Origin of the sequence: Dolichospermum sp. UHCC 0260 (assembly GCF_009711985.1) — a bacterium.
Classification (GTDB): Bacteria; Cyanobacteriota; Cyanobacteriia; order Cyanobacteriales; family Nostocaceae; genus Dolichospermum; species Dolichospermum lemmermannii.
This window is the reverse complement of the sequence record NZ_VIKZ01000012.1, coordinates 36,435-84,810: the sequence shown is the minus strand read 5'-3', so window position 1 is coordinate 84,810 and position 48,376 is coordinate 36,435. Positions and strand designations below refer to the sequence as shown.

Here is a 48,376-nt window from a genome sequence, read left to right as displayed (position 1 = left end):
TTAGAGCGAAATATGCTGTAAATAGAAAATTGACAGACCACTAGTTGGTTAAAACCGACTTTAGCTATAAGACAGGGAATAAATTCCCTGGCTTCCTTCCTCCCCATAAACATAATCACCCCATCATGTTTCGCCAAAAAGCGCAAAAACGCCAACCCAAAAAAGAGATTTATGGTATTGACAAACAATTTTAAAAATGTTATCATGAGGTTGATAAGGAAGAACTATCTTGCGATAATAATAAATAAAACGACAAGATCCCCGACTTCTTCAAGAAGTCGGGGATCTGATTGATGCAAAATCAACCCTTACAGCATAGGTGCAAACTGAGATTTATCAGGTACTTCCGCGTACTCAGCCACAATTTGCCTAAGTTCGTCACCATTAATGGTTTCTTTTTCAATCAACAAATCAACCAAACGATCTGCGAGACTGCGATGATCACGCATGATATTCTTAGCGTTGCTATAGCATTCTTCCACAATCATTCTCACTTGGGCATCAATGCGACAAGCGATCGCTTCGGAATACTCGGAACGGGTTGTCCAGTCACGACCCAGGAACACCTCACCCTGTTGGCTTTCCAGAGATAAAGGACCTAAATCAGACATTCCAAATCGTGTTACCATTTGTCGTGCCATTCCTGACAACTGCTGTAAATCTCCACCCGCACCAGTTGTAACTTCTGCACGACCAAAAATTACCTCTTCAGCAGCCCGACCACCTAAAGCCCCTGTAATTCTAGCCTTTAGCTGAGAACGGCTAATTAAACCTTGTTCTTCATTAGGCATAAACCAAGTTAAACCCTGGGCTTGTCCTCTGGGAATCAGAGTCACCTTTTGTACAGGGTCATGGTCTTTGAGTAAAGTCCCGACCAAAGCATGGCCGATTTCATGGTAAGCAATCAGACGCTTACTCTTGCTATCCACCAGGGGAGTACCTTCCATACCAGCAACTACCCGATCAACAGCATCATCAATTTCTAGTAAAGTGATGCCTTCCTTGCGTCTTCTCGCTGTGAGAATCGCGGCTTCATTGAGGAGGTTAGCTAAATCTGCACCGGTAAATCCAGGAGTCCGGCGAGCGATCGCTTCCAAAGATACGCTAGGATCTAATTTCTTATTTCTAGCATGAACTTGTAATACTTCCAAACGGCCTTTAATATCCGGTGCATCTACAGTTACTTGTCTATCAAAACGACCAGGACGCAACAAAGCGGCATCTAGGACATCAGGACGGTTAGTAGCAGCAATAATAATAATGCCAGTATTGCCTTCAAACCCATCCATTTCTGTTAATAATTGGTTGAGGGTTTGTTCCCGTTCATCATTCCCACCACCAATACCCGCACCCCGTTGACGACCTACCGCGTCAATTTCATCAATAAAGATAATACAAGGAGCGTTATCTTTCGCTTTCTTAAACAAGTCACGGACACGGGAAGCACCCACACCCACAAACATTTCCACAAATTCCGAACCAGAGATACTGAAGAAAGGCACACCAGCTTCACCAGCAATGGCTTTTGCCAGTAAAGTTTTACCAGTTCCTGGAGGTCCAACCAATAGTACACCCTTGGGAATGCGAGCGCCCACAGCAGTGAATTTCTCAGGTTGTTTGAGGAAAGTAACAACTTCTTGTAATTCTTCCTTCGCTTCTTCAATTCCCGCTACATCGTCAAACTTCACCCCTGTTTTCGCTTCCATTTGGAAACGAGCGCGGGACTTGCCGAAATTCATCGCTTGTCCAGGACCACCGGGAAGATTATTAGAGCGCCGGAACAAAAAGAACAAGCCAGTAATCAATAAAACTGGGAAAATTAAATTACCCAAAAGTCCCCAGATTGCCCCATCATTGCGGATGGGATGGGCATCAAAACTGACTTGCTTTTCTTTGAGCTTTTGAATTAATTCAGGAGCATTCACGGGCAAATCTACCCGCCAGCGTTGGGTGCGATTTTCGATGTCTTGGTCATTAGCTTCGATAATTGCGGTTCTACCACCATCGTATAAATCCACATTGGTAACGCGGTCTGCATCCAAGTATTCCAAAAAGCGCCCATAGGTCATACGGGTATTGGCGGCATTTTTGCCTGTGTCCGCAGGAGCGCCTGCAAAAGCCCCTTGCCAGAAGAAAAAGCCAATTACCAAAGCCAGCACTGACCAAAGTGCTACGACTCTCCAGGAGAATTTCATCTTTAATTTGCCTTTAGATACTAATATGACTGCTTTTGTAACGGATGTTTATAAATCCATTTTGTAATTTGAGCCATAAAACGTCGGTTTGCTTATGGCAGATTCATGAAGTTTGTCTAGAATCTTAATTAAATTTAACCTAATTCTCATACTAATACCAATTAAAAATTAAAAATTAAAAGTTAAATATTCCCAAAATCAGACCCAGTAAGGATTTGGGGCTAATTTATATTTTGCTATCTCTATTACTAATTTTATGCCGGACTGCACAGGATCACCAAATTCATTTATATTATTCATGCTTCAAAGCTTAATACAACGCAGAGGTTACGAAAAATGAACCACGAAGAAGCGAAGAAGCGAAGGTAAGAGTTTTAGAGAGATTTTTCGTGCTGGGTGATAGTGTCATCGCTGATCTTGTAACTAATCATCGTTTAAAATCTAGTAGACTTCTTGTGAAAATTGTTATGAAAGCAGAGTTAACAGCCATCATTGAGAGAGCAACGGAAGGAGGATACTGGGCAATTTGTCCAGAAATTTCTGGTGCTAATGGTCAAGGTGAAACCATTGAGGAAGCGAAAGAAAACTTGAAACTTGCTATTCAATTGATTATTGAAGATCCTATGGCACATATCCGCAGGGGAATCACAGAAGATGCGATAGAAGAGACTATTTTAATTCCATGAAACGTAAAGAATTAGAAAAAAAGTTAAGATAAGCAGGTTGTTACCTAAAACGAGAAGGTGGTTCTGATTCTTTATGGATTAATCCTCAAACAGGTGTCATTGAGGCTGTACCAAGACATATAGAAATTAAGGGATTTTTAGCCCAGAAAATTCTTAAAAACTTAAATGCCGAATAAGTAGGTGAACACAATAAGGGACTTCCAATTAAAAAAATACCCAAAAATTTCTTGTGGTGCGGGCATACTATGGCTAACGCCACGCTGCGCTATCGACAAGCTCAGTACAAGTCTTGCCCGCTAATCATCAAGGACGGTCAAGAATGCCCATCCCACAAAATTGGGTAATTTATTTTTTGGTGTTCCCTAGAGAATGCAGTAAATGGATGATTATTTAGCAACGGCCATAACCTGTTGGGGTTCTCTCTGGGTTTCTTCAACCTGGCAGCGATCGCTATTTTGATTAGTGCTACCATTGGCACTATTCTCAGTAGAAATATTGTCCGTAGTATTATCAGTAACTTTCACCTGAGCAAGTTGACTTTTTAGCTTAATTTTTAACGCATCGGTAAGGGGTAGAATATCAATTTCCCTGTAAAGGGCTTCTTCCGCTTCCGTTTTGCGACGCTCAACATAAACAGTAGTAAGAATCATCTCGATTCCGTAACCCGTCAAATTGTCTCCGATAACACCAATTGAACCCGCTAAAGCAGTGGCAAGAGTAACGGTTAGACCCGTACCCCCAAAAGAGGTGAATGCTACAGCAAGAATGATACTAGGAACACCGATAGAAGCTGTCTTTTTAGCGATCTCGTCGAAAGAAATTCCCATAGAGGAAAGTTGTTTTGAAATTTCTTCAGGAGAAATGCCAAAAGCACTCAGTTGTTTATTAAGTTCGTCCATAAAATAAAGACCTCTTAGATGACCGTAAATTGTTTAGTTAGAGTTTAATCGCCACCAATTGTAACAGAAGATCAGTTTTTTGATCCAGACTTAACTCAATCAGTGAAATATTAGTCTGTATCGCACAAACCGATACGAACAACTTTCGAGTTGTACAGAGAAAATGCTATCTGTCCGTTCGCTCATTTTGAATAAGTAGGTGAACACAATAAAACCAAACTGTGTAAAGAAACGTAAAATCGCCCAAACCCTCTTCACTCTTGCCTCTTGCCTAGTGCCATAACGACAATTTTCAACGCCAACCTACTTAGAGAAAAAGAATTAAAACCTGGAAGGAAAAGGAAGACAGAGATTTTGTTTTTTACATAGAGAAAGAAGCATTGAAGCGGGAGAGGAGTAGGTTATTATCAGGGGAGTTGAGGGGAAGGGGAATGAAAAGATGGAAATAAGTTCAGAGCGAATAAATGACAAGGACTCCGGTTTGATTCTTGAATTTTCCTGCGTAGGAAGGCAAGAGGCAAGAGGATTTGAGAATATGAAGGTGTACCGAGTTTTGTTCAAAAATCAAATAGGAGTCCTATAGATGAATATTGTGCAGAGTATAAAGACCTGTTTAAAGAAGTAAGAAATTATGAATGTTTCAAATATTTACATTTAGGAATAATTTCAGCAATCAAGTTTTCAAACAACCTCTGAGATTATCAATTAATTCTTTAATTTTACTGGCAAAATCTAAACTGTCTAAATGCTGCATAGTTGAGAATCTATATCTAAAAAGATAATTCTTGAAATAACTCTATCAAAGGCAAATTAAAATTAGGAATAACATCTTCTCCATCAAGACTATCTTCCAATTGCAAAAGCTGGGATGGCTTAGGTTTGCGATAAACTAATACACATTCTTCATCTGGCAATATTACCCATGCTAAACGAGTGCCATTTTCAAAATATTCTACTAATTTATTATGAATTTCTTCAAAAGTATTATTAGGAGAAATAATTTCTACAGCTAAATCAGGAGCGCCATCAAAAAAACCTTTGGGTAATCGCTTTAAACCTGGCAATCTTTCCTTAGAAACAAAAGCAAGATCGGGTGATCTTTTGTTACCAGTTTTCATTTTAAAAGCAGTGCTAGAATCACAAGTTATTCCGAGTTTATGATCACGCACAAAGCCTGTTAAAAAATATCCAAGAGTTAGAGCTAAGTAGCCATGTTCTACACCTGAATTTGCGACTATAATTAGCTCTCCATTCACATATTCATAAAGATTATCATTTTCCTGCAATAACATAAATTGCTCATCTGTTAAAGCCTGATGATTAGCTAAAGGTTGAATTAATTCTAAATTTGTGATTGCAGCTTGTGTCATTAGATTTAACTCCCCAGATGAAACGCTATATCAATGATTATATACTTAATTAACAGATCCCCGACTTCTCACACTAATTCATAATTTATTGACATCATTATCCTTAAAACGGCTTAATCGTTCGATTCCATCGGTAGGGGTTTAGCACTGCTAAACCCCTACAAATCTAGGTTTTTCCTAACGGTGTTTAGTATAACAAAGAAGTCGGGTATCTTATCCTGTTTATGCACTAATTCTATTATACTCGTTGATATACTTCTTAATGATTAAACTAAGGCATATAAGGTGCATAATTCCTGTGTAGGAGAAAATGCGGAAGGTAGATTATACTATGATTAATAAACTTTACAGCATTAATGTCCATGAGCGATCGCCAACGGTTAGTAGATTTAAAGGAACTCCTGGATCTGCTTTACGAAAAGTTAGGGGAGTTTCAAAGGGATCTAATTGTTAACTCTCATACTCCTGCTAGATTTGAACTAAAGCAACGGATTAACCGAGAGATTTTACCTAGTATTCGCAAATACGAAGCTGAATATTGGAATATTTACCCAAAAGAAGCAATTGTAATTTCTGATGAAGAGGCTAAAACTCAATTGGTTCACCTAGAGCAAGCAGTCGAGTCTATTGAGCGCGTTTCCTCTGGTGAATACCCTGCCCAACTGATTCCATTGTTACAAGATATCCGAACCAAGTTAAATGATTTAGACAAAACAGCCTCAGCTAAGTTGAAAGTAACTTTACCATTAATTCCGGCGATCGCTTCCTATGAATTAGAGATGGATACAGAGGGATTGATGTATCGAACTTGGAAGGCAATTCAAAGATTGGTAAGGCAGTAAATAATGTTAGAGGAAATAGAAGGACTAAAAAAATCTTTAGAGACGGAAAAGAAAACCAAAGTTAATTATTATGAACAAATTGCCTATTTTCGGCAAGAACTTTCAATTACCAGTAGTTCAGTTCAAAAGTTTGAGCTTAGAAAGAGAATTGAAAATGCTGAAAAAGAAATTCAGAACATAGACAGCCAAATGGAGTCTTTACAAAAAGAAATTAGGGATATGGAGGAGAGATCAAAACTTACTCAAATCAAGCCTAATCCAGTTTTGATTTTGCCAAATATCCTGAATAATCGAATCCAAGAATCTAAAAAACCTAAAAAGCCTGAGCGTGTTCCAGAACCCATTACTATTATAGAGCCTATTATTTATGATCAAATTAAAGGGGATTATACTCTTCTGCATGAGTTACTAACAAATCAACAGTGGAAAGAGGCTGATTTAGAGACGACACAGATTTTTCTTAAAATAGCCAAGAGACAAAAAGCAGGTTGGCTAAGAGCTATAGATATTGCCAATATTTCCTGTTCAGATATTCTGATGATTGATCAACTGTGGCGAGATGCTAGTGGAGGTCAATTTGGTTTTAGTGTCCAAAGGAATATTTGGCTGAGTGTTGATGGTAAACCTGGTAAGTGTGAACGTCCAATCCTCGATGATTTTGGCGATAAAGTAGGTTGGCGAATTAATAATAATTGGCTAAAAAATTATGAAGAATTTAATTTTTATCTAGATGCTCCCCAGGGACATTTACCCTCTTTTAGATTTTCTGCGGCCATTGATCAATTTGTCACATGGCAAGAAAGCTTCAAACATTTTTTACCTCGAATAGAAACTTGTTTTTCAGGAGACATATAAAATGGTACTGATTCGCATTGAAGAAAATGAAATTGGAATTGTTTATAAAAAAATTGGTCGCTCCCTTCCTGCGGGTCGCCGAATTGCACTTAATGGAGAAATAGGTTGGCAAGCCGAGATTCTTCGCCCAGGTTGGCATCCCTATTTCCCTAATATCGAGATTCATAAGAGGAAGGCTATCCACATTGAAACTCATGAAATTGGTCTAGTTGAAGCTAAAGATGGTGCAAGTTTGTCCCCCGGACAAAATTTCGGAAAAGTTGTCGAATGCGATGACTTCAAAGATGCTAAGGCATTTATCAATAATGGCGGGCAAAGAGGAAAACAACGAGCTATTTTGAAGACTGGAACCCATTGGATTAACACAGAATTATTTTCTGTTGAAAAAGTAGAAGTTACTCGGATTCATAAAGACCAAGTTGGAATTGTTGAAGCTAGAGACGGTAAGCCACTGCCACCAGGTCGGACATTTGGTAAGGTTGTAGAGTCTAATAACTTTCAAGACCCTCAAGCTTTTGTTGATCATGGGGGTGAAAGTGGTAAGCAATTAGCAATTCTAACTCCTAGCATTTATTACATTAATACCAATATTTTTAAGATACAAAGGCAGTCGTGCGTTCGCATAAAAGCTGGTGAGATTGGTTTGGTTCGAGCTAGGTATGGTCAGCCTCTATCACCAGGTCGCACTTTTGGGAAAGTTGTGGAATGCAATAACTTTCAAGACCCTCAAGCTTTTCTTAATAATGGGGGGCAGAGTGGTAAGCAACTGGCAATTCTAACTCCTAATGACTACCAAATTAATACTGAATTATTTGAAATATCAATAGTTTCCGTCACTCATGTGCCTCCAGGTGAAATTGGTTTAGTCGTTGCTAATGATGGTGCGTCCAAACCAGAAGAGCGCATTTTCGGGAAAGTTGTCGAATCCCATAACTTTGAAGATGCTCAGTCCTTTATTAATAATGACGGTCAGAAAGGAAAACAATTGGCTGTTTTGACAGCAGGTGATTATCAAATAAATACTGATTTGTTTACTGTTATTACCACTGCTAATGCTGCCCAATACCATATAAATCCTCAAAATTTAAAAGTTTATACAGTTGGCAAAGATAAGATTGGAATTATTACTACTCTTGATGGAAAAACTCTTCCAGCAGGAGAAATTGCTGGCTCTATCATCACAGGTCATAACCATTATCAACAAGCAAATAAGTTTATCGAATTGGGGGGTTATAAAGGGTTACAGGAAGAGTTTTTGTCAGAAGGTTCTTGGAACTTAAACCCTTGGTTCGTTCAAGTTGAACAAGTACCATTAATTGAAATTCCTCCAGAGAAGGTTGGAGTGGTTATTTCTTATATTGGTAAAGTGACTAATAGTGAAGTGGCTGATAGTAATACTAATAATAGCTCCCGACTTGTAAATGAGGGATATAAGGGAGTGCAAAAGAAACCGCTTACACCAGACAAATATGCTATTAATACAAGAATCAAAAGTATACAGGTTGTTCCAACTAACGAAATTATTTTGAATTGGTCTAAATCTGACGAAAAACCAACTGAAAATTACGATAAAACTCTAGAACCTTTGAAGCTTCGTTCTAAAGATGGATTCACATTTAATATGCAAGTGACTCAAATTATTAGTATAGCACCGGAAGATGCTCCTATAATGATTCTACGAGTTGGCGCTCAATCGGGTGATATTTTGAAATTAGAGCCATCTAATTCTCTTCAAAAAGAGAAAGCTCCTGCAATCAGAAATTTGGTAACTAGAGTTCTAGGTCCAATGATTGACAGTTATTTTCGGATTTCTGCTCAGAATAATGAGGCTCTTGATTTTCTAGAAAAACGATTCGAGATTCAGCAGGAAGCCGCAGCTTATATTAAAGCTAAACTTAATGACTATGGCGTACAGTCAATTCAGACATTAATCACTGAAATTGATTTACCTGATGAATTAGAGGAAATATTAAAGCAGCGTAAACTTATGGAAGAACAAGCTAAGAATTATAAACAAGAGGAGTTAGCAGAAAGGCAACGTCAGGGTTTAATTGAACAACAGGTAAGAAACAAAGTTCAGGCTGCTGTTGTACAAGCCCAACAAAATGTAGAAATTGCCAGTTTTAATGCTAACGCAAACCTTATCAAGGTACAATTAGAGGCACAGGCACAGCAAATCAAAGATAAAGTTGAATTAGACCGAAAAGAACGAGAATCGCAGATAGATGCAGATTACCAAAGGCAGATTAAAGATATCAGTATCAACGACTTTTGTGAAAAAGTTAAAATCCTTAGTCCAGAGATATATGCTCGGATTGAATTGGAAGGAAAATGGGCTGAAGCATTTGCTCAAGCAAAGATTAAGTTACCAGAAGTATTTATTGGTGGGGGTAACAGTAATTCTAATGGAGGAGATATAGTCCAAGCAAGTGCTATGCAGATGGCATTTCTAGAAGTGTTAAGAGATTCTTTAAAATCTACAAAAAAAATTAACCAAATTGATATACCACAACAACGGGAAACCCTACCACCCGCCGATGATCCCTGGTAATGATTGATGTTAGGAAGTGCTAATATTTCACTCATTATCCACTGTAGTGAGTGAGACTCAGTTTAATTATTCTAGTTTCCAATAAGGATATAAATGTGTCGAACAAAGCCAATTTGAATGCCTTACAAAAATTTTTAATCTGGTCTGCTGGTGCAAATCATGAAATCTTGGCGCGAGAAATTTGCTTAACAGAAAGATATAAATATGAATCAATTGGCACAACTGTTGTCTTAACTTCAATAATGGCTTTCTTCTCAGGAGGATATGCACTTTTTACCGTTTTTAATTCTGTTCCAGTTTCAATTGCTTTAGGCGCTGCTTGGGGCTGTACAATTTTTAACCTAGATCGCTTTTTCATATTAACTGCAAATAAGGGAAAAACTGATTCAAGATGGCAATTCTTAATGGCATCTATTCTTCGGCTAAGTATAGCAGTTTTATTAAGCTTGGTAGTTGCTAAACCTCTTGAATTAAGGCTATTCGAGAGAGAAATCAACCAAGAAATCAACCAAGGAAAAATTGACGGACAAAGACAAGAGAGAAAAAAGCAGCAAGAAGAATTAGAAAACACCCCAGAGTCAAAAAGAATAAATGAAATAAATGTAGAGATTCGGAGTTTAGGAGAAGAGAGAAAAAACCGTAACGATGATTTACAGAAAGCACGTCCAGATGTTATCAAAGAATGGCAAGGTATAACAGGTAAACGTGGAAAAGGTGATCTTTATAATGCGAAAAAAGAGGTTGAGGAAAAATTAGAGCAAGAGGTAAATACATTAGACAATAGGTTACGAAATTTAGATGAGGAAAAGAAAAATCTCACAGAAGAGCAAAGGTTAAAATTTGGAAAATTTATACCTGATCCAGATGTATCTCAACAGACCAAAAGAAAAGAGCAATCTAGCAGCCTTTTAGAGAGACTTTCTGCTTTAGAGAGATTGTCCAAGAGAGATCCTACTGTTGCTGCAACTAATCTATTGACAACTATTTTATTTATTATAATTGAAATTTCTCCTATTTTGGTGAAAATACTCTCTAAACAAGGACTTTATGAAGAACTTCTTGAAAAAGAAAATAAATATAAAACTAGCCAAGAAAAACTTTATAGAATTAAAGAAAAAGAAATATTAAAATTAGAAGAATTGAAGTATTTAGAGTTAAAAATCGAAGTTTTAATTATAGAATATCTTCGACTCAAAGAAAGAAATAAAGAGAAGCTAGAAAATATAGGAATTGATGACATTCAAAGAATTAATAAACAGCATGAGCAAGACAATACTATGTTTATTCAAATATGTAGAGATAAACTACAGCATTATAAATATCTTGCGGATGAAGTTTTAGGTTCAGACATTGATTAGAATATTTTCCTAAACAGGTTTTGCTGAATAAAGCGAAACCTATTTAGTATAATCCCCCACTCAAAACAGAATCAACTGCTTTCCCACATCACCTTGAGACTCAACAACCGAAAGTAACTCATTTCGTTTTTTAGCGATTAACTCCAAATAATACTGAACCCCACTCCTTACGTATCCTTGCGGAAGCAAATCCCATATTTAAACATAATGCTGGGATACAGACTGGAAACATCAATTTTAGCAATGTGTTTGTGAAAATCTAGTACAGAAATTACCAATTTTTAACGCTAACCTACTTAGACATCTCCGAAAATATTGTAGAGCCGAGAATCCCTACCCAGGTCACTTCTCTACAAGGGTTTCAAGTCACACACATTTAATTCTCACAAGATGTCTAATCATTTACTTACCTTCCGTAATTTTCAAGGTATAAGGTAGGGATTCATTTTCCTTGTAAGAACCAATCCAAATTTGATAAGTACCTGGTAGCCATTCCCCAACAATACCGGGGTTTTTACCGTCAAAATCATCATTGCACCAAGTTCCACCGGGTCCTTTAACAATCATGGTGGTATCCGCAGGACTTTGGACTACTAATTTCAGGTAGTCAAATTTACTTGTGAGTTTCACAGTATGGTCTGGTGCTTCATCCATAAATCCTTTACATGGTCCTGTTGATGGTGTTTCTGCTTTTCCTGCTATTTTGCTCCCCGGTATTGCACCACCACTCATTCCTCTCAATATCAAGGGATCTGAAGATAATGGATGTTGAATAGTCGCATCTCCAAAAATTGGCGAGGCTGTTTGAGCATGAGCCACTGGATTAAACCCGGCTGTAACGCAGAGTACAACTATGATTCCTGTAGGAAAAGCTGTTTTTGACATTGCAATTAGAGAAGATTCCTAGATATCTTATAAAGACATCAATCTTAGGTCTCAAGTTCCTTTGGAGAAAAGACTTGAGTACCGCAGGAGGAAATTCAAAATTCAAAATTAACGAGAACTCCTACCCATTACCCATGACTTAGGGTTTGCTGCTAATTGCTTGATTTAAGCGGGCTTTATCTAAACCAATCTGATTTAACAGTAACCAAGACTGAATTAAATCTGGTCCATGTACATCCCCTGTTAACCCTGCTCTGAGCGATCGCATGACTAAGCCTTTTTTCACATTTTCCGATTTCACAACTTGCTTAATAATACTTTGGGCAATATCTGCTGACAACTCTGGCTGACTTTCTAAAGCTGTAATAATTGCTTGCAGTACAGTCTTGACACCCTCTTGCTGTAGTTGTTGACTGCCTTCTTCAGTCAATTCTACCCCATCAGTAAAAAATACTTTGGTCATCTCCACCGCATCCACCAATCGAGTCAAACTAGCAGCAATTAACCCCACTAGCTGCTCTAACCAAGTCCGTTCTCTCCCACCTGTAAATTGACAACCAGCTTTTTCCCAATAGGGAATAACTAAATCTGTCAGCTTATCAATTGGCATATTATGGAGATATTGGCTATTTAACCAATCCAACTTATCCCAGTCAAATTTAGCACCAGCTTTATTTACCCGCTCAAAGCCAAAATCCTTAGCTGCTGATTCTAAATCGAATATTTCTTGAGTAGAATCCGCTGGCGACCATCCCAGCAAAGTCATATAATTAACTAAACCTTCCGCAGTAAAGCCCATTTCCTCAAAGTCACAAATGGAAGTTACTCCATCCCGCTTCGATAATTTGCGCCCTTCTTGATTCAAAATCAAAGGTGTATGAGCAAATTCGGGAATCTTCGCACCCAAAGCTTCATACAGCAGGATTTGTTTAGCAGTATTGGCGATATGGTCTTCACCACGAATGACATGAGTAATTTGCATATCAATGTCATCCACAACCACCACAAAATTATATAGTGGTTGACCTGTACCATCACTAGCAGCGCGAGCAATGACCATATCACCACCCAAATCGCTACCACGCCAACTCATTTTCCCCCGCACTAAGTCATTCCAGACAATTTCCCGGCTGTCGGCGATTTGGAATCGAATTACCGAAGAACGTCCTTGAGCTTCAAATTCAGCCCTTTGTTCTGGGGTGAGGTGACGGTGACGGTTATCATAGCGGGGTGCTTCTCCTCTGGCTTTTTGCGCTTCTCTCAAAGCGTCTAATTCTTCAGATGTGGTGTAGCAGCGGTAAGCTAATCCTTGATCTAGTAATTTTTGCACCGCTTCTTTGTAAAGATGGAGGCGTTGAGATTGGAAAAATGGACCTTCATCCCAATTCAATCCTAACCAGCGCAGTCCAGCTAGAATATTATCTGTGTATTCAGGACGCGATCGCTCTAAATCTGTATCTTCGATTCTTAAAATAAAATTGCCATCATGGTGACGAGCAAACAAATAGTTAAATACAGCAGTTCTGGCTGTACCAATATGTAGATTTCCCGTAGGACTCGGAGCTATGCGGACTCTGACGGTCACAGTTGATTCTCTCTTTTACAAATCATGATTACACCTACTGAAATTAAAGGTATGAGCATTTTTAATCAACTCGTTATTCAATATTCAGCATTTTAGAACGGGACTGACGGGGCTCGAACCCGCAACTTCCGCCGTGACAGGGCGGTGCTCTAACCAATTGAACTACAGTCCCTTGAGTTCGGTTTGAACTTGCACTCTCTCTATTATGCCTAGTCTTTTTCTATTTGTCAAGTAGTCTGAGAAAAAATATTTTTGCAGGGAATTTGCTCATGGAGAAAGAGAGGAATTTATTCCTCATTTGAGGGCTGAAGCCCTTACTACGAAATCATCTCCAGATTTTTTACATTACTTAATCTACTTTGATTTATTTTCGTCTACTTACTTAGAACCATTATTTTTAAAATTTAGGTATTTTTAAGCGGCGTAATAATCTAGTCAATGGAGATTCGATTTTCAGCTTAAAGGCTAAAATTTGGGTTTGTTGTAGTCCATTAAAATTATTGTCGCTGATTAAAATTAGTGATGGTTGTCCGTCGGGTAATTTTGCACCCAAGGTCAATCCCTCAATATTATCTAATGATACATCTAAAGTTCGTAGATCTAACAGGAGTTTTTTCTCTACTGGCTTGATTTTATCAGGGTCAATTTTGGCAATGCTGTCAAAATTATGAATGTCTGTGGCGTTTTCTAAGGAAATCTCAAATAGAAAAACTGTAAATCCCAAACCGGTGAAACTTCTTTCTATACTGAGAAAGTTTCCTTGATTATTGAGTGCTAGTAAATCTGGTAAGCCACTGGCAAATTTACCAGTAGGATTAAACAAAGATGTAACTGGTTCTGTTTGATAGAGAAATTCCCGTTCTGGCTGCTTGGTTAAGAGGTTATATTCTAAAATTCGAGAGGAAGTACCAACACCGGATTTAGCCGCTGGACCATCTTGAATTAAGGCGTTTTCGGTGGCTGTAAATAAGAATTTTTGATTAGGTGTAATGGTGAGACTTTCAAAGGCTAAGTTGTTACGGATGCCTTTTTGCTTTTGGGAATCTGGCAAAAATTTATCTGGTATGGGTAGGGTACTAATTGTTTTTCCAGAAGCCAGCGCAAATTCTTTAATAAAGGGATTGATAAGTTTGTCTACATCACCTTCAGAGGAAACAAATATGGTATCTTGATTGGTGATAGCAATTCCTTCTGTATCAGTGGTATTGGGAGGGAATGGTTGATTGCTGGTATTTAATAAGTTTGTGACACCTACGGGAATAACATCGTTGTTGGTTAATTTACCTTTGCTGAGGTCAATTGTGAAAGTATAAAAACGAGGTGGTGCTTTTTGCCCTCTGTCATCTGATATTGCATAATATAGGTTATTTTTGGCATCATAAGTTATTCCCGATAACCCACCAATTTCGGTTTTTTGGAAAATTAAACCTGTGGGTAATGTAGCTTGGCCAATAAATTCTATACTTTTGATTATTGAAGAGGCAGAAGCGAAATTATTAAACAGAAAACCAATCAGAATTAGTGGAATTATAAAGATGAGAATTAGGGATAGTTTCCGAGGTTTTGGGAGACGTGGCATAGAAGAACTGGAGTAAAATTTTTTATAAGGTAATATTACCCGATTCAGCCTCAAAAAAGCTAACTAGCCAATCTTTGACAGTACGGGTGGCGCGACAGTCATCTTCGTTGTAGTCTTGAATGATTGCTAATAAGGTGCGATCGCCTGTTTCTAACCACTTATCATACCAGTAAATACATTTAGCACCATTGGCTTGTTGTTCACGCCATTCAAATCCTAGCCAACGAGCAATAGTTTTTAAGGCATAACTATCTATTGGTAAAGCCACACTTTGAATTAATTGTTCATAGATATCAATAAACCGATTCAGGATGGGATGAATTTGGGCATAAGGTGTGCGATACAATTTACCAAGGCGTTTGACTGTATCTACTTCATAAGCACAAAAATGATAAATTGGGGCTTGAGGATATTGATTAACTAAATTCAGAAATTGTTGCCAAATTAGTGGTTCTTGTTCGGGTTGTTCCGCTAAAAAAGCATAAAATTGTTCGGTATTAGCGACTCTATCCACAACTAAAACACCTAAAAGATAATTTAAATTTAAATCTGGCTGGGCTTCAATATCAAAATAAAGTTCAATGGGGGCTGTAAAAGTTAGATATTCTAAAGAAAAGGAATCTGCAAGAATTAAGGGTTGCTTGGTGAATACAGATTGGGCTTGAATAACTAATTTAGCAGCTACATTACTATCAAATCCTGTCAAGTTTTCTAAAGTGCTAGGATGGGTCTGTGCCAGTGCTTCTAAAGTAGTAATAGCTAGATTTTGCAGTTGAGTATAGCGAATCGGTGTTACACCTGGTAACAGAGAAAGGTGTTCTTGAGATCTCGCTTTGGCATGACAATAATTATACCAAGGACAAAGACTACATTTTTGCCGAGAAATAAAAATTTCCGGTGCTTCCACCGACTCAATAACTTGAATATATTCCTCTAAAATATCCAACATTTGTGGTGTCCATTTATCTAAATCCACCACATAAGTTTTATCTTTATCCCGCAATATCAGCCCGGCTTTACTGAGAATCACATCCTGAACCGTGGCTAAAACTTGGGCGTGAAAAGCAATAACTACTTGATATTCTTGCTTGGGACGTTTACCCAATTCAATATTAACTGGGACATAGTTCCAATTCCCAAACCGAGATTTTCCCGGCTGTTTGACCAGTAAATCTGGGCGACTCAGCAAAGTATATTTTTCACGGTAGCTAGTTAATATTACACCACGACGAATATAACTCACCCCTTGCTGCATCAGTTCTAGAGTTGATGCTGCTCCTGCTTCCCAATCCCGTGACAGATAATCAGGTTCATAGTAACTTAACTTTTTGACTATTCGCTGATGATGAGCAATTTTGTCCTGTTGTACCTTCAGGACTAACTCATTGGGAATCTCCCGCTGAAGATAATCACCGTGAACATCTAAAAAAGGTCGCCGCTCACAGCGTTGAAATTGTAGTAAAAGTTGAGCATTAATTAACATCCTTTTAAGCTAACAATAATTCAGAAATTACAGGACAGTTAAGAATTGCATTGTTCAGCCAAATACTGTAATCCTGATTGTGATTTTTCATGTTCAATAACAAAAACATTATGTCCCACCAGAGTAACCAGTACAGAATTTTCAACATTATAGTATAAAACATCACTGTTGGCGATATTTTCCCAGACTATATTACCAGCCCCAGCAATAATGGCTTGATAATTCGTTGGTATTGAACATACGAGGTTTTCAAACTATATGTTTAATATATTCAGGTTTTTTAGCTGGCACTGTAGGAAAGCGAAATTATAACTGACAAACAGTTATTTTCCCAGCTTACATGATTTTCCTGGGTTTTGGCTAATTTAACGTTTCGCTCCTCAAACACGGCATCAAACCCATTATCCTCATCAGACCTAAATCAAGTGGAAATCGTTTTTTGTGGATTTTTGCAACTATTAATCATTGATCTGCTGATTTTTGGGCTAGATATTGCTACACTGAATTTCATACAAAATTATAATTTTTGTTCCCTGCACCTTGTGAGAGCATAGAATCAGCTTTCTGGTGTCATCAAGAAAAGAAAGATAAAAGAGCAAATCAAAACATGGTAGAATCCCTCAGAAAACCAGGCTTTGACGAAATCCGTTCTGGAATTAAGTCCCCTGCTAAGGAAACCCTTTTAACACCAAGGTTTTACACAACCGATTTCGATGAAATGGCACGGATGGATCTTTCCGTCAATGAAGAGGAATTGGAAGCCATTATTGCAGAATTCCGCATTGACTACAACCGCCATCACTTTGTTCGGGATGCTCAGTTTGAAAAATCTTGGGACTCTATTGACGGAGAAACTCGCAAATTGTTCGTTGAATTTCTCGAACGTTCTTGTACAGCAGAGTTTTCCGGCTTCTTGTTATACAAAGAACTCGGTCGGCGCTTAAAGGATAAAAGCCCTCTTTTAGCTGAAGGCTTTAACCTGATGTCACGGGATGAAGCCCGTCACGCTGGGTTCTTGAACAAAGCTATGTCAGACTTTAATCTTTCTTTAGATTTAGGGTTTTTGACTAAGAGTCGTAGTTATACGTTCTTTAAGCCCAAATTCATCTTCTACGCTACTTATCTTTCTGAAAAGATTGGTTATTGGCGCTATATCACTATTTATCGTCATTTAGAAGCCCATCCTGAAGATCAAATTTATCCAATTTTTAACTTTTTTGAGAACTGGTGTCAGGATGAAAACCGTCACGGTGATTTTTTTGATGCGGTTATGAGAGCGCAGCCACAAATGTTGAATGACTGGAGAGCTAAACTATGGAGTCGCTTCTTCCTGTTGTCAGTATTTGCAACTATGTATCTCAATGATATTCAACGCAAGGATTTCTACGCTTCCTTGGGCTTGAATGCGCGTGAGTACGACATTCATGTAATTAAGAAGACCAATGAAACCGCTGGTAGAGTCTTCCCTGTTATGTTGGATGTTGAAAATCCAGTATTTTATGAGCGTTTAGATGTTTGCGTCCAGAATAACGAAAAATTGGCAGCAATTTCTAGCTCTAATACTCCCAAGTTCTTCCAATTCTTCCAAAAACTTCCAATCTATCTATCTCATGGTTGGCAGTTATTACAATTATATCTGATGAAGCCTATTGATGCGGCTTCTGCTCACGGTCAAGCTCGTTAATTTGAGTTTGATTTTTGTTTGAGGTGGTTTTGTCTTGGACAGAACCACTTTTTTTGTTTCTATTTTGTTTCGCGCAAAGACGCTAAGGAGCAAAGACGCTAAGGGAAGAGTCCTAAGTTTAAGGAAGGACTTGTTTGTAAGTTTACAACAATTCAATCTTTCCAAAAATAAATGGCAAATCCGTCAAGGGGCAAAATCTTTACTTGCTATTGGTTCTCTAATTGCTGATGAATATCGAGAGTTTGAACGGCGGTTAGATGGACGTTCTGCACAGCAAAAAATTAGTTGGCAAGGGGTTATTCGTAAGCGATGATCAGATTTAGATCCCCGACTTCTCTAAGAAGTCGGGGATCTTGTTATCCATAATTATTTTCCCATCTTGCGTTTGAGTTTTTCTAATTCGTCTTGAGTTTCCCAATTGCGAAATGTATTTTCTAAGTCGTCAAAATTACTGTGAGAATTAGCAGCAGTATTCCAGCCAGGAGTTTCAGTTTTTAATCTTTGCTGGGTTTGTGCTTTGGTTCTGGCTGTTTGTGCTTCGGCTGCTTTTGTTTGTACTTCTTGACGACGTTGTTGAATTTTGCGAAGTAGTTCTTGGGACTGGTTAATGCGTTCTTTTAAACCTTGCATTTGTCCCCACATTTGATTTCCTTCTCGCAGTAGGGCTGCTTCTCGTTCTTGGGCTGGGGTGGCTAAGTCTTGTCTACCTGCGGCTTGGGCTTTTTGAATCCGAATATGCCATTTTTGGATTTCTTGGGCTGTGCTGAGAATTTCATCTTGCGATCGCTTCTCTTGCAATTGTAACTCGGCAATTAACTTTAATGTATCTTCTTCTTGTTCCCGCAGTTGTTCTAAAAGTGCTTCTAACTCTAAATGAGGGTTATTCCGCAAGAACTCTTCTAAACGACTTTCTAAAAACCGACTTAAATCATCAAATAAACTCACTGTTAAAACTCCAACTATCAGATATATGACTATTTTATAACAGAGAACAGGGAAATTTCCTTCTTTCTCCTAACAACTGACAACTGTACGGGCGAAGCATTTGGAGAACTATTTTTGGCAATGACCGATAATTTATCTTCCAAATGCTTCGCCCCTACTAACAACTAACAAATTAAATTGGTGTTACCCAATATTTAATTCCTTGGATAGTTTTTTGTTGTAATCCAAATTTGGGTAAATCATCTTCACTCTGGCTTAAATAAGTCCAATGGGGAAGATCACTAACTACAGTTTGAAACCAACCATTTTCATTTAAAGCCTGTCTTTGGGTTGATGTTGATACTTGTAAATCAATTGCTAATCCCCACAGATGTTGTGACGTACCGGGGGGTGCAACTAAACCGAGAATTTTTGTTTCTTTTCCGGCTTTGACTCTTGCTAATGTTTCACTATTTGCGTATTTATTCCAAAATCTTAAATTAGTGGCAAAATTGCGAAGACAATCACCAGCATAACCTGATTTAAGGGGAATATTTTCTAAACTTTTCGCCTTATTTAAAGCTGCTGCTGCGTTTTTTTGTAAATAACATTCTTGAGTGCCATCTACTAAAGCTATACTCATTGTCTTCTGAAAAGATTTTGTTTCTGATTCGTTATCTAAAATCACTTTTTGTGGTAAATTAATTCCTGACTCTTGATTAATAAATACTGTTCCATAGGAACGTAGTAAAGTATATTCAAAAGTATCATCCTGGGGAATTGTGGGGATTTTTTGGGCAATTGTTGCTAAAAACCGTTGTTGATCATCTAATTTCTGATCGGGAATAAATGGTATATTTATAGATGACTTTGAATTATCACAAGGTAAGCTGGAATTAGTTAAACATTCTTTGGCAATTTGGGGAGTTATTATTAACTGATCTCGAAAAACTTTATGGACAGAAACCAAGGTAACACTCACAAAAATAATTATAGTTACAAATGCTGCTATTTGCAGAATTGGTTTCATAAAAATATTACTTATTTTGAAAATTTCGATTTCATCATATCCCACAATTTCCTAGAATTTATGTTATTAAGACACAATGTCAGGACTCATATCCCCAACTTCTTCAAGAAGTCAGGGATCTGGTTTTTTGTCACTTGAGGTAAAATTAGTGTGTATAATTATAGGATAAAGTTTATTTTTTAGGTTACAAATAGTTATATTAACAACCTTTACACGTAATCATTTTTAACAAAATATGAAGTTAAAAAACTCCCGCATCCAAACTTTAATTATTTATAGCATACTCAGTGCGATCGCTCTCGTGATGCTGTTTCCATTGTTATGGTTAATCAGCACAGCACTAAAATCACCAACGGAAAATATTTGGCAGTCACCACCCCAATTATTACCTAGTCAGCCAACACTAGAAAACTTCTCTAAAGTTTGGCAATTTTTACCATTTGCAACTTATTTATACAACAGTATCCTGGTATCAGTATTAACAGTTGGTTTAAATTTGTTGTTTTGTTCCTTAGCGGCTTATCCCTTGGCCAGACTATCATTTGTGGGCAGAAATGGGATTTTTATTGCCATTGTCTCCACAATTATGATTCCCTTCCAAATTGTCATGATTCCTTTATATATTTTGACAGTGCAACTAGGGTTGAGAAATAGTTACTTAGGAATAATTTTTCCTAGTTTGGCATCTGCCTTTGGTATATTTTTATTACGGCAGGCTCTAATAGGTGTGCCAAAGGAAATTGAAGAAGCGGCTCGTTTAGATGGTAGTTCTGAGTTAGGATTGTGGTGGCACATCATGCTACCTGCCATTCGTCCAGCGCTGATTACTTTGGCTATCTTTGTCTTTATTGGTGCTTGGAGTGACTTTTTGTGGCCTTTAATTGTCATCCAAGATGAAAGTTTATATACTTTACCCTTGGGGGTAGCTAAGTTAGCGGGAACATTTTCTTTAGATTGGCGGTTGGTAGCTGCTGGTTCAGTAATTTCTATTACTCCAGTGCTATTATTGTTTTTGTTTCTACAAAAATATATTGTTCCTACGGATACAGGGAGTGGAGTCAAGGGCTAAAAATGTAGATAAAAAAGAGCTTAAATTTAGATTTAGAACGAATTATTATTCCTTGTCCTATTACATTGACAAGTGATACCTATGCCATTAAAGCGTATTTTAAAAATCAATGACCAATTCTCGTTTACAGTTATTAGTCTTAAGCAATGGTCACGGAGAAGATATCATTGCTGTTCGGATTATCCAGGCTCTACAACAATTATCTTCTCCACCAGATATTTTTGCTTTACCAATAGTAGGTGAAGGACGTGCTTATCAACAAATAGATATTTCTATGATTGGTAAGGTGCAGACTATGCCTTCTGGTGGTTTTATATATATGGATAGCCGCGAATTAATGCGCGATCTGCGGGGTGGGTTGGTGCAGTTGACTCTTAATCAAATTCAATCTATCCGCAGTTGGGTAAGTTCACAAACCAAGTTAGGTAATCCCAAAGCTATTCTAGCTGTGGGGGATATTGTTCCCCTGTTGTTTGCAGCCGTGAGTGGTGCTAATTATGCCTTTGTAGGTACTGCTAAATCAGAATACTATGTGCGCGATGAAGCGGGATTATTACCGAGAAAATCAAAGTCCGCATGGTGGGAAAATTTTTCTGGTTCAATTTACCATCCTTGGGAAAGATGGTTGATGAGTCGTGGCCGTTGTCGGGCTGTGTTTCCTAGAGATGCTCTGACTACGGAAATTCTCAAAAAATGGCGAATTCCCGCTGTGGATGTGGGGAATCCCATGATGGATGGTTTGCAGAAGATTTTTACCGCACAACAGTTTTATCGTCCTGATGCTGAACTCGAAGAAGTGATTCGGCCTTTGATTGTGACTCTGTTACCCGGTTCTCGTGCGCCGGAAGCTTACAACAATTGGGAAATCATCATGATTGCTGTATCTGCGCTGACGGCTAGTTTACGACAACCAGATTCCATCTTTCGGGCTGCGGGGACGATGATTTTTTTAGGGGCGATCGCTCCTGGTTTAGATTGTAGTATTTTATCCCAAACTTTACACATTCAAGGTTGGCGACGGTGTGATCAATCTCCTTTAGCAATTTCTGACCCTGATAGCTTGACTTTTAACCAAAAAAATGCTTATTTTATCCTGACCCAACAAGCCTATAATGAATGCTTACATTTAGGTGATCTGGCGATCGCTATGGCTGGAACAGCAACAGAACAATTCATCGGTTTGGGAAAACCAGCGATCGCTATTTCTGGTCATGGACCTCAATACAACCCCGCTTTTGCAGAAGCTCAAAGTCGGCTTTTAGGAATATCTCTCACCCTCGTCAACCAACCATCACAAGTTCTCCCCGCTATCCAATCTCTACTCAAAAATCCTGACCTCTTACATGAGATTGCTGAAAATGGGTTGCAGCGCATGGGACGTGCAGGTGCAGCACAACGGATTGCAGAATGTTTGCAGGAAAGATTAAACTACTAACCCAGAACGTAAAGCCCGCACGGCTGCTTGGGTTCGATCATCAGCACAGAGTTTATTTAAGATATTGCGAACATGAGTTTTTACTGTACCTACAGTAATATATAATTTTTCGGCGATTTGGCCATTGCTGCAACCACCCACAATCAATTCTAAAATTTCCAGTTCCCTTTGGGTGAGGGGATAAGTTTCTAAAACTTGTTCATATTCTATTTCCAGAGCTTCGATTTTTACAGTTTTTGGCTTGTCCAATGATTGATGATCACCGGGGACACCTTGACGCATTTTCCGTAATACGACACTAGCGATCGCTGGATCAATCCAAGAATTACCATGAAAAGTTGCTTCTACAGCTTCAGTAAATTTATTAATACTTGTTTCCTTCATATAATAAGAATCTGCTCCCGCCGCAAAAGCCGCTAGGACTGCATCTTCAGTATTATTCATCGTCAAAATCAAAATTTTCGTCTGAAATTGTCCCGTTTCTGTCTGATAACGTCTAAATTTACGAGTTAGCTCAATTCCACTCATATCAGGTAAACCAATATCTATCACAGCCACATTTGGCTTGATTGTTTCTAAAAGTTTTAGTCCTTGAGTCGCATTGGCTGCCTCACCAATCACCTTAAAGCCGCTGTGTGACTGCAATTCAGTTTTGAGTCCCATGCGGGTTAAATCGTGATCTTCAATTAACAGAATACTAATTTCACTCATTATTACACCCATGATGATCAGATTACTTCTGAAGTAGTGCCAATAGACAGAAGGGAGGAGAGGGAAAAAAAGCTTGTTTGTTTTTTAAGAATTGTATTCAATTTACCCAACCTTAAGCATATACGATCTGTGAACCATTAAACATCTACCAATAGGAATAACGAATAATTGATTTTTGAATTTCAATAGATGCAAAAATCTAGCTAAAGACATATAGATATTTTTCCCAAAACAAATGAGATTATTGAGACAAATCAGAAAAATTACAGTTACACCATGATCACCAAATTTACAATGGACTCAACACAGCAGTTCCGCAATGCGGAGGTCAAAAATCAAAAATTAAGTAGGTTAAAAAGCTGATCCAGTCAGCTTGGCAACTATTTTACATAATTGTGCCATTTCCGTGGTTGTACTAAGATAGCATCCAACATGACTAAATCCACACTGCTATCAGACACCAAAAGACTTTTAACGCTGATACCTGCTCTAAAAACCTATTCATCCGCAGGAGGTAAGTGATCCTTATTTAGCAATTATTCCTACTCTTTAAGTTTAAATACTTACGCTAATGGTACATAATGTTTCCATGCAACTCTCACTAATGGGTGAGGACAGTTAATGAATTAGTAATTTACAATGTTTTTAACTGGATAAAGTATTTTATTTGGGAATAAATCTGCTAATTCAGCAAAAAATCATGTTGATTATTTGTACAATCTAGAGACTGTAAAAACAGAAATGCTGAACATAAATCTGTATTTAACAGCAAAAAGAAAAACCGATGGAAGAACCGCTAAAAATTTTAGTTGCAGAAAATGATCAGGTAGACGGCTTAATAGTAAGTTTAGCTCTGACTAAAACAGGTATTAAGATGGAAATTGATGAAGTTAAGGATGGGAGTCAAGCCTTCTTTGCCTTGATCCATAATCACTATGATTGCATATTTCTCGACTATCACTTACCAAATCAAGACAGCTTAACATTAATTCATAAATTACAATCTTCAGGGATTCAAGTTCCTTTAGTAATTCTCATAGATTCAGGAGATGAAAAAATAGCCCAAGAGTGGATAAAATTAGGTGCTACCGAGTATTTTATTAAGTCTAAATTATCGCCAGAAACCATAGCTCAAATGTTACGCAGTGCAATTCGTATACACCATACGGAAATGCAGCTAAATTTAGCAAATCAACAGCTTAAAGAAAGTCGTGAACAGCTAATCTTACAGCAGAAAGAATTCACAGCACAGCAGCAGCATATTCAAGAACAAAACCTCAATATTTTGGAAGCATCCAGTTTAAAATCACTATTTTTAGCCACCATATCCCATGAACTAAGAACTCCCATGAATGCGATTATTGGATTTTCACAGATTCTATTACGTCCTAAATTTGGTGAATTGACAAATCAACAACTGGTCATGGTAGAGAAAATTCTCAATAATGGTAAAGAGTTACTGATCAAGATCAATGAAATTCTGGATTTTTCTCAGCTAGAATCTGGGAAATTAGCACTAAAGCCAGAAATGTTGGATTTATCAGCAATTGTTAGTAACGTAGTTACAGAAATCCGCCCCTTAGCTGAAGCCAAAAAGTTATCTTTGTTAGTCAAAACAGACTTAAAGAATACATCAGTATTTAATGATGCAGTCCGATTACGGCAAATTTTAACTAATTTACTGACCAATGCTGTTAAATTTACAGAATCTGGCAATATTTGGGTAGAAATTCGAGAAACACCTAAAAATCAAGTTACAATAACTGTTAAAGATACAGGAATTGGGATTGCTGCTCAAGATTTTCAAAACATTTTTGCAGCATTTCATCAAATTGATCAAGGTATCAGCCGTAAATATTCAGGGACAGGTTTGGGTTTGGCTATTATTGATTCACTAGTGGGGATAATGGGAGGAAAAATATGTGTTGAAAGTCAATTAGGAGTGGGTTCAACGTTTAAAATAGAATTACCCCGAAGAATCAATTTAGCAGCAGATTTAGGTAATGTAGTTTTTAGTTCTCATCAGCATCATTTTCATTCTGTATATTCCCCGAACAAAGCTTTAATGAATTATCCTCATATCAGGTTGTAGATTACCAAAAAGTTAACTATGTCTAATTTAAAAAAAGACCGAATTTTGTCTGTTGATGATGTCCAAGATAATCTCGATGTAGTGAGAACACTTTTAGAAAGTGAGGGATATCATGTTGATTCAGCTACCAATGGTCAAGCAGCTTTAGACAAAGTAGCAGAATTACCACCGGATTTGATTATTTTAGATGTGATGATGCCGGGAATAGATGGTTATGAAGTTACACTACGGATTCGGAATAATCCCGAAATCAACTATATTCCGATCTTACTCCTGACAGCTTATAACGAATCTAGCGTTGTTAAAGGTTTAGATGCTGGGGCTGATGATTTTATTTGTAAACCCTTTGAGACAGAAGAACTATTAGCAAGAGTGCGATCGCTGTTAAGATTAAAGCACAGTATTGACGAACAACGAAAAATGACACTACAGCGAGAAGACTTTGTTTCTCGTCTCACCCATGATTTACGTACTCCCCTAGTAGCCGCTGATCGAATGCTAAATTTATTTCTGCAAGAAGTCTTTGGTCAGATTCCTTCAGAAATGAAACAACCGATTCATGTGATGATTCGCAGTAATCAAAATCTTCTGGAAATGGTAAATACATTGCTAGAAGTTTACCGTTTTGAGGCTGGGAAAAAAACCCTCAACTTTGAATCATGTAACTTAACAACAATTGCGGCTGAAGTAGTCAGTGAACTAACTCCCCTAGCACAGGAGAAAAACTTAATTTTAAAATTGGATACCCATGAATTAAGCCCAACTGGAAATAATGGGGGCATAGTTAACGGCGATCGCTTAGAATTACGACGAGTGTTTAATAATTTAATTGGTAATGCGATCAAATTTACTGATACAGGTAGTATAGAAATTCGCATTTTTGAAACCTTATCCCCAATCAATCATCTCAGTGAAATAGTCATCGAAGTTCAAGATACAGGTTATGGCATTGCGGCAGAAGATCAGGGAACAATTTTTGAGCGCTTTCACCAAGGCCAGAATAAAAGATCAGGTAGTGGTTTAGGACTACACCTTTCCAGCCGGATTGCTGAAGCACACAGAGGTAAAATAGAACTTTTCTCCGAACTGGGTAAAGGTAGTATATTCACAGTCAAATTACCTAAAATCACTGAATAATTATTAATGAATGTGCTGCACTTCTAAAGTTGAGCATAGCTCAAATTTTCTACCTAGTAATCGGTAGATAATTGCTGCCAATTCCTCAATCATATAAGGTTTAGTGATGTAATCATCAAACTTTGCTTCTAGAATATGTTGTTTATCTTCACTCCCAGTTAAAACAGTAACAGCAACCACGGGAATATGACAAGTTAATGATTCTTGCTTTAGATATCGAATAACGTCTAGTCCACTCATACCTGGTAAAAAAATATTTAATAAAATTAAATCAGGTTGGTGTTCTTTCGCCATAAATACTGTTTTTGAACTTTCTTTTTGACAAATAGACTGACAACCAAGTAACTCAAGGGTATAACCCATTAGCAGTAGACTATCATCATGATTTTCTACCACTAAAATTAAAGGCTGTTGATGTTTTTTCCGTTTCTCATCACTCATGAATGAATGCGCTAGATACATCTCGTCTCCAGAGTAGTTAATGGGGAGTAGTGGTTTTTTTGGGCATAATAGACAAACTTGTAAATCCTCATTGGTTATTATCTCAACCGATTTGTAAGCATTCAGCTATCAGCCAAAAGCCAGAACAGCAAAAAAGAGGAAGTGTTAATTTCCTGTATTTCTGGATTAAAAGCTGTATCAGATGACAACTGACGGCTAAATCCTGACACCAATTTGAACAGGAAATAAAAATCCAGCTTTAATACTTTTAGCAGATATAGGGCTACTATTTGATTTTTGAACAAGCTGTAAACCGTAAACCCCATCGAATCAACGATTGAGTCTCAGTATAATGAACAACAATCAAACCGGATTCCTATATATTTTGATTATATGCAAAATTGTCAATAAATTTATTTAGAAAAATCAACAAATTCATAACTCGTGTAAAATAGTTGACACAACCTTTTTTTGTGTAATCTAGCAGGTTACCCTAAGGATAGGCTACACCAACAGCGGTAGGCAGTAAAATCTTTTTGGTGTAATGCTATAGTATGTTACATAGACTTCTCTAAGAAGTCGGGGATCTAAATAGGGGATCTAAATAACACTAAATAACACTAATTACCTGCACTATGAATAAACAAGAACAACCAGTAACGCGATTATTTTCTCACCTAAAGTTTGATGATAATAAATTTCAACATCAACCTGGTAGTGTTTTTGGAAATACAGCTTTAATTGTCGGAACTACCATTGGGGCGGGGATTATTGGATTACCTACGGTAACTTTACCATCTGGGATTATACCATCTACAATCCTACTTATTACTGTATGGCTGTATGCTTTAATTTCCGGTTTATTAGTTGCAGAATTGACTTTAAATGTGATGAGAGTTGAGGGTATTTCTCATATAGGTTTATTAGCAATCATAGCCAAGATTCTCGGTAAACCAGGAGCGAGAATTGCCGGAATTGCCTATGTATTTAACCACTATGCCCTCTTGGTGGCATATATGACTGAAGGTGGAAAAATTTTAATAACCACAGTTGATCAAGTTTGGGAATTAGAACATATTTCACCTCAGTGGGTAGGAACAGTAAGTTTTTTTCTAGTATTTGGTAGCCTAATGTATTGGGGTAAAGATAGATTAGTAGAAAAGATTAATGGTATATTTATTATTATTTTACTAATTGCTTTTTTCGGTTTATTAATATTAGGGGGAATGCAATTCCAAAACTCTCAACTTTTAGTCCAAAATTGGCCATCTATAGGTAATGCTATTGCTGTTATTTATGTAGCAATGTTCTTTCATAGTATTGTTCCATTGGTTGTAACTCAATTGGAAGGAGACATTCCCAAAATTCGCCAATCTATGATTATTGGTTCAGTGATTCCCTTATTCATGTTTCTAGCTTGGAATGCGGTTATTTTAGGCTGCATGACTCCAGATATTTTATCGCATAATCTCGAAAATGAGAAAGTATTTGATCCACTGGAAATTCTCCGAACTGGTCAATCAGGAGAATGGTTTGCTGTGTTATTATCAATTTTTTCTGAATTTGCAATTGTGACATCATTTATTGGGATTACTTATGGGTTAACAGACTTTTTTAAAGATATTTCTACCATTACCAAAAGCGAAATTTCTCGTTTACCTCTCTATTCTTTAGTGTTGCTTCCACCCCTGAGTTTAGGAACATTTAATCCTAATATCTTTTTTCATGCTTTAGAATATACTGGCGCATTTAGTGCTTCCATTTTAGGAGGAATTATGCCAGCATTAATGAGTTGGAAACAAAGTCAAACACCAGAATTTGCTAATGGTAACTATCAAACCCTAGTTCCTGGTGGAAAAATAACATTAATATTGATTATGGTCGGGGCATTATTTTTAATATGTAGACAAATTGTGGTAATATATCAATTCTAAAAATGAATAATTTTCGGTTAATGAAAATTAGCAAATTTCTGAGTAAGCTGATAAAAAGTGAATAAAACCTCTCTTATCGGGTAATGACAAGAGAGGATTTGGAGCTAAAGTCCGGTAGGGTAATCGGGCTACTTAATATTTAATATTTATTCCGCTTGAATCCAGTCCCCCCTAAGATATATAAAATGATGATTATCATCTGCAATTGGTATCATTTACGAATTTGCATAAAAAAATCCCTTGTTTGTATAGTGCAAACAAAGGGATATGCTGTTAAAGTTCGTCAGGTGATCGGAATATTTAATTATTTAATATTTATTGGGTACGTCTTGATTCCTCCATTGGGTAGATAAAAATTGCCCACAGGAAGATATTATTGTATATTTTTAGACTATTAAGATAAATATCTTTATTAATACATCATATTTATGAAGAAATCATGAATTTATCAATATATCCAACAAATTCTCCCAAACTAGGAACGCTATTGATAAGGTGCATATATATAAACTCATAATCTAAATGAGATGCAAGTCTATTGAGTTGTTTCTCGCTCTTGTTATAACCTTTACCGACATAGTTATAAATCTGTTTCATATCATCAGCAGGATGAGGTCTGTGTTCCATATCATCCGTTTGAGGATTAAATCCAAACATTGCTTGAATTTGCTCTGGAGTAAGACGCGGATCTATTTTGAGAAAATGATTATATTCTGCTAAAAACCAGGCTTCCACTTCCATAACAGCAATAACTATATTTATAGGAATTGATCCTTTTGGTAAAGCATAATTCAAACCTCTTTGCAACTTAGATTTGTCAGCTATAGATATTGGATAAATATCTCTTAAACCTATTACTCTATCATAGCCATCTTTAGCTAAAAGATTATACAGCTCTTTCATGTCTGAAACAACACGTTCATCACCGCATGAGTTATGAATTAACACATAAAATTTTGTTTCTGAAGTGACAGAATCTTTCATTATTACTTTAGGTAAGTTACTTCCTTGCCGAGATTTAATCTCTATGGTCATCTGAAATTTTCCAGCAATTTCTCTCAGCAACTTTGCGACAAAAATCTGTTCTGTTTTACCCTCTACAAAAATCGCTAATTTTTTCACTCTTCTATATTCTCCTCATTACCAAATCCCTCAATATAGAATTGAGTTGCAAAAAAGTCGAAATTGTTTAAACCAGTGAATTTAAAATCATCAAATATTTCTTTTGAGTTATGTATGTTATGAAGTTTAGCTAATCCTGATTTTCTCTCAATCACTGACCAATATTCCAAAGGAACACCATTCATAATAAATCTGTCATTTGTAGTCATAATTAACTGAACTAATCCAGTTTGTGCTTTGCTAATCAGCAACTTAATCATCGCTGATGCTCTTTCAAAATCAAGTCCTTCCCCAATATCATCTATTAATATACAACTAGGTTTTTTAGATAAAAGTGAGTAGTTTATTTGAATTATTATGGATAATGCCCTAAACATACCTTGAGACATTAATACTTGTTCAGTTTTATCTTTTAAATCACTTTCTTGAACGTAAATATATTGTAACAAATTTTGCATAGGTATTTCGTCACCTTTATCAGAAAATAAAATTGATGCTGGTGTTTCAGTATCAATTTCAGATATGTTGTAGCCTACAAATAACATATCTGATTGTATAAGTTTAATGAAATAGTTACCAAAATTTTCTTTTCCTAAATTAAAGATTTCAACTATTTTGTCTGTGTCTTTTAAATCTATATTTTTGCTATTATAGTTAACGAATGCAAGACGATTTTTTCCTAAATCGGTCCCAAATTTGTAGTATCTCAATGAGAATGCCCAATCGTAAATTTTATCAAAAACGGGATGCTGAATAGAATCTCTTCGTTTGAATGCAGCTACTCCATTAATGGGAGTCTGAAAGTCAATATCTTTACCTTCTTTATCAGCCCAAACTTTACCCGTACCTGATTCGGTTCTATCAAGGTAAGTCTTAGAGCCAATAGTAAAACTCTCTTTTACTACCTGACCATTATCAACTTTTAATATGTAGACTTTTTTCTCTTCTTTTTCTTTATCAGCATCGAAGGTTACTATCCACTCTCCAGATACACCATCAGGTCTAAGGATTTTATCACCAGATAGCAACCCTGATAAAAAGTTAATAGCTCCAAGGATTCTTGATTTTCCAGAGGCATTTTTACCAACAATCAAGTTTACATTACCTAATTGACAACCTTCTAAACGCCACTCACTTGGCAAATCTTTATCCTGACAATATTCTACAAAGTCTAATCTCATATAGTTTTACTTTTTACACTTAATTAAGGTAACAAGAGCTTATTCTAGCCTATTATAACTCACTACTTACCCAAAAACAACACCGCGATAAATTTCCGCTATCGGTAATTCAACCCCAATTGACTCCAAATAAATGGATTTTTCTAAATCATTAAAATCACTTAATAACCAACCTTGAGATTGTTTACTATATTTTTCTATAAAAGGTTCATCTTGTTCAACTAATAAATATTCACAAAAATTGCTAATTGAACGATACATCCGAAACTTGCTTTTGCGGTCATAATCTGCTGTTGAAGGAGATAATACTTCCACAATTAAAATAGGATTTAAAACTTCATCACTGCGATTTTCATTTAGTTGCGGTTCACCTGCAAAAACCATCACATCTGGATATAATCCGCGTTTATATTCAGGAATCCATAGGCGTAAATCGCTATTAATTGGCTCAAATTTACTATCACGTAGCAAAAACTTGAGAAATGCAAAAATATTGCCACCTATCCGGCTGTGGTTGAGTGATCCTCCAGACATTGGTACAATTTCTCCATCACGATATTCACTGCGCCCTTCAGCTTTTTCTTCAATGGCGCGATATTCATCTAAACTATAACGACGCTCAACAGTGGTAATCATCATGTTGTAACCGATTACATTGAAGTGATCATGATTATAGCAAAATTGGGGCGATCGCTAATGTGAAGGTCTAAAATTTTCTGGTAAGTGATAGAAGTGTCACACCAAAAATATGTTGTAGGGTGTGGTTCGACAAGCTCACCAACCACGTCAGACTGCATAAATCCTGCAAATAAATAGATTGTTGGTATCTGACGCACCCTACCAATATGCCAGTTGCGTAAGTTCTGAGTGAATTACATTTAATTTCGTGCAGAGACGTAGAGAGAAATAAATAGTGTTAAAATCTAACTAACTACGGCAATAGATGGAGTAACTCTGATGCTACAAGTTAAACATCAATTTCAAAGCTTTGAAGAATATTTATCTTATGATGATGGTACAGACAAACTTTATGAATTATTTAATGGAGAGTTAATTGAAATGCCCCCAGAATCAGGAATTAATGTGCAAATTGCCAATCGTCTTTTCTTAATCTTTGCATTGTTAATAGGGATTGATAGAGTGCGAGGACATGGTTTAGAGTTGGAAGTCAGAGGAGAACCGAGAAACCGTTATCCTGACCTGACTATTATTCGAGAAGAGCATATTCAACAATTAGCAAATCGGAACACTATTCGCCTATCAATGTTACCACCTTTATTAGTTGTGGAAGTTGTTAGTCCTGGGGAATTACAAAGAGATAGAGATTTTATTGCCAAACGTCTACAATATCAAGATTGTGGTATTCCTGAATATTGGATTATTGACCCCCAAACCCAAAGCATATTGGTTTTAGAGTTAATTAACAAAATTTATCATGAGATTGGGATTTTCTCCGGTGATGATTTAGTTTTATCTCCACAATTTAATAGTCTAAATTTAAAAGTATCACAAATTTTTGCATAAGGATAAACAAGAACATCCTGTTAATCCGGGTATGGCTTGCGCCACGCTACGCTACCAGATAATATATTCGTAGGGATAAAGCGTAATTCTCAACCCCTACCAGCTTTTTCACGTCAATTTACTCTTCATCCATTTTAGCCATTAACGCTTTAATTTGCTTATCTAAGCGAGATTGATTATACTTGGCAAAGCTACCTACTGAAATCTGCGATAACACACCTGCAACTGTGGTTAATGAACCATCATGGATATTACCAGTAAATACTAAACCGATACCTACTGAGATGAGGATGAGATGAACCATTTTCGCAACCCACCAAGTGTAAAATACCACATTTTGCTGATCATTTAAGGTTTTAAGTTGTTTGTGGTGGTGGTAGTTTTTGAGCATAATCTTCTTTTTTCTGTTGTTTACTTACAAGTTCATATTGACTCTTGTACTAAAAAATGGCATACTCAGATCATGGTCAAATATGATCTGATCACAAGAAGATGGAAATTCAAACATGGAGCAACAAGAAAAAACACTAAGGGCTTCTTCGGATGGGATTGAAAAAATTAAGGCAGCAATGAAAAAAGAAGGATATACTCAAAATTCTGCCAAGACACCAATATATAAAGTTACTAAACAAGAATTAAAACGCTATATAATAGAAAAAATTATAATCACTCCAAATACAACGCAATTAAATAATCCAAACTTAACAGAGTTATCAGAAAAACATCTGCACATTTTTTCAACTCATTCAGACATAAATAAATCTAGTAGGGATATAGTAAGAATATATATTGATCAAGTAAGTGTGCCAATACAACTTGATGAATTTCTTAGAGATTTAGAAGATAAACAAGTGACTGCGTTCCAGTTAACTGATGCAAATTGGCGAACATTTTGTACTGGAAAAGATGCACGCAAAAGTAAACAAAAAGGGCAAGAAAAACTATTACCAGAATCAGTTTTCAATGCCTTTTGTAAAATTTTAGGTTTAAACCCAGATGAAATTGCTTATAAACCAGATAATACTATTGAATTAGAAGACAAATTAAAACTCTTTAATCATGAAAGGCAAATTAATTTACTAATTGAAAAAGTGCAAGACGGTAAAAATACTTTTTTAATTTCTAATGATTGTCTATATAGTCGTAGTTGGATGTTGCACCGATTAGAGAAAGCAATTGAAAGTTGTTTTCTTCAAACTAAAACTAAAATCAATAAATATTCAATTATCACTCTTAATAGTTCTAGTGAGAATATCCATACACAATTAAGTACAAGTATTACTAACTTCAAATCTATTTTTCATAAAAATGACATTTACAATAAACTTAAACAACAACATATTATTCTTGTAATTAATATTGATCATTATTGCTATGATATCGAAAATATCAACAAAATATATGATTTCCATCAAACTATGTATCAGGCAAAATCACCTGATAATGATGGACAGTTGTTAATGTTTTTATTAGCCACAGATAAAAATTTACAAAATCAATTACAAAATCAAAGCTATATTCATGAAAATATCATAGAATTACCAAACGCTGATTATCGTCCATATCATTTAATTAATCTATTGAATATGGAAGAATTAATGGCCAATGAAATAATTAATAAATGTCAAAATAATGCACAAGAATTACTTGTTGAGTTATATAAATATTTAAACATTGATAGAAATCTTACAACTTTAAAAATTTGGAGTAATTACCCATGGAATTAGAATACACCGGAAAAATACACCCTCCCTCTGGAGGTATTTGGAACGAACAAGTAAACCGCAAACTATACCCATACTATCCTGATAATGGATTAAAAGAAGCGGTAAAGTTAGCTATTCAACTAAATCGGCCTTTACTATTAGAAGGTGAACCTGGATGCGGAAAAAGTGAACTTGCACGCGCTGTATTTTATGAATTTAGTCAAAGAGAAGGAGAAAATTGGCATTTCCGACTGTGGAATATTCAATCAACTAGCAAAGCGCAAGATGGCTTTTACACCTATGATTATATTGGCAGATTACAAGCTGCACAAATAGCACGATTAGAAAAATTAAAGAGTACAAACCCTGAAGATTATTTAGAATATGGTCCATTAGGTCATGCTTTTTTAGAACATGGAGAAACAGATAATATCAAATCTAGAAATATCGTCTTAATTGATGAAATTGATAAGGCTGATATAGACTTTCCCAATGATTTATTATTAGCTTTAGAAGACCAATGTTTTGAAATTAAAGATGTGCGTCCTCGACGGTGGTTAACAGCTAATAAAGATGCACCACCAATTATTTTTATCACTTCTAACCAAGAGAAAGAATTACCTAATGCTTTTCTCAGACGTTGTTTATATCATTATGTGGAATTTCCTGATAAAAAGGCATTAATAGATATTATCAATGGCAGATTTTCAGCACCTCCTGAAACATTAATAAATGCTGCAATTGGTCGTTTTTTGGCTTTGCGAGAAGATATGAATGATAACAAAGAAGAAACAGATAAAAAAGTCAGTACCAGTGAATTAATTGATTGGTTTCAAGTCTTAAACCTTCATATTAGAAATGAGGAAAATGAGATTGATGATAAAAAATTAAATGATATTATCAAAGAACTTAAAAACAAGAAACTTCCCTATAATGGTACTTTATTAAAAAATCGCCAGGATAAACAAGAATATGGAAAATAATGTCTGAATCAGGTGGTTATCGAGCGAAGTCGAGATAATATCCAGGATTTAAGGATTTACAGGATAATCTTTACTTCGTTTATCTCGTTTACCTCGTTACCTCGTTCCCAGTCTCAGACTGGGAATGCTATCAAAGAGGCTCTGCCTCTTGTACTATACAATCAATAAAGGCAGAGCCTTTAAAATTCGTTCCCATACAGAGTATGGGAACGAGAAACGAGAAAATGAGAAATGAGAAACGAGAACAGTAACTAGAGTATGGGAACGAGAACACATCCTCGAACGCAAATTTAATAACCTGCAATTCTGACTTAACCTGAAATGGTGCGTTACGCTGTCGCTAACACACCCTACTTTTGCACTTTACAGCACTTCCCGGTGTTATGAGGTACATATCTAGCGGGCAAGATGCCCGCACTACAAGAGCGAATAACTATGCTAAAATAGAAGCACTATGAAAAATCCATTATTGCTAAATCTATTTCTGGAATTACGCGCAACTGGTTTACCTCTGACTATAGACCAGTATGATTTGGCATTTATGGCTTTGTCTAAGTCTGTTGACATAGTATTAAATGATAATAAACCAGCTATTAAAGGGGTTTTACAAACGGTTTGGGTAAAGTCTCGCAAACAACAGGCTTTATTTAATCAATGTTGGCAAGAATTTAATCAAAAGTATCCGTCTCAAACGGCAAAGGTAGAAAGTCAAACTGATGTTATTGAAGTAAAGCTTGGAAAACACAAACCGGAAAGAGAAAAAATACCCCAACCTGCTTTAATTAATGATGAACCAGAATTACCACAACCAGCCGCAGAAATAGCACAATTTAATCCTGATTTGCCTGATGATCATGGAGTTGGTACTTCTGTAAAAACGAAACTCAAAGAAGTTTATTATTTACCTATTAGTCGTCAGGAATTACAAAGAAGTTGGCAGTTATTAATACAGAAATCAACTGGTAATATTCGCCAAATAGACATTCCTAATACAGTTATAGATATTACTAAACACGGATTTTTTACTCAAGCTGTTTTTACTTATCCTAAAACTAAATATCGGGAAGTTGTGCTATTAATTGATCAAGGTGGTTCAATGACTCCATTTCACCCATTTTGTCGTCAATTACAACAAATTTACCAAACTGCAAAAGTTTATTATTTTCATAATAGTCCTACTGATGAACTTTACCATGATCCGCAATGTTGGCAAGGTCAATCTATTACATCTATATTATCTAAATTTTCTCCACAACATACTCTAGTAATTATTATCAGTGATGCTGGCGCTGCGCGTGGCCGCACTGTACCCGATAGGTGGGAAGAAACTTATGATTTTATTACACAATTAATTCCTAAAACTAAAAAAATAGCTTGGTTAAATCCTTTACCCCCTTCCCGTTGGGTAGATAATACGGCTGAAGAAATAGCTAAAATAAATCCTTCAGTTCCTATGTTTGCTTTGGAGACTGGGGAGTTTCAAAGAATGGTGAAATGGTTATCAAGTCGAAACCTAACCCCCCACCCCCCTTCCCTCCCAGAGAAGGAGGAGGAAGAAAGAGGTTCTTCAGATGATTTATGGAATTATGGATTTGATGCTAAAGGTAGAATAGCGGTATTTGAAAAATTATTAGGAAACTCACATTTAAAATTTGCGTCTTATGCTGCTTTTCCTTTGGTTTTAACTCCAGATTTACTTTATTGTTTATACCGTAAATTCTTCTATCAAACATCAAATCTTCTTTGGTATGCGGTTGCTGATTTATTATTATCAGATTTATGTCAACAGGTTGATTTTGAATTATATGAAATGGAACGAGAAGTGAGAAATGAATTACTCAAAAGACTTCCTAGAAGAAACCGCGAACAAATATTAAAAAAACTTTCGGATTTTCTGATTCAATATATTAACCGCCAAGTTAGTAACCAAAATCAAAATAATGACTTAAATCAAGTGCAACAATGGGCAGCTTTGAGTTATGTTGAAAAAGGTAGTCAAGCTGCAAAGGAATTAGCGCGAAAATTACAACAGGCTTATTTAAGCAATAATAAAGGTGAGTTGGTGCGGTTATCGTCGGTAATTGAAACTTTAGCTGAACCATTAAAAGAAAACTATCAACCTTTACTGAAAATAGCACAAGGTTATCGTGCTGTTGTTAGGGGTGATGATAAGGGAGTAGAAGCAAGTCGGAAAATATTCAAGTTAGAAACTATTGAGGTTGAGGGAGTAAAGTTAAAACGTCCAGAAATTAATTTTGGAAAAGTCCGGTTACAAAGTTTTGATTTTGATGTCATTACTGTTAACCGTCGTGGTGAAGAAACGAAACGAGAAACTCAACAAAATTATTATTTTCAAGAAAGTCTTCCAGGAAATATCACATTAGACATGGTTGCTATCCCCGGTGGTAAATTCCTTATGGGTTCACCGGAAGGCGAACCAGGACGCTATGATGATGAAGAAAGTCCTCAGCATGAGGTGACGGTACAACCTTTCTTTATGGGGAAATATCCTGTGACGCAAGCGCAGTGGAAAGCAGTCGCAACCAAGTGTCCACAGGTAAACCGAGAACTTGAACCGAACCCGTCAAAGTTCAAAGAAAATAAACAAGAAAATAATTTACCGGTTGAGCGAATTACGTGGTATGATGCAGTGGAGTTTTGTGAAAGGCTCTCTCAACTGACTGGTAGAAAATATCGTTTACCGAGTGAGGCTGAGTGGGAATACGCTTGCAGGGCTGGAACGACGACACCTTTTCACTTTGGGGAAACTATCACAGGTAAGTTAGCAAATTATAGTGCTTCTATTATCTATGGTGAAGAACCTGAAGGTGAATATAGAGAAAAAACAACTCCGGTAGGTAGCTTGACAGCTAATGCCTTTGGGTTGTATGATATGCACGGGAATGTTTGGGAATGGTGTGATGATCATTGGCACGGTGATTATAATGATGCCCCCACAGATGGCTCGGCATGGATAGAATCCAATAGCGTTGAAGAGGGCGCAAAACGGCTGCTGCGCGGTGGTTCTTGGGTCAACAACCCTAGTCTTTGCCGTTCTGCGTTTCGTTACTCCTACAACCCAGATGACAGCTACACCGTCAATGGGTTTCGGTTAGTAGTTTCCGGCGCAAGGACTCTTTAGTTCTTTACACTCTTGCCCTTTTGCACTTTACGCTTTTTTCTTTTCCCTTCTTCTTGTTGTCGCCTCTGGCGACTCGATTTTTTTGCTTTTAATTTTTGTAGTCTTGGCACGACTTACATATATTATCTATGAGGTATGGGGATTTGTCAAGTATTTTTTGTCTGAATCAGGATTTTCAGGATTTGAGGATGTACGGGATTTGATATTACGTACCTATTCGCAGAGAATGTCCAATATGTATGATGTAAAAATGACATCTTACGTAGGGTTTTAGCAATGCTAAACCCTTATAATTTGCGATATTAAATACGATATTAAATTATTTAAACCAAATGTCAGATGTCAGATTTACCAATTATCCAAAAAACCTACGATTTAATTAAATGGTATGTGCCGATTTTAGAGCGTTTACCTAAAAATCATAAGTTTGGTTTAGGTGACAGAATCGTTTCAGGGCTGTATGATTTATTAGAAGGTTTGATCTTAGCACGATACGCCAGAGAAAAACTAGGTCAACTAGAATTATTAAATGCGAAAATAGATATTTTGCGTCATCAAACCCGGTTGTTATTTGATTTTCAACTCTTTGATGAACGCCGATATGAATATGTGGGACAATTAATCAATGACATTGGTAATGAACTGGGTGGTTGGATTAAGCAGCAAAGACAAGTTAGGCATTCATAAATGAAACGTTACGGAAATTTTTATTCAGAAATTACAGATTTTGGTAATTTAATTTTAGCCGCAAAGAAGGCACAACGGGGAAAAAGGTTTAGAGATAATGTTTTAGGGTTTAATTATAACCTAGAACTAGAATTAGAAAAAATTCAACATCAATTAAAATCAAAAACCTATCAACCAGGTGCTTATAGAACCTTTAGTATTCTTGAACCCAGACCTCGGATTATTTCGGCTGCACCTTATCGAGATAGGGTTGTTCATCATGCTTTATGTAATATTATCGTACCAGTTTTTGAGCCAACGTTTATTAGAGATTCCTATGCTAATCGGGTAGGATTTGGTACTCATCGTGCTTTAAGACGTTTTACTACATTTGCTCGTTCTAGCCGCTATGTTTTGCAGTGTGATATTAAAAAATATTTTCCTAGTATTGATCATCATATTCTGAAAACTATACTTCGTCATAAACTTAAATGTCAAGATACTCTGTGGTTATTAGAGACAATTATTAATGGTAGTAATCTTCAACCACCAGCAATTGAATATTTTCCAGGTGATGATTTACTTACACCTTTAAAATATCGTCGAGGTTTACCCATTGGGAATCTCACCAGTCAGTTTTTATCTAATGTTTATCTGAATGGGTTGGATCATTTTGTACAAGATGAATTAAAGGTTAGCAAATATGTACGTTATGTTGATGATTTTGCGATATTTGCAGATGATCCAGATTTTTTAGCTGAAGCAAAATTAGCAATAGAAGCATATTTAGTTAATTTGCGTCTGAAATTACATCCGGTGAAAACTCAATTATTTGCAACTAAATACGGGGTAAATTTTCTCGGTTTTCGCATTTTACCAGACAGAATTAGGGTAAGAACTGAAAATCTAAGACGAGGAAAACAGAGATTAAAAAGATTGCAAAAGAACTATCTAAATGGTACAATTTCTGATCAAGACGTATCTCGCTCTGTACAGAGTTGGATAGCACATTTAGAACATGGAGATACTTGGCGGTTACGTCAAAAGATATTTACATTTCTTGTGTAAACAAGGGTGTAAAAAGGGGATAGGCACTTCCGGCTGCTGCGCGGTGGTTCTTGGAACAACAACCCTAGAAATTGCCGTTCTGCGTATCGTAACAACAACAACCCAGATAACAGAAACAACAACAATGGGTTTCGGTTAGTAGTTTCCGGCGCAAGCACTCTTCAACTATCAGAACTGGTAAATGGGAATTTATCAGGAGTATAACAGAAGAGTCCAGACCTATTCCTGTGATGTTGGTGACAATATCCAAATATCAAATTGAGTTGGGTAGGCTGGTAGGTGTAATAACCGAAGGTTTCCCCACTTTTAAAATTAGTAAAAAGCAATAAATCCCATTCAATTTCTATTTCTTGGTGGTGTAACAAGCCGGTAAGGGTTTAGCAATGCTAAACCCCTACATTTGTATTGAGGATGGGAATATTTTTTGAGTAAGAATTCCTTAAACAACTGTAATTACTCATTATCTGTTTTTACAAAATATTGAGCAGGTACACCAATGTGAAGAGAATGATCCAAATAATATCCACAAAGTGCCAGTAAATTTCCGCCATTTCGATGCCTGTATGTTTAGTAGCAGAATAATGACCACGACGGAAAGAACGCCATAATACACCCAAAATTAATAACAATCCAATAAAGACGTGCAAACCGTGAAAGCCCGTCATTAAATAAAAGCAATTAGAGAAAACATTGGTAGTGAATCCATAACCTAAATTCATGTATTCATAAACCTGACCGGCTAGGAATACAGCCCCCATAATTGCGGTGATAAAATACCAAAACCGCATCCAACCCACACTATTTCTTTTAATTGCCATATCACCAAAGTGAATGACAAAACTACTAGAAACGAGGATGATCGTGTTAATGGCTGGGATAAATAATTCTACTTCTGTTCCTGCTGGTGGCCAAACTGCTGTAGTCCCTTTAAAAAACAAATAGGTGGCAAAAAATCCACCAAACATTAATGATTCAGAAGCGAGAAATGTGATTAATCCCCACACTCGTAAATCTGGATGTTCTTCATGCCCGTCGCTATGATGTTCAATTGGTGTAATTGCAGTCATATTATTATTCCTAGTATTTGGTTCTCAATTAGCTTCCTCACCCGTCTGGGAATAAATTCCCAGTCTCATAGCCCAAGTCCGTTAAAACGGACTAAAATTCCAATTTTCCAGTCGGGTTTAACCGACTTTTACTATTAGCCTTGTACTTGAGTACAAGGCGGATAAATTATGTTTGCGTTTCAACTGACGGGTTCTGTTAGCGATGATTTATCATGTCCATAGTCATAAGGTCCATGAGTAACAACGGGTAGAACTTCCCAGTTTTCAATAATGGGTGGGGAAGAGGTTGTCCATTCCAAAGTTAAACTTTCCCAGGGGTTATCACCTGCGAGTTCGCCGTTTTTCCAACTAAAAATGGCGTTTAAGGCGAAGGGAATGACAGAAATACCCAAAAGGATTGCGCCAATGGTGCAAAGCTGGTTTAAGCTGGTAAATTGGGGGTCATACATGGCAACTCGGCGGGGCATTCCTTGTAACCCTAGTTTGTGCATGGGTAGGAATGTGAGGTTTGTGCCGATGAAGGTGAGGACAAAATGAACTCGTCCCCAGGTTTCGTTCATCATTCTGCCGGTGATTTTGGGAAACCAGTGATAGATACCTGCGTAAATCCCAAAGACTGAACCACCAAATAAGACGTAGTGGAAATGACCGACTACATAATAGGTGTCGTGAACGTGAACGTCAAAGGGGGCTGTTCCCATGGTTACGCCGCTTAAACCGCCCATGACGAACATGGAAAGTAATCCAATGGCGAATAACATGGCGCTGGTGAAACGGATTTTTCCTCCCCAGAGAGTTGCTACCCAACCGAAGATTTTCACACCTGTGGGGACTGCAACTATGAGTGTGGAAATGGTGAAAAACATCCGCATCCAACCGGGTGTGCCACTGGTGAACATATGGTGAACCCAGACGAATAAACCAACGACACAAATAGCGACTGTGGAAAAAGCGATCGCTTTATAACCAAATATCGGTTTCCGGGCGTGGGTGGGAATAATTTCGGACATAATCCCGAAAATCGGCAGAATCATTAAATAAACCGCCGGATGGGAATAAAACCAAAATAAATGTTGGTAAATAACGACGTTACCACCTGCATCTGGTTTGAAGAAGGATGTGCCGAAGTTAATATCAAATAACAGCAAAACTAAACCGGCTGCTAATACGGGAGTAGAGAAAAGGGCAAGGATAGAAGTTGCTAAAATTGCCCAACAAAACAGGGGTACTTGATCCCATTTCATGCTGGGAACTTTCATCATCAAAATGGTGATGACAAAGTTAAGTGAACCTAAAATTGAAGAAGTTCCTACCAAAACAATCGCTAAAATCCACATTGTTTGGGCGTTGTTGGCGGTAACTAGACTTAATGGTGGGTAAGCTGTCCAACCTGATTGAGAACCACCAAAGATAAAACTACCTAATAATAATAATCCGGCGGGGGGATTTAACCAAAAGGCGATCGCATTTAATTTAGGAAAAGCCATATCTCTAGCACCCATCATTAATGGGACTAGATAGTTACCAAATCCACCAATTGCACTGGGAACAATCCACAAGAAAATCATGATTGTGCCATGATTTGTCATGAAGGCATTGTACAGATTTGGATCAAGAAAGTCCGAGTCCGGTGTGGCTAATTCGGCGCGAAGGGCGATCGCCATTAACCCACCAATTAGATAGAATGCAAAGGCTGTCACCAAGTATTGAATCCCAATAACTTTGTGATCAGTATTAAATGTGAAATAATCTCGAACTTTCCAGGCTGGGGGATGAGAACTATGAGTAATCAGCCGGGTTGTTGATTCGCTTGCATCAGGTGGGGGATTAACTGGAAAATTTACTTGTGTCATATTTTTGTGAGTTGTCTTTTGTCAGTTTTCAGTTATTAGCTAATAATTACTAATGACTCATAACTAATGACTGAAGATTTGTTGGAGTTACTTCCAAATTTTGAATGTAGGGGTCAAGAAATTCTGACGGCGATAAATTCTCCAAATTCACAGCTATTATATGATTTATATCTTGATTTTCTGCAATCTGGTTTTCATTCATCCAAGCATCAAAATCTTGTTGTTCATGAACAATTACCTCTGTCCGCATTGAACCATGATAACCACCACACAATTCTGCACAAACTACCGGATAAGTACCAGTTTTTGTAGCTGTAAATCGCAGTTGTGTAGGAACTCCAGGAATAGCATCTTGTTTCAGACGAAATTGGGGAACCCAAAAAGAATGAATCACATCATCTGCGGATAAATTCAATTGCACATCAGCACCAACAGGAACGTGCAATTCTCCAGCAGAAATACCACTTACAGGGTAATTAAATAACCACGCAAACTGTATACCCTTAACATCTACAACCAAATCAGCCGGTTTATTTTTGGTTTGCGGATTTTCACCAATCCCAATATTAGCTATTTGACTAACATTCATAGCACCTGCTGACTCATGGTGAGGATGACTACCGACACCAAAACCACCCATTTGGTTATAAATATCAACACTATAAATACCTAAAACAATCACAATTACCGTAGGAATTGCCGTCCAAAAAATTTCTAAACTCAAGTTACCTTCTACAGGTGTACCATCAGAGTTATCTCCTTTGCGTCGTCTATAGATAACTAGAAACAGCAGAATCGTCCCTTCAACAATTAAGAAAAGAGCAACCGCAATTGTCAACATGAGATTGAAAAAACCATCTACCAAAGGTGCTTGTTGCGATGCTGCTTCCGGTAATAAATGATGATTTTGACCAACCCAGATACTGATAGGGGCTATGATCATCCCAGCTAACAGTGTCCACAGCGAAACAGGAACTTTTTGCATGAATGCTACCTGCTTTGTAAACATTAATAAAACAATAGTCAGTGAAGATAGACTTTGTTTGTGTAGCCACAGAATTATTTTCTGAGGATAAGACAATCTTTGATATTTTCACTATTACTGTTCTAGCTTGTAACTAATAAAAAATGGGTAAACTTCCATATTTTTTCATATTGATAACTACAAAATCCCCGACTTCTTGAAGAAATCGAGGATTTGAGAGTTGATATTTTCATAAATCAAATAGCAGCAGAAAAAATAGTAGCAAGTATGATTTTTTTAGATGATAACAACTGAAGATTTACGTTTCTGTTTACTGCGAACTTTTTCATCAGTTGCGATCAATATCGAGATTCCCCTCTAATTACCTTGCTGATAAACTTGACAAAAATAACCAGTGTTTTGCAAAACATCACACCGTATTACCAAGAATGTTATTTATCTAGTGTGTCATGACTGTAACAATTCTTGGAACAAATCCGAGCGCAAGCTTCACAACCAATACAGTTTTCTGGATTAGCAATAACCATTACTTTCCGTTCAACTTCTTCTTCATCTTCATCTACTACAAATTCACCTTCTTCATTCAAAGCCATTAAAGCTAAAACTTTATGACCACAAATTTTCATACATCTGCCACAACCAATACATTTTTCTTTATCTATTTCTTGAGCAAATTTAGGAGTCCAAGCATTACCACCATAAGTCAATCCTGTTAATGTAGCCATGAATAAAACCTCAGCAATTTTAGCTAGATGTTAGTTAATCCTTGAATCTTCATACTAGCCTGAGATTTCATTTTTTCAATCACAAAAATTAACTTTTTGTCAAATTTTGATGACTTGCTAAATAATATTATTTATTTTTAATTAGTTCAAAATATTAAATGATATTACTTATTGATAAATTTGGGTAGTGTGCTTGGATAGAAAGCTTATTAGTCAAAGGTTTCTAGAATTGTGTTTAAATTTATTTTTTCAATAAAGCTTGATAAATTAGCCTAAAGATATCTTATGTAACAAGAATAATAATCAATTATCAAAGATTATTATTTGCTTAATTGACTTCCTATTTGCAAATATTTTCTAATTAGATAAAAATATTCTCCTGAGAGTATTAGTAAACACAAACTTTAAAAAATCATTTCCTCTATTTTTGAACCATTTTGTTTTCTATTCTTTATTACCAATTACCCATTCCCGCCTATAAGATGTTACTCAAAAACATTTAGGATAATTTATATAGCCCAAACCAAACATTATGACAGTAAATATTCAGGTAAATATTAAGAAATCCTGCCAAGCTCATCCCGAACAATCTTATTGAAATCTTTATGAAAATTATAGTTAATGAAGAAGCAATGAAGCCTAACTTTGCAAAATATAAATAGCTACAAAATCTGGCTTCATTAACCATATCAGTAATTAATCAGGCGAGAAAAATATCTTCTCGTTATAGAGGTAATTTGGTAGCAAGTTATGAATCAATTGGACACATTAAGGGGAGACTTGAGCCAAACATCTCAACGATTAAAGTAGGAACAGTTCCTATGCCACATATAATTCCTAACAACAGTTGCGTGGGATGTGACAACTGCCGACCCCTATGTCCTACGGGTGCAATCAAAATCGAAGATGATGAATATTGGGTTGATCCTGCCCTTTGTAATAATTGTGAGGGTTATTATTTACAACCACAATGTGTGATTGCTTGTCCAACAAATGCGCCTATACCTACACACGCAAAAAAAGGAAGATGCAAAGTTGAACCACGTGATGCGACTAGTCCAGATTTGTTTTCTAATGGTAAGAATAATCCCTTTGCGTCAGCAATAGTTATTTGGGAAGCTTGTAATTTACTAGCGCAACGAACATCTTTACAATGGGAAAAAAATGAGGAGGGTAATTTACATTACAGTCGCTCAGTTAATCAAGGACGAGGGACAATTTCCTTTCAGATCCAAGACCTATTTCCAGCTAATAACCGCGCTGATAATTTACAAGCAATTGATTATCTAGACATTCGTGCTGCTTGTATCCATCTCATTTTTGCTGCTCAAATCACAGCCCTAGATCAACCTTGGGAAGAAGAATTTACAATTGATGAACGACAAATTGAACAGTATTTGGGCTTAGAAAAACGTAAAGACCTCAGCAAAAGCACCAAACTTGGTTTAATTAAAAACATCGTTTATCAAACTTGTTCTCTCATGGTTTCTATTGACTGGCCGCAACAGGGTAGAGTTCCCAGTTTTTCTATTAAAGATAGTTATCTATGGAATTTGACAGATACTCAGCACCATTTTCAAGAAGATGATCAAGGTTGTAAATATTTAGTCGGACTGACATTTACAGTCAAAGCTGGGATTTGGACACAACATTTCTTCAACAGACAAGGATGCAAAGAACGCACCACATTTTATCAGTATGGCAGTCTTCCCAAAACCCTATTAACCACAGTTATGAGTCTGTGGCAACAACATGAAGGGGCTGTGAGACTTATGCTTTGGTTATTATTTAAAACCAAAATGGGTAGAGAACAACGGATTACTATTCCTACCTTGCTGCGCGTTGCTTATGGTGAGGAAAAAGTGACTCAAGCTTCTAGACACAGGGAAGAACGTAAACGTCTCCTTAAAGCCTATGAAAATGATTTAGAAGTTCTCAATCATTATGGAGTAAAGCCATTATTTGATCCTGTTACCTATCCCCCAGAAATTCAACCTTTGTGGGCAAAATTAGTTGATATTCCTGAAGATCCAGAGGAAGCTTTAGAATTTTGGATTAATGATGGTAGTGGTGAAAATCGTCTCACAGACAGCGGACCACGTGGTAAATGGAATTTGCTTCTGAATGCCCGAATTTTATCTTTTGAACTCCCTCCAGACTGGGAAAACCGCTCAGAATCAGATAAAAAACAACGTCGCACCACTAAATCCAAAAGTAATCATCAACAAACAGGTAATTTATTGGGGGAACAGGTGACAGAAGGACGTAAAAAAATGAACCTTTCCCAAAGGGAATTAGCAAAGCTGATGGAAAAAAGCCAAAGCTGGATTCGTGACGTGGAAAAAGGTCGTTTAAAAGCGAAACTAGACGATCAAATGCTTCTGAGACAATTGCTAGATATCTCTTAAAACAATTAAGCAATACCTTCGCTATTTTTTGTAGGTTGGGTTAAGCGATAGCGCAACCCAACACATTTGTTTGGTGATGACGGATGCCTATAATTCACGTATAAATACGCACTATTTTCTCCGCAACGCAAACAACCCTAAATATTAATCAAGGCTTTTTTCAATTTGGCAAAGGTATCGCTTAAATTGTTACCAATGCTCACAACTTAGTTAATTAAACAAAATCAAGATGCAAATTTTGATTTTTCGTGTTAAATGATGAGTATTAAGGAAATTTGTCAAGATGATGGTGTCAATCTTATATCTAGTGAGGAGTGAACATGAGTAATATTATTTTTCGTAAAAGTTTTTTAACCTTACCAAGTCTTGCAGCTTTGGTAATTTTAGGGAGCGGACTTTCCGTAAATGCTCAGACAGTTGAGCCAGAAACAATTATTCTTCCCACCCACCAAACATCAATATCCACCGTTGCTACAGAAGAAATAGCCAGTGGAACAATCACACCCATACCAGGAACAGTAGAAACTTCATCAGTTATGCTCAATTCTGGTTCTACAGAAGCCAGTGAAAAAACACAACCATCTAATCGCATCGCACAAAGTCCAATTGGCATAGGTAGAGCCACTCGTGGTGGTAGTAGCTACATCGGTGTTGGTTTCAACGTTGGTGCTTCCGGTGGCTTTTCAGACCTAAGTGATGGTAACTTTACTGTCATTAGTAAAATTGGTGTTACCAAAACTCTATCAGTCAGACCATCAGTAATACTAGGATCAAACACAACATTTCTCGTCCCTATCACTTATGACTTGTCTTTTAAATCACCAGATCCATTTACAGAAGCTTTACCCATAGCTCCTTATTTTGGATTAGGTGCAGTCATTGAAACAGGCGATAAATCTGAAACTGCTTTGTTAGTCACTGGTGGTATAGACGTACCTCTCAATAGTAGATTAACCGCCACAGCCGCTGTCAATGCTGGGTTTTTTAGTAAAACTGATGTCGGGGTTTTGTTGGGAGTTGGTTATAACTTCCGTGGGTTTTAGAAGATAGGACTAAGCAGAGGTTTAGACCTGCTAGACCTCTGCTGACACCTGAATTCTACTCCGTAGCATCCATTAAGGAAAATTAGCAAACAAGCAACTAGTTACTTGCCTTCACAAGAGAGGGATTGGCGCTGTACAATTTTTTGGTAACAACTGAC

General features: G+C 36.8%; 40 protein-coding genes, 1 tRNA gene and 1 pseudogene. 21 read left to right on the top strand and 21 right to left on the bottom strand.

Annotated elements, in window-relative coordinates; genetic code table 11:
- Together FJR08_RS23145 and ftsH2 are read right to left on the bottom strand one after the other, a co-directional pair.
- A partial coding sequence (locus FJR08_RS23145; RefSeq protein ID WP_217357490.1) for a hypothetical protein occupies positions 1-206 on the bottom strand: 206 nt, incomplete at its 3' end.
- Between the two features lie 102 nt (positions 207-308).
- Positions 309-2,195, bottom strand: a complete 1,887-nt coding sequence (gene ftsH2, locus FJR08_RS07285; protein WP_041457570.1) for an ATP-dependent zinc metalloprotease FtsH2 — start codon at positions 2,193-2,195, stop codon at positions 309-311.
- A 455-nt stretch (positions 2,196-2,650) separates the two neighbouring features.
- On the opposite strand from ftsH2, the gene FJR08_RS07280 reads away from it, so the two are divergent.
- Positions 2,651-2,881, top strand: a complete 231-nt coding sequence (locus FJR08_RS07280; protein WP_200863838.1) for a type II toxin-antitoxin system HicB family antitoxin — start codon at positions 2,651-2,653, stop codon at positions 2,879-2,881.
- Positions 2,882-3,267: 386 nt separating this feature from the next.
- On the opposite strand, the gene FJR08_RS07270 is transcribed toward FJR08_RS07280, so the two are convergent.
- Both FJR08_RS07270 and FJR08_RS07265 read right to left on the bottom strand, forming a co-directional pair.
- Positions 3,268-3,780: a hypothetical protein gene (locus FJR08_RS07270; protein ID WP_015078432.1), complete on the bottom strand. Its 513-nt coding sequence runs from the start codon at positions 3,778-3,780 to the stop codon at positions 3,268-3,270.
- A 770-nt stretch (positions 3,781-4,550) separates the two neighbouring features.
- On the bottom strand, positions 4,551-5,150 hold the full coding sequence (locus tag FJR08_RS07265) for a Uma2 family endonuclease (RefSeq protein WP_015078433.1): 600 nt from the start codon (positions 5,148-5,150) through the stop codon (positions 4,551-4,553).
- A gap of 362 nt (positions 5,151-5,512) precedes the next feature.
- Between FJR08_RS07265 and FJR08_RS07260 the strand changes: the two genes are divergently transcribed.
- The 4 genes from FJR08_RS07260 to FJR08_RS07245 all read left to right on the top strand — a co-directional run bounded on the left by FJR08_RS07260 (position 5,513) and on the right by FJR08_RS07245 (position 10,756).
- Positions 5,513-5,992 (top strand): hypothetical protein, encoded by a 480-nt coding sequence (locus tag FJR08_RS07260; RefSeq protein ID WP_168632704.1) that lies wholly within the window; start codon positions 5,513-5,515, stop codon positions 5,990-5,992.
- Positions 5,993-5,995: 3 nt separating this feature from the next.
- The gene (locus FJR08_RS07255) at positions 5,996-6,847 is read left to right on the top strand and encodes a GUN4 domain-containing protein (RefSeq protein ID WP_168632703.1); all 852 of its coding nucleotides are present in this window, start codon (positions 5,996-5,998) and stop codon (positions 6,845-6,847) included.
- Between the two features lies 1 nt (position 6,848).
- Positions 6,849-9,398: an SPFH domain-containing protein gene (locus FJR08_RS07250; protein WP_168632702.1), complete on the top strand. Its 2,550-nt coding sequence runs from the start codon at positions 6,849-6,851 to the stop codon at positions 9,396-9,398.
- 95 nt (positions 9,399-9,493) lie between these two features.
- On the top strand, positions 9,494-10,756 hold the full coding sequence (locus tag FJR08_RS07245) for a DUF4407 domain-containing protein (RefSeq protein ID WP_168632701.1): 1,263 nt from the start codon (positions 9,494-9,496) through the stop codon (positions 10,754-10,756).
- A 402-nt stretch (positions 10,757-11,158) separates the two neighbouring features.
- Here the strand turns inward: FJR08_RS07245 and FJR08_RS07240 are convergent, their stop codons facing one another.
- The 5 genes from FJR08_RS07240 to FJR08_RS07220 form a co-directional block, all read right to left on the bottom strand.
- Positions 11,159-11,641: a hypothetical protein gene (locus tag FJR08_RS07240; RefSeq protein ID WP_174783019.1), complete on the bottom strand. Its 483-nt coding sequence runs from the start codon at positions 11,639-11,641 to the stop codon at positions 11,159-11,161.
- A 139-nt stretch (positions 11,642-11,780) separates the two neighbouring features.
- Positions 11,781-13,226 (bottom strand): glutamate--tRNA ligase, encoded by a 1,446-nt coding sequence (gltX, locus tag FJR08_RS07235; RefSeq protein ID WP_168632700.1) that lies wholly within the window; start codon positions 13,224-13,226, stop codon positions 11,781-11,783.
- A 98-nt stretch (positions 13,227-13,324) separates the two neighbouring features.
- Positions 13,325-13,398: transfer RNA gene (locus tag FJR08_RS07230), tRNA-Asp, on the bottom strand.
- Between the two features lie 225 nt (positions 13,399-13,623).
- Positions 13,624-14,805 (bottom strand): esterase-like activity of phytase family protein, encoded by a 1,182-nt coding sequence (locus FJR08_RS07225; protein ID WP_168632699.1) that lies wholly within the window; start codon positions 14,803-14,805, stop codon positions 13,624-13,626.
- A 22-nt stretch (positions 14,806-14,827) separates the two neighbouring features.
- Positions 14,828-16,288 carry a TM0106 family RecB-like putative nuclease gene (locus tag FJR08_RS07220; protein WP_168632698.1) on the bottom strand — a complete coding sequence of 487 codons (1,461 nt, stop codon included), beginning with the start codon at positions 16,286-16,288 and terminating at the stop codon, positions 14,828-14,830.
- A 607-nt stretch (positions 16,289-16,895) separates the two neighbouring features.
- Between FJR08_RS07220 and acsF the strand changes: the two genes are divergently transcribed.
- Together acsF and FJR08_RS07205 are read left to right on the top strand one after the other, a co-directional pair.
- Positions 16,896-17,972 carry a magnesium-protoporphyrin IX monomethyl ester (oxidative) cyclase gene (gene acsF / locus FJR08_RS07210; RefSeq protein WP_168632697.1) on the top strand — a complete coding sequence of 359 codons (1,077 nt, stop codon included), beginning with the start codon at positions 16,896-16,898 and terminating at the stop codon, positions 17,970-17,972.
- A 130-nt stretch (positions 17,973-18,102) separates the two neighbouring features.
- Complete coding sequence (locus FJR08_RS07205; RefSeq protein WP_168632660.1) at positions 18,103-18,285, top strand: hypothetical protein; 183 nt, start codon at positions 18,103-18,105, stop codon at positions 18,283-18,285.
- Between the two features lie 53 nt (positions 18,286-18,338).
- Here FJR08_RS07205 and FJR08_RS07200 read toward each other — a convergent pair whose 3' ends face one another.
- Positions 18,339-18,917: a TIGR04376 family protein gene (locus FJR08_RS07200; protein ID WP_015078441.1), complete on the bottom strand. Its 579-nt coding sequence runs from the start codon at positions 18,915-18,917 to the stop codon at positions 18,339-18,341.
- 172 nt (positions 18,918-19,089) lie between these two features.
- A complete protein-coding gene (locus tag FJR08_RS07195) occupies positions 19,090-19,926 on the bottom strand; it encodes a D-alanyl-D-alanine carboxypeptidase family protein (RefSeq protein WP_168632696.1) in 837 nt (278 codons plus the stop codon).
- Between the two features lie 235 nt (positions 19,927-20,161).
- Here FJR08_RS07195 and FJR08_RS07190 point away from each other — a divergent pair, with 235 nt between their 5' ends.
- Positions 20,162-20,995 (top strand): carbohydrate ABC transporter permease, encoded by an 834-nt coding sequence (locus FJR08_RS07190; protein WP_168632695.1) that lies wholly within the window; start codon positions 20,162-20,164, stop codon positions 20,993-20,995.
- Positions 20,996-21,104: 109 nt separating this feature from the next.
- Positions 21,105-22,430 (top strand): lipid-A-disaccharide synthase-related protein, encoded by a 1,326-nt coding sequence (locus FJR08_RS07185; protein WP_168632694.1) that lies wholly within the window; start codon positions 21,105-21,107, stop codon positions 22,428-22,430.
- Here FJR08_RS07185 and FJR08_RS07180 read toward each other — a convergent pair.
- Positions 22,419-23,141 carry a response regulator transcription factor gene (locus FJR08_RS07180; protein WP_015078446.1) on the bottom strand — a complete coding sequence of 241 codons (723 nt, stop codon included), beginning with the start codon at positions 23,139-23,141 and terminating at the stop codon, positions 22,419-22,421. The genes FJR08_RS07185 and FJR08_RS07180 overlap by 12 nt on opposite strands.
- A gap of 784 nt (positions 23,142-23,925) precedes the next feature.
- Here FJR08_RS07180 and FJR08_RS07175 point away from each other — a divergent pair.
- Positions 23,926-25,233 carry a hybrid sensor histidine kinase/response regulator gene (locus FJR08_RS07175; protein WP_168632693.1) on the top strand — a complete coding sequence of 436 codons (1,308 nt, stop codon included), beginning with the start codon at positions 23,926-23,928 and terminating at the stop codon, positions 25,231-25,233.
- 18 nt (positions 25,234-25,251) lie between these two features.
- Positions 25,252-26,370 carry a hybrid sensor histidine kinase/response regulator gene (locus FJR08_RS07170; RefSeq protein WP_168632692.1) on the top strand — a complete coding sequence of 373 codons (1,119 nt, stop codon included), beginning with the start codon at positions 25,252-25,254 and terminating at the stop codon, positions 26,368-26,370.
- A gap of 3 nt (positions 26,371-26,373) precedes the next feature.
- On the opposite strand, the gene FJR08_RS07165 is transcribed toward FJR08_RS07170, so the two are convergent.
- Complete coding sequence (locus FJR08_RS07165) at positions 26,374-26,832, bottom strand: response regulator (RefSeq protein WP_148763928.1); 459 nt, start codon at positions 26,830-26,832, stop codon at positions 26,374-26,376.
- 614 nt (positions 26,833-27,446) lie between these two features.
- Here FJR08_RS07165 and FJR08_RS07160 point away from each other — a divergent pair.
- Entirely contained in the window at positions 27,447-28,745 is a 1,299-nt protein-coding gene (locus FJR08_RS07160) for an amino acid permease (RefSeq protein WP_168632691.1), read from the top strand.
- A gap of 426 nt (positions 28,746-29,171) precedes the next feature.
- Here FJR08_RS07160 and FJR08_RS07155 read toward each other — a convergent pair whose 3' ends face one another.
- From FJR08_RS07155 to FJR08_RS07145, 3 genes are all read right to left on the bottom strand, one after another.
- Positions 29,172-29,867, bottom strand: a complete 696-nt coding sequence (locus FJR08_RS07155; protein WP_168632690.1) for a DUF4276 family protein — start codon at positions 29,865-29,867, stop codon at positions 29,172-29,174.
- Positions 29,864-31,048, bottom strand: a complete 1,185-nt coding sequence (locus tag FJR08_RS07150; protein WP_168632689.1) for an ATP-binding protein — start codon at positions 31,046-31,048, stop codon at positions 29,864-29,866. Before FJR08_RS07150 ends, FJR08_RS07155 begins: the two co-directional genes overlap by 4 nt.
- A 66-nt stretch (positions 31,049-31,114) precedes the next feature.
- Positions 31,115-31,684 (bottom strand): Uma2 family endonuclease, encoded by a 570-nt coding sequence (locus FJR08_RS07145; protein WP_168632708.1) that lies wholly within the window; start codon positions 31,682-31,684, stop codon positions 31,115-31,117.
- A gap of 321 nt (positions 31,685-32,005) precedes the next feature.
- Between FJR08_RS07145 and FJR08_RS07140 the strand changes: the two genes are divergently transcribed.
- Positions 32,006-32,572, top strand: coding sequence for a Uma2 family endonuclease (locus FJR08_RS07140; protein WP_168632688.1), 567 nt, complete (start codon positions 32,006-32,008; stop codon positions 32,570-32,572).
- Positions 32,573-32,690: 118 nt separating this feature from the next.
- Here the strand turns inward: FJR08_RS07140 and FJR08_RS07135 are convergent, their stop codons facing one another.
- Entirely contained in the window at positions 32,691-32,963 is a 273-nt protein-coding gene (locus tag FJR08_RS07135; protein WP_041457575.1) for a hypothetical protein, read from the bottom strand.
- A 115-nt stretch (positions 32,964-33,078) separates the two neighbouring features.
- Here FJR08_RS07135 and FJR08_RS07130 point away from each other — a divergent pair, with 115 nt between their 5' ends.
- From FJR08_RS07130 to FJR08_RS07105, 6 genes and pseudogenes are all read left to right on the top strand, one after another.
- Positions 33,079-34,299 carry a hypothetical protein gene (locus tag FJR08_RS07130; RefSeq protein ID WP_168632687.1) on the top strand — a complete coding sequence of 407 codons (1,221 nt, stop codon included), beginning with the start codon at positions 33,079-33,081 and terminating at the stop codon, positions 34,297-34,299.
- Complete coding sequence (locus FJR08_RS07125) at positions 34,290-35,261, top strand: MoxR family ATPase (RefSeq protein ID WP_168632686.1); 972 nt, start codon at positions 34,290-34,292, stop codon at positions 35,259-35,261. Before FJR08_RS07130 ends, FJR08_RS07125 begins: the two co-directional genes overlap by 10 nt.
- Before the next feature lie 454 nt (positions 35,262-35,715).
- On the top strand, positions 35,716-38,403 hold the full coding sequence (locus FJR08_RS23525; RefSeq protein WP_254435708.1) for an SUMF1/EgtB/PvdO family nonheme iron enzyme: 2,688 nt from the start codon (positions 35,716-35,718) through the stop codon (positions 38,401-38,403).
- Between the two features lie 339 nt (positions 38,404-38,742).
- The gene (gene avd, locus FJR08_RS07115) at positions 38,743-39,090 is read left to right on the top strand and encodes a diversity-generating retroelement protein Avd (RefSeq protein ID WP_168632685.1); all 348 of its coding nucleotides are present in this window, start codon (positions 38,743-38,745) and stop codon (positions 39,088-39,090) included.
- Complete coding sequence (locus FJR08_RS07110) at positions 39,091-40,137, top strand: RNA-directed DNA polymerase (protein ID WP_168632684.1); 1,047 nt, start codon at positions 39,091-39,093, stop codon at positions 40,135-40,137. It abuts the gene before it with no gap.
- Between the two features lie 30 nt (positions 40,138-40,167).
- Positions 40,168-40,341, top strand: a pseudogene (locus tag FJR08_RS07105) (SUMF1/EgtB/PvdO family nonheme iron enzyme); the annotation flags it as partial.
- A 266-nt stretch (positions 40,342-40,607) separates the two neighbouring features.
- On the opposite strand, the gene FJR08_RS07100 reads toward FJR08_RS07105, so the two are convergent.
- The 4 genes from FJR08_RS07100 to fdxB all read right to left on the bottom strand — a co-directional run bounded on the left by FJR08_RS07100 (position 40,608) and on the right by fdxB (position 44,767).
- Positions 40,608-41,204: a heme-copper oxidase subunit III gene (locus tag FJR08_RS07100; protein WP_015078454.1), complete on the bottom strand. Its 597-nt coding sequence runs from the start codon at positions 41,202-41,204 to the stop codon at positions 40,608-40,610.
- A 179-nt stretch (positions 41,205-41,383) separates the two neighbouring features.
- The gene (gene ctaD / locus FJR08_RS07095) at positions 41,384-43,057 is read right to left on the bottom strand and encodes a cytochrome c oxidase subunit I (protein WP_168632683.1); all 1,674 of its coding nucleotides are present in this window, start codon (positions 43,055-43,057) and stop codon (positions 41,384-41,386) included.
- A gap of 49 nt (positions 43,058-43,106) precedes the next feature.
- Entirely contained in the window at positions 43,107-44,042 is a 936-nt protein-coding gene (coxB, locus tag FJR08_RS07090) for a cytochrome c oxidase subunit II (protein ID WP_015078456.1), read from the bottom strand.
- Between the two features lie 431 nt (positions 44,043-44,473).
- The gene (gene fdxB, locus FJR08_RS07085; RefSeq protein ID WP_015078457.1) at positions 44,474-44,767 is read right to left on the bottom strand and encodes a ferredoxin III, nif-specific; all 294 of its coding nucleotides are present in this window, start codon (positions 44,765-44,767) and stop codon (positions 44,474-44,476) included.
- A gap of 821 nt (positions 44,768-45,588) precedes the next feature.
- On the opposite strand from fdxB, the gene FJR08_RS07080 reads away from it, so the two are divergent.
- The gene (locus tag FJR08_RS07080; protein WP_168632682.1) at positions 45,589-47,175 is read left to right on the top strand and encodes a transcriptional regulator; all 1,587 of its coding nucleotides are present in this window, start codon (positions 45,589-45,591) and stop codon (positions 47,173-47,175) included.
- A gap of 320 nt (positions 47,176-47,495) precedes the next feature.
- A complete protein-coding gene (locus tag FJR08_RS07075) occupies positions 47,496-48,218 on the top strand; it encodes a hypothetical protein (protein WP_168632681.1) in 723 nt (240 codons plus the stop codon).
- The last annotated feature ends 158 nt before the right edge of the window (positions 48,219-48,376 follow it).

Excerpts from the sequence above, each read along its gene's own strand:
- FJR08_RS07075 (WP_168632681.1), top strand. The coding sequence starts at position 47,496 with ATGAGTAATATTATTTTTCGTAAAAGTTTTTTAACCTTACCAAGTCTT.
- FJR08_RS07160 (WP_168632691.1), top strand. The coding sequence starts at position 27,447 with ATGAATAAACAAGAACAACCAGTAACGCGATTATTTTCTCACCTAAAG.
- FJR08_RS07100 (WP_015078454.1), bottom strand. The coding sequence starts at position 41,204 with ATGACTGCAATTACACCAATTGAACATCATAGCGACGGGCATGAAGAA.
- FJR08_RS07180 (WP_015078446.1), bottom strand. The coding sequence starts at position 23,141 with ATGAGTGAAATTAGTATTCTGTTAATTGAAGATCACGATTTAACCCGC.
- FJR08_RS07150 (WP_168632689.1), bottom strand. The coding sequence starts at position 31,048 with ATGAGATTAGACTTTGTAGAATATTGTCAGGATAAAGATTTGCCAAGT.
- FJR08_RS07225 (WP_168632699.1), bottom strand. The coding sequence starts at position 14,805 with ATGCCACGTCTCCCAAAACCTCGGAAACTATCCCTAATTCTCATCTTT.
- coxB (WP_015078456.1), bottom strand. The coding sequence starts at position 44,042 with ATGCAAAAAGTTCCTGTTTCGCTGTGGACACTGTTAGCTGGGATGATC.
- FJR08_RS07080 (WP_168632682.1), top strand. The coding sequence starts at position 45,589 with ATGCCACATATAATTCCTAACAACAGTTGCGTGGGATGTGACAACTGC.
- FJR08_RS07185 (WP_168632694.1), top strand. The coding sequence starts at position 21,105 with ATGACCAATTCTCGTTTACAGTTATTAGTCTTAAGCAATGGTCACGGA.
- FJR08_RS07170 (WP_168632692.1), top strand. The coding sequence starts at position 25,252 with ATGTCTAATTTAAAAAAAGACCGAATTTTGTCTGTTGATGATGTCCAA.
- FJR08_RS07255 (WP_168632703.1), top strand. The coding sequence starts at position 5,996 with ATGTTAGAGGAAATAGAAGGACTAAAAAAATCTTTAGAGACGGAAAAG.
- FJR08_RS07270 (WP_015078432.1), bottom strand. The coding sequence starts at position 3,780 with ATGGACGAACTTAATAAACAACTGAGTGCTTTTGGCATTTCTCCTGAA.
- fdxB (WP_015078457.1), bottom strand. The coding sequence starts at position 44,767 with ATGGCTACATTAACAGGATTGACTTATGGTGGTAATGCTTGGACTCCT.
- FJR08_RS07250 (WP_168632702.1), top strand. The coding sequence starts at position 6,849 with ATGGTACTGATTCGCATTGAAGAAAATGAAATTGGAATTGTTTATAAA.
- FJR08_RS07175 (WP_168632693.1), top strand. The coding sequence starts at position 23,926 with ATGGAAGAACCGCTAAAAATTTTAGTTGCAGAAAATGATCAGGTAGAC.
- FJR08_RS23525 (WP_254435708.1), top strand. The coding sequence starts at position 35,716 with ATGAAAAATCCATTATTGCTAAATCTATTTCTGGAATTACGCGCAACT.
- FJR08_RS07260 (WP_168632704.1), top strand. The coding sequence starts at position 5,513 with ATGAGCGATCGCCAACGGTTAGTAGATTTAAAGGAACTCCTGGATCTG.
- acsF (WP_168632697.1), top strand. The coding sequence starts at position 16,896 with ATGGTAGAATCCCTCAGAAAACCAGGCTTTGACGAAATCCGTTCTGGA.
- avd (WP_168632685.1), top strand. The coding sequence starts at position 38,743 with ATGTCAGATTTACCAATTATCCAAAAAACCTACGATTTAATTAAATGG.
- FJR08_RS07220 (WP_168632698.1), bottom strand. The coding sequence starts at position 16,288 with ATGTTAATTAATGCTCAACTTTTACTACAATTTCAACGCTGTGAGCGG.
- FJR08_RS07125 (WP_168632686.1), top strand. The coding sequence starts at position 34,290 with ATGGAATTAGAATACACCGGAAAAATACACCCTCCCTCTGGAGGTATT.
- FJR08_RS07195 (WP_168632696.1), bottom strand. The coding sequence starts at position 19,926 with ATGAAACCAATTCTGCAAATAGCAGCATTTGTAACTATAATTATTTTT.
- FJR08_RS07190 (WP_168632695.1), top strand. The coding sequence starts at position 20,162 with ATGAAGTTAAAAAACTCCCGCATCCAAACTTTAATTATTTATAGCATA.
- FJR08_RS07165 (WP_148763928.1), bottom strand. The coding sequence starts at position 26,832 with ATGTATCTAGCGCATTCATTCATGAGTGATGAGAAACGGAAAAAACAT.
- FJR08_RS07135 (WP_041457575.1), bottom strand. The coding sequence starts at position 32,963 with ATGCTCAAAAACTACCACCACCACAAACAACTTAAAACCTTAAATGAT.
- FJR08_RS07265 (WP_015078433.1), bottom strand. The coding sequence starts at position 5,150 with ATGACACAAGCTGCAATCACAAATTTAGAATTAATTCAACCTTTAGCT.
- FJR08_RS07145 (WP_168632708.1), bottom strand. The coding sequence starts at position 31,684 with ATGATTACCACTGTTGAGCGTCGTTATAGTTTAGATGAATATCGCGCC.
- FJR08_RS07140 (WP_168632688.1), top strand. The coding sequence starts at position 32,006 with ATGCTACAAGTTAAACATCAATTTCAAAGCTTTGAAGAATATTTATCT.
- ctaD (WP_168632683.1), bottom strand. The coding sequence starts at position 43,057 with ATGACACAAGTAAATTTTCCAGTTAATCCCCCACCTGATGCAAGCGAA.
- FJR08_RS07130 (WP_168632687.1), top strand. The coding sequence starts at position 33,079 with ATGGAGCAACAAGAAAAAACACTAAGGGCTTCTTCGGATGGGATTGAA.
- ftsH2 (WP_041457570.1), bottom strand. The coding sequence starts at position 2,195 with ATGAAATTCTCCTGGAGAGTCGTAGCACTTTGGTCAGTGCTGGCTTTG.
- FJR08_RS07110 (WP_168632684.1), top strand. The coding sequence starts at position 39,091 with ATGAAACGTTACGGAAATTTTTATTCAGAAATTACAGATTTTGGTAAT.
- FJR08_RS07240 (WP_174783019.1), bottom strand. The coding sequence starts at position 11,641 with ATGTCAAAAACAGCTTTTCCTACAGGAATCATAGTTGTACTCTGCGTT.